Source organism: Lysinibacillus composti, from assembly GCF_016908465.1.
GTDB lineage: Bacteria > Bacillota > Bacilli > Bacillales_A > Planococcaceae > Ureibacillus > Ureibacillus composti_A.
The window spans coordinates 1-46,033 of sequence record NZ_JAFBDY010000025.1 but is presented as its reverse complement, the minus strand read 5'-3'; the positions used below and the strand labels follow the sequence as shown (position 1 = coordinate 46,033).

The 46,033-nt window shown below is 36.1% G+C and carries 46 protein-coding genes; 32 read left to right on the top strand and 14 right to left on the bottom strand.

The window, feature by feature from the left end; genetic code table 11:
* The first annotated feature begins 111 nt into the window (after positions 1-111).
* The 3 genes from rny (at position 112) to JOD29_RS17530 (ending at position 3,458) form a co-directional block, all read left to right on the top strand.
* Positions 112-1,665 carry a ribonuclease Y gene (gene rny, locus JOD29_RS17540; RefSeq protein WP_124766106.1) on the top strand — a complete coding sequence of 518 codons (1,554 nt, stop codon included), beginning with the start codon at positions 112-114 and terminating at the stop codon, positions 1,663-1,665.
* Between the two features lie 524 nt (positions 1,666-2,189).
* Positions 2,190-2,825, top strand: coding sequence for a hypothetical protein (locus JOD29_RS17535; RefSeq protein ID WP_124766020.1), 636 nt, complete (start codon positions 2,190-2,192; stop codon positions 2,823-2,825).
* A 63-nt stretch (positions 2,826-2,888) separates the two neighbouring features.
* Entirely contained in the window at positions 2,889-3,458 is a 570-nt protein-coding gene (locus tag JOD29_RS17530) for a hypothetical protein (RefSeq protein ID WP_124766022.1), read from the top strand.
* Between the two features lie 284 nt (positions 3,459-3,742).
* On the opposite strand, the gene JOD29_RS17525 is transcribed toward JOD29_RS17530, so the two are convergent.
* The 4 genes from JOD29_RS17525 to JOD29_RS17510 form a co-directional block, all read right to left on the bottom strand.
* Complete coding sequence (locus JOD29_RS17525) at positions 3,743-4,036, bottom strand: Zn-ribbon domain-containing OB-fold protein (RefSeq protein ID WP_124766024.1); 294 nt, start codon at positions 4,034-4,036, stop codon at positions 3,743-3,745.
* A 34-nt stretch (positions 4,037-4,070) separates the two neighbouring features.
* Positions 4,071-5,201, bottom strand: coding sequence for a thiolase C-terminal domain-containing protein (locus JOD29_RS17520; protein ID WP_124766026.1), 1,131 nt, complete (start codon positions 5,199-5,201; stop codon positions 4,071-4,073).
* Between the two features lie 91 nt (positions 5,202-5,292).
* Positions 5,293-6,621 (bottom strand): MFS transporter, encoded by a 1,329-nt coding sequence (locus JOD29_RS17515; protein WP_124766028.1) that lies wholly within the window; start codon positions 6,619-6,621, stop codon positions 5,293-5,295.
* Between the two features lie 288 nt (positions 6,622-6,909).
* On the bottom strand, positions 6,910-8,469 hold the full coding sequence (locus JOD29_RS17510; protein ID WP_124766030.1) for an AMP-binding protein: 1,560 nt from the start codon (positions 8,467-8,469) through the stop codon (positions 6,910-6,912).
* A 196-nt stretch (positions 8,470-8,665) separates the two neighbouring features.
* Between JOD29_RS17510 and JOD29_RS17505 the strand changes: the two genes are divergently transcribed.
* The 21 genes from JOD29_RS17505 to galE all read left to right on the top strand — a co-directional run bounded on the left by JOD29_RS17505 (position 8,666) and on the right by galE (position 31,950).
* Positions 8,666-9,277, top strand: coding sequence for a TetR/AcrR family transcriptional regulator (locus JOD29_RS17505; protein WP_124766032.1), 612 nt, complete (start codon positions 8,666-8,668; stop codon positions 9,275-9,277).
* A gap of 320 nt (positions 9,278-9,597) precedes the next feature.
* Entirely contained in the window at positions 9,598-11,298 is a 1,701-nt protein-coding gene (locus JOD29_RS17500; RefSeq protein WP_124766034.1) for an S-layer homology domain-containing protein, read from the top strand.
* A gap of 124 nt (positions 11,299-11,422) precedes the next feature.
* Entirely contained in the window at positions 11,423-12,157 is a 735-nt protein-coding gene (locus tag JOD29_RS17495; protein WP_124766036.1) for a hypothetical protein, read from the top strand.
* 262 nt (positions 12,158-12,419) lie between these two features.
* A complete protein-coding gene (locus JOD29_RS17490; protein ID WP_124766038.1) occupies positions 12,420-13,169 on the top strand; it encodes a YveK family protein in 750 nt (249 codons plus the stop codon).
* Entirely contained in the window at positions 13,162-13,872 is a 711-nt protein-coding gene (locus JOD29_RS17485; protein ID WP_124766040.1) for a CpsD/CapB family tyrosine-protein kinase, read from the top strand. Before JOD29_RS17490 ends, JOD29_RS17485 begins: the two co-directional genes overlap by 8 nt.
* A 64-nt stretch (positions 13,873-13,936) precedes the next feature.
* Complete coding sequence (locus tag JOD29_RS17480; protein ID WP_124766042.1) at positions 13,937-14,701, top strand: tyrosine-protein phosphatase; 765 nt, start codon at positions 13,937-13,939, stop codon at positions 14,699-14,701.
* A gap of 430 nt (positions 14,702-15,131) precedes the next feature.
* Complete coding sequence (locus tag JOD29_RS17475) at positions 15,132-16,970, top strand: polysaccharide biosynthesis protein (RefSeq protein ID WP_124766044.1); 1,839 nt, start codon at positions 15,132-15,134, stop codon at positions 16,968-16,970.
* 32 nt (positions 16,971-17,002) lie between these two features.
* Positions 17,003-18,313 carry a glucose-6-phosphate isomerase gene (locus JOD29_RS17470; protein ID WP_124766046.1) on the top strand — a complete coding sequence of 437 codons (1,311 nt, stop codon included), beginning with the start codon at positions 17,003-17,005 and terminating at the stop codon, positions 18,311-18,313.
* Position 18,314: 1 nt separating this feature from the next.
* On the top strand, positions 18,315-19,199 hold the full coding sequence (gene galU, locus JOD29_RS17465; protein WP_124766048.1) for a UTP--glucose-1-phosphate uridylyltransferase GalU: 885 nt from the start codon (positions 18,315-18,317) through the stop codon (positions 19,197-19,199).
* Positions 19,200-19,486: 287 nt separating this feature from the next.
* On the top strand, positions 19,487-19,867 hold the full coding sequence (locus JOD29_RS17460) for a prepilin-type N-terminal cleavage/methylation domain-containing protein (RefSeq protein WP_240033621.1): 381 nt from the start codon (positions 19,487-19,489) through the stop codon (positions 19,865-19,867).
* Between the two features lie 812 nt (positions 19,868-20,679).
* Positions 20,680-21,795, top strand: a complete 1,116-nt coding sequence (locus JOD29_RS17455) for a DegT/DnrJ/EryC1/StrS family aminotransferase (RefSeq protein ID WP_124766110.1) — start codon at positions 20,680-20,682, stop codon at positions 21,793-21,795.
* Positions 21,795-22,454, top strand: a complete 660-nt coding sequence (locus tag JOD29_RS17450) for a sugar transferase (protein ID WP_124766050.1) — start codon at positions 21,795-21,797, stop codon at positions 22,452-22,454. The genes JOD29_RS17455 and JOD29_RS17450 overlap by 1 nt, the downstream gene beginning before the upstream one ends.
* Positions 22,451-22,987 carry a GNAT family N-acetyltransferase gene (locus JOD29_RS17445; protein ID WP_124766052.1) on the top strand — a complete coding sequence of 179 codons (537 nt, stop codon included), beginning with the start codon at positions 22,451-22,453 and terminating at the stop codon, positions 22,985-22,987. Before JOD29_RS17450 ends, JOD29_RS17445 begins: the two co-directional genes overlap by 4 nt.
* Positions 22,988-23,048: 61 nt before the next feature.
* Positions 23,049-24,056, top strand: coding sequence for a GNAT family N-acetyltransferase (locus tag JOD29_RS20760; RefSeq protein WP_158610579.1), 1,008 nt, complete (start codon positions 23,049-23,051; stop codon positions 24,054-24,056).
* A gap of 47 nt (positions 24,057-24,103) precedes the next feature.
* Positions 24,104-25,225, top strand: coding sequence for a glycosyltransferase family 4 protein (locus JOD29_RS17435; protein WP_124766056.1), 1,122 nt, complete (start codon positions 24,104-24,106; stop codon positions 25,223-25,225).
* Positions 25,226-25,287: 62 nt separating this feature from the next.
* Complete coding sequence (locus tag JOD29_RS17430; protein WP_158610580.1) at positions 25,288-26,568, top strand: O-antigen polysaccharide polymerase Wzy; 1,281 nt, start codon at positions 25,288-25,290, stop codon at positions 26,566-26,568.
* A 2-nt stretch (positions 26,569-26,570) separates the two neighbouring features.
* Complete coding sequence (locus JOD29_RS17425; RefSeq protein ID WP_124766060.1) at positions 26,571-27,404, top strand: glycosyltransferase family 2 protein; 834 nt, start codon at positions 26,571-26,573, stop codon at positions 27,402-27,404.
* Entirely contained in the window at positions 27,397-28,113 is a 717-nt protein-coding gene (locus JOD29_RS17420; protein WP_124766062.1) for a glycosyltransferase family 32 protein, read from the top strand. The genes JOD29_RS17425 and JOD29_RS17420 overlap by 8 nt, the downstream gene beginning before the upstream one ends.
* Positions 28,114-28,120: 7 nt before the next feature.
* A complete protein-coding gene (gene murJ / locus JOD29_RS17415) occupies positions 28,121-29,641 on the top strand; it encodes a murein biosynthesis integral membrane protein MurJ (RefSeq protein ID WP_124766064.1) in 1,521 nt (506 codons plus the stop codon).
* Positions 29,642-29,784: 143 nt separating this feature from the next.
* Positions 29,785-30,882, top strand: a complete 1,098-nt coding sequence (gene wecB, locus JOD29_RS17410) for a non-hydrolyzing UDP-N-acetylglucosamine 2-epimerase (protein WP_275579663.1) — start codon at positions 29,785-29,787, stop codon at positions 30,880-30,882.
* Positions 30,883-30,954: 72 nt separating this feature from the next.
* Entirely contained in the window at positions 30,955-31,950 is a 996-nt protein-coding gene (gene galE, locus JOD29_RS17405) for a UDP-glucose 4-epimerase GalE (protein ID WP_124766066.1), read from the top strand.
* A 127-nt stretch (positions 31,951-32,077) separates the two neighbouring features.
* Here galE and JOD29_RS17400 read toward each other — a convergent pair whose 3' ends face one another.
* Positions 32,078-32,794 carry a hypothetical protein gene (locus JOD29_RS17400; RefSeq protein ID WP_124766068.1) on the bottom strand — a complete coding sequence of 239 codons (717 nt, stop codon included), beginning with the start codon at positions 32,792-32,794 and terminating at the stop codon, positions 32,078-32,080.
* A gap of 285 nt (positions 32,795-33,079) precedes the next feature.
* On the opposite strand from JOD29_RS17400, the gene JOD29_RS17395 reads away from it, so the two are divergent.
* The 6 genes from JOD29_RS17395 (at position 33,080) to JOD29_RS17370 (ending at position 35,851) form a co-directional block, all read left to right on the top strand.
* Positions 33,080-33,232, top strand: coding sequence for a hypothetical protein (locus JOD29_RS17395; RefSeq protein WP_192894240.1), 153 nt, complete (start codon positions 33,080-33,082; stop codon positions 33,230-33,232).
* Between the two features lie 142 nt (positions 33,233-33,374).
* Complete coding sequence (locus tag JOD29_RS17390; RefSeq protein ID WP_124766070.1) at positions 33,375-33,581, top strand: hypothetical protein; 207 nt, start codon at positions 33,375-33,377, stop codon at positions 33,579-33,581.
* A 351-nt stretch (positions 33,582-33,932) separates the two neighbouring features.
* Complete coding sequence (locus tag JOD29_RS17385) at positions 33,933-34,370, top strand: sigma-70 family RNA polymerase sigma factor (protein WP_124766072.1); 438 nt, start codon at positions 33,933-33,935, stop codon at positions 34,368-34,370.
* 71 nt (positions 34,371-34,441) lie between these two features.
* Positions 34,442-34,603, top strand: a complete 162-nt coding sequence (locus JOD29_RS17380; RefSeq protein WP_158610581.1) for a hypothetical protein — start codon at positions 34,442-34,444, stop codon at positions 34,601-34,603.
* Positions 34,596-34,937 carry an rRNA biogenesis protein rrp5 gene (locus tag JOD29_RS17375; RefSeq protein WP_124766074.1) on the top strand — a complete coding sequence of 114 codons (342 nt, stop codon included), beginning with the start codon at positions 34,596-34,598 and terminating at the stop codon, positions 34,935-34,937. The genes JOD29_RS17380 and JOD29_RS17375 overlap by 8 nt, the downstream gene beginning before the upstream one ends.
* Entirely contained in the window at positions 34,937-35,851 is a 915-nt protein-coding gene (locus tag JOD29_RS17370) for a DUF2800 domain-containing protein (RefSeq protein ID WP_239585776.1), read from the top strand. The genes JOD29_RS17375 and JOD29_RS17370 overlap by 1 nt, the downstream gene beginning before the upstream one ends.
* Before the next feature lie 198 nt (positions 35,852-36,049).
* Here JOD29_RS17370 and JOD29_RS17365 read toward each other — a convergent pair whose 3' ends face one another.
* From JOD29_RS17365 to JOD29_RS17325, 9 genes are all read right to left on the bottom strand, one after another.
* On the bottom strand, positions 36,050-36,760 hold the full coding sequence (locus JOD29_RS17365) for a hypothetical protein (RefSeq protein WP_124766076.1): 711 nt from the start codon (positions 36,758-36,760) through the stop codon (positions 36,050-36,052).
* A gap of 353 nt (positions 36,761-37,113) precedes the next feature.
* Positions 37,114-37,806: a hypothetical protein gene (locus tag JOD29_RS17360; protein ID WP_124766078.1), complete on the bottom strand. Its 693-nt coding sequence runs from the start codon at positions 37,804-37,806 to the stop codon at positions 37,114-37,116.
* 174 nt (positions 37,807-37,980) lie between these two features.
* Positions 37,981-39,192 (bottom strand): MFS transporter, encoded by a 1,212-nt coding sequence (locus JOD29_RS17355; protein ID WP_124766080.1) that lies wholly within the window; start codon positions 39,190-39,192, stop codon positions 37,981-37,983.
* Positions 39,192-39,617, bottom strand: a complete 426-nt coding sequence (locus JOD29_RS17350) for a MarR family winged helix-turn-helix transcriptional regulator (RefSeq protein WP_124766082.1) — start codon at positions 39,615-39,617, stop codon at positions 39,192-39,194. Before JOD29_RS17350 ends, JOD29_RS17355 begins: the two co-directional genes overlap by 1 nt.
* 731 nt (positions 39,618-40,348) lie before the next feature.
* Positions 40,349-40,726, bottom strand: a complete 378-nt coding sequence (locus tag JOD29_RS17345; RefSeq protein ID WP_124766084.1) for a hypothetical protein — start codon at positions 40,724-40,726, stop codon at positions 40,349-40,351.
* Between the two features lie 100 nt (positions 40,727-40,826).
* The gene (locus JOD29_RS17340) at positions 40,827-41,219 is read right to left on the bottom strand and encodes a hypothetical protein (RefSeq protein ID WP_124766086.1); all 393 of its coding nucleotides are present in this window, start codon (positions 41,217-41,219) and stop codon (positions 40,827-40,829) included.
* An 89-nt stretch (positions 41,220-41,308) separates the two neighbouring features.
* Positions 41,309-41,701, bottom strand: coding sequence for a hypothetical protein (locus JOD29_RS17335; RefSeq protein WP_124766088.1), 393 nt, complete (start codon positions 41,699-41,701; stop codon positions 41,309-41,311).
* A 120-nt stretch (positions 41,702-41,821) separates the two neighbouring features.
* Complete coding sequence (locus tag JOD29_RS17330; RefSeq protein WP_124766090.1) at positions 41,822-42,526, bottom strand: hypothetical protein; 705 nt, start codon at positions 42,524-42,526, stop codon at positions 41,822-41,824.
* A 68-nt stretch (positions 42,527-42,594) separates the two neighbouring features.
* Complete coding sequence (locus JOD29_RS17325) at positions 42,595-43,086, bottom strand: sigma-70 family RNA polymerase sigma factor (protein ID WP_124766092.1); 492 nt, start codon at positions 43,084-43,086, stop codon at positions 42,595-42,597.
* Between the two features lie 471 nt (positions 43,087-43,557).
* On the opposite strand from JOD29_RS17325, the gene JOD29_RS17320 reads away from it, so the two are divergent.
* The gene (locus JOD29_RS17320; protein ID WP_124766094.1) at positions 43,558-44,028 is read left to right on the top strand and encodes a competence protein ComK; all 471 of its coding nucleotides are present in this window, start codon (positions 43,558-43,560) and stop codon (positions 44,026-44,028) included.
* 272 nt (positions 44,029-44,300) lie between these two features.
* Entirely contained in the window at positions 44,301-45,917 is a 1,617-nt protein-coding gene (locus JOD29_RS17315; protein ID WP_205101729.1) for an AMP-binding protein, read from the top strand.
* Positions 45,918-46,033: the final 116 nt, after the last annotated feature.

The following is a 46,033-nucleotide window of genomic DNA, read 5'->3' as shown; positions in this document are numbered from 1 at the left end:
AGTATGTATAATTTTTTGAATTATGACATGAAATAGGCAGTATGTTGAAGTGTCAATGTATGAGCCGACTGAAACTGAAAATGAAATATAGCAAGCGGAGGTGTTCGAATGATGGAATACATTATCTCCGCTTTGCTTGGAATCATCGTCGGTGGCGCTGTTATCTATTTCTATATGAAAAAAGTGAATGAGTCAAAAGTGAATGGTGCAAAACACTCGGCTGAGCTTATTATAGATGATGCAAAGCGAGAAGCGGAAGCGCTGAAAAAAGAAGCACTACTAGAAGCAAAAGATGAAACTCACAAAATTCGAACTGAAGCCGAACAAGACGTTCGCGAACGTCGGTTTGAACTTCAGAAACAAGAAAATCGGTTATTGCAAAGAGAAGAGAATCTTGATCGCAAGGATGATGCTCTGAATAAGAGAGAATCAGGCTTAGAGCGAAAAGAACAAGCTCTAACTGAAAGACAGCAGCATATTGAACAGATGGAAAGTAAAGTGGGAGAGCTCGTCGCACAACAGAAGTCAGAACTGGAACGCATTGCCGCTCTTACACGTGAGCAAGCAAAAGATGTCATTTTGAAGCAAGTTGAAAACGAACTTTCAACTGATATCGCGGTCATGACGAAAGAAGCTGAAACACGTGCGAAAGAAGAATCTGACAAAAAAGCACGAGAATTATTATCACTTGCCCTACAACGTTTTGCAGCTGATCATGTTGCCGAAACGACTGTATCGGTTGTAAACTTACCAAATGATGAAATGAAAGGCCGTATCATCGGTCGTGAAGGTCGTAATATTCGAACACTTGAAACACTTACTGGAATTGACTTAATTATAGATGATACTCCAGAAGCAGTGATCTTATCCGGATTTGACCCGATTCGTCGTGAAACAGCTCGTCTTGCACTTGAAAAATTAGTACAAGATGGTCGTATCCATCCAGCTCGTATTGAAGAAATGGTGGAAAAATCACGTCGCGAAATGGACGAGCAGATTCGTGAGACAGGTGAACAAACGACATTCGAAGTGGGCGTACACAATTTACACCCAGACTTAATGAAAATCTTAGGTCGCATGAAGTATCGTACAAGCTATGGCCAAAACGTGTTAAAACACTCAATCGAAGTGGCACACTTATCAGGCTTACTTGCAGCTGAACTTGGAGAAGACGTAACGTTAGCAAAACGTGCCGGTCTTTTACATGATATCGGGAAAGCGATTGACCATGAAGTCGAAGGAAGCCACGTGGAAATCGGGGTTGAATTGGCAACGAAGTATAAAGAACATCCAGTTGTCATTAACAGTATCGCGTCTCACCACGGGGACACAGAACCAACGTCAATCATTTCGGTCATCGTTGCAGCAGCTGACGCATTATCAGCAGCTCGCCCAGGTGCTCGTAGTGAAACTCTTGAAAACTACATCCGTCGCTTAGAAAAACTGGAAGAAATTTCAGAGTCTTACGATGGCGTAGAAAAATCTTATGCAATCCAAGCTGGTCGTGAAATCCGCATCATCGTTCAACCTGAAAAGATTGATGATTTGGCATCTCACCGCTTAGCTCGTGATATTCGTAAGAAAATCGAAGAAGAACTCGATTACCCAGGTCACATCAAAGTAACCGTAATCCGAGAAACTCGTGCAGTCGAATACGCAAAATAGAAATCATACCTCTTTTGGCATTATGCCAAAAGAGGTTTTTTATTGGTTACTAAAGTAGAAATTTTTGAGATTTATTGTGTTAGGGAAGAGAGATGATTCATCTGGGTTATGTACGACAAAGTTAGCTGAAAATCTGAGGGGAAGGTAGTTCATCTTGGCAATCAAGACCCAAATCAGCGATAGATAAAAGTTCTTCATAAATATGATGATTACCAGAATTGAAGATTAAAATAGGAGAAAAGGTCTCCATGAATGTGATGAAGACTAAATACAGTGATTGAAAAAAGAAAAAGGGTCTTCACAAATGTGAAACACTTTATAAAATACTTTTAGATTACGCATGAAAACGTTGATTTGACTTTTCAGGAGTTATTTTCCATTTATAATTACCTCCTTAATATCCTAGAGGGTATCGTAAGGAGTAGCTTAAGGAATAAAAATGATTGACATAGACTTTTGGATAAAATATACTTTCTATAGAGATATCGTTACGATGTCCTTTACGAATATAAGGGGGTAGTGAGATGAACATTTTTCAAGTTAAAAGTAAACCAGGGAATGTAGAGAGAATAAGTGAGTTTTTAAAGGATAATTTTGTTGCTATCGGTTGGACTGAAACAGGCTCGCTTAAAGGAGCAGACAAGGAAACAATTAGAAAAAAACTCGAAGAACTCGGCTATAAAGGCCAATCACTTAGAACAAATCTTGGTACAGTAAATTCATTTGTAAATACAATGAGTAGCGATGATGTTGTTTTAGTCGCCGAAGGGGAGTTCGTTCATATTGGAATCCTTAAAGATTATGATTGGCAGGAGAAATATCTTGAAATCCGTTGCGCTCATATGCGCCAAGTTGAGTGGAAAGCAAAAGTTAAGAAAAGTGATTTGAATAGCGAAGTTCAAGCTCTTTTGAGAAATGGAACATCTGTTACAAAATTCAAACACCCTTTCTTTGTGGCTGAATTAGATAAATACTTAGATTTAAATAATGAAACGTCAGTAGATAGAGAGCCTACGTCAGAGAACAACCCTGTTTTACCTGAGCAATATAATGAAATTGCTGATAAAACTTTAAAAACTTTAGAAGGATTATTAAACTCTGATAACGAACAAATTAAATTAGAAGCAGCTAAAGAACTCCTTAAATTTTTAAAGAAATAACTGAGGTATTCCTTGCCCCTTCCGTTAAGGTAGGGGCTTTATAATTGAAAGGCGGTTATTATCATGCAATTAGATTTAATGAAATTGTTTGATGGTTATGTTAGAAACTATCATACTTTTAATCTTACAGTGCATCATGGAAAGCACTCATTTACTATGACTGAAATTGAGTATTTTTCAAGGTTAGGTTCAATGTTGGGGTATTTTGCATACACAGAAGACACTTGTAACGGTACGAATAGACCTATGGACTTAACGTGGTGGGATAATTATGATGGCGAGTATTGGCATGACTTTGCATTACATTTAGAACGAGAAAACTATTTTAGAAAAGATGAAGAAACTTTGGACAAGCTTTTTTGTGAACGTGAGTATATCCCAGCCAATATTATTGGAATAATGAATGTTCGAAATCATGAAAGAATTGAGGAATTGCTTTTACAAGCAAAAACTATGTGCAAAGTTGATAACGCTTTGTTAATTTTTAAAACAACTGCTAGCGGAAACAGCCAAAAGTATTTTGATCAAGTCTATGCTTATTTACTGAATAAGAAAGATATTATTGAATCAAAAATTGCTAACGTTTCTGATATTTCTGGGACTTTATATATGTATTATGATAATGAAAAGTGATTGTTATTATATTCACTTATCTTAGTTTTTTATTATTATAGCTCCAATACGGTTTTCTTTGATTAAATTAGCACTATATAGCATAAAGGAATAACAGAACAATGGATAGAGGAAAGGCGCCGCTGAAATGAACTTCTTAAGGCCGATTAAGCTCAAAAAGGGAATGGGCCACAAAAAAGTAAACTTTCATAAGGCTGATGAATTTATAAGACCCATAGAAACAAAAAAGCAAACCTACCAACCTCCTTTTACAGAAGTTAATAGATTCGCCTCATCTAGACACATTACACTAACTCAGAAAAATAATAAACCCCATTCTCCACCGCATCCAGTTTCACTCGACTCCCGATTTCGATCCCGTCTTTAATGCGAGCCGTAATTTTGAGGTTGGCTTCATCTAATTGGATGATGCCGATGCAATAGGGTGCTTCGTGAGCAAACTCAGTAGGGGGGACGAAAACTTTCGTCAAGGAATAGACGGTGCCTGTATCTGCAATTTCCCGAGTCACCTCGTCATAGGTAGCATGACTTGTATGATCGTAAAGATATGGTCTTCCATATTGTTCATAGATTTTCATCGCGCTCAAATCCTTTCTATTATATATACCAAACTCATACCCTCTCCAAAATATGAATAACCGAATAGGCACCAGTTCCGCCAAGATTTTGCGCCATGCCTAAGCTAGCGTTATCCACTTGGTTTGGTGCTTGGCCACGTAGTTGTAAGACGATTTGGATGAATTGGGCAATTCCCGTTGCGCCGATTGGATGACCTCTTGATAACAGGCCTCCGCTTGTATTGAGTGGTGTTTTGCCGCTCAATCCTGTTTCTCCTTCTTCAATAAACTTCCAAGCCTCCAACTCCTTGGCAAATCCAAGTCCTTCGATGGCGAGTAGTTGGGTAATCGTAAAGCAGTCATGTACTTCCACCACATCTAAATCTTCAGGGCCAATTCCTGCCTGAGTATAGGCTTTACGACCAGATTCGACAATAGCCGGAATCTTCAAGATCGAATCTAGATGTTGAATTGATGTAGGACCAGATACTTGGACAGAAGCTTTCAATTTGATACCCGTTTTCTGTTTACTGATGACCACACTTGCCGCACCGTCCGTAATTGGTGAGCAATCAAAAAGTCCGAGTGGATCAGTAATCATTTTTGCCTCTAACACTTCTTCAATCGTTGTTGGCTTACGGAATTGGGCTAGTGGATTGTTCACCGCATAATCTCGGTTTTGCTTTGCCACATAGGCTAGATGTTTTTTTGTTGCGCCCGACTCAAAAAAATAACGATTGGCAAGTAAACCAAAGAAAGCGGGGAAGGTCAGGCCGCTATTTTTTTCGAGCGATTGATTATCCATGGCGGCATTGATAGCTTGCGTTACCGTTTCAGTCGATGCGTGTTTCATCTTTTCTCCGCCTACAACGAGGACATTTTCATATTCGCCACTTAAGATTCCGAGAATCGCTTGTCGGATCGCGATACCACCAGATGCACAAGCACCCTCGACTTTTAGAGCTGGGATGGATCCAAGATTTAAGTCATTGACGACTATCGCGCCAAGTATTTCTTGATTGTAGATGGCGCCACCCATAAAGTTACCAACGATGACCGCGTCAATGCGAGGGTAGTCCGCATCATGCAGTGCGGCTCTTGCGGCTTCTACTAACAAGTCCTTTAATGATTTATTCTCGTGTTTCCCGAATGGGGTCATTCCGACACCGCTAACATATACATCCATTTGATTTCCTCCAAATTTATAGGATAAAGCCAAGAATAATGAACTATCCTTGGCTTTTGATAAAGTCAAATATTCAAAGTTTCAAAGCACTCTATGACAAAACCTTCTCCGGCTGCGTTTCGCTTTGCCCAACTACACTACCATCTTCCTCACTATCCTCATATTGCGTGATCACGCGAGTGTCAGGTGCAAACAGGATAAGAATTAAGGAAAGGACAAGTCCGGCAATCATGAATCCGCCGAAAGCAAATGGTGAAGCGCCGACGTTTGTGCCCATTGCTGTCCAGATCATTGGACCGAATCCTACGATGGCTGCAGCAATTTGATAGCCGAGTGATAATCCCGTATAGCGAACGTTTGCAGGGAATAGCTCAGAGAATAAAGTTCCTTGCGTCGCAAAGATCGATCCCCAAACAACTCCTAATAAAAGAATCTGCATCGTAAAGAACAATGTGTTGCTAATCGGAATTGCCATGAAATACGGAATTGCCAGAGCGATCATGGCAACAAGTCCGCTAGTGTAAATGATTTTACGGCCGATGAAATCAGATAGATAACCAATCAACGGAATCGTAATAATCATCGTTGCACAGCTTAGCGTTAACGCCAATAGGGCAGTATCTCGAGAGTAATCTAAGTAAGTAGTCGAATAAACTAAAATAAAGGACATTAAGAATACGTTGAAGAACCCATCGCCTAGTTTTAATCCGATTAGGCGGAAAATGTCTTTTGAGTTGTGTTTGAACACATGAACAACTGGAATTTTTGCCAGGTCGCCTTGCTCTTTTTTACGTTGGAACTCTGGTGTTTCTTCGATGCCACTTCGAATCCAAACTGCAACTACGATCAGCACGATACTAAATAGGAAGGGAATACGCCAACCCCAAGCCATAAATTGTGCTTCAGTTGTTAAAGAGCTAATTAATGTGAAACTGAATGTACCTAATACTAATCCAAGCGGTACCCCTAATTGTGGGACTGAGCCGAAGAAACCACGAATGCCTTTATTTGCGGATTCTGTCGCTAACAGAACTGCGCCTCCCCATTCGCCACCAAGGGCAATCCCTTGAATCAACCGTAACAATACTAATAAAGCAGGTGCCACCAAGCCAATTTGAGCGTAGGTTGGAAGTAAACCGATTAAGAACGAACTTCCACCCATCCCAATGAGCGTGAGCATTAAAGATGCCTTCCGTCCAATTCGGTCACCCATATGCCCGAAAATGATACTTCCGATTGGTCGTGCCGCATAACCAGCCCCGAAAGTCGCGAAAGCAATTAAAATGGAGACGGCAGGGTCATGGTTTGGGAAGAAGAGGCTAGAGAACACCAACCCCGTTGCCGTTCCGTACAAGTAAAAGTCATACCACTCGATAATCGACCCTACTAAACTAGCTAATAACACTTTCGTTTTTTTCATAAAACACCTACTTTCTTATATTTAGGTTCTGTTATACCTGAATGTTGATTTGAAATAAGGGAAAAAATTTCTCCTAAATTGGAAAATACCCAAATTTTCTTAAGAATAAAGGAAGATTTTTCCCTTATGCTGTCCGAATCTTTAAATTTTGGCCGATTTTTAAGAGTTAAGGGAAAAAAATTCCCTTATTTCGGCTTAAAATGCATCCGATACAATCCTTAACGGAATATTTTTCTCTTATTCGTTTAATACCATTACGAAAATGAAACTCGTCGCCCCAACAACCCACTAAATCGAAATCGAACTTCTCAAAATATGCTTCTGAATCTTTCCAACCGGCGTGCGTGGGAAATCCTCCACAAACTCAATCGAATTCGGCACCTTAAATTTGGCTAATCGCTCTTTACAAAATTCAATCAGTTCTTCTTCCGTCACACTCATATCCTTATTCAAGATCACGAACGCCTTAATCGCCTCGTCTCGCATATCGTCCGGTACGCCAATGACAGCGCATTCATAAACAGCCAAGTGTTGAGTTAAAACGCTTTCAACTTCTTGCGCGGCGACATTTTCTCCTGAGCGTTTGATCATATCCTTTACACGGTCAACGAAGTAGAAGTAGCCATCTTCTCCAATGCGTGCGTTATCACCAGTTAACAGCCAACCATCTTGCAATGTTTGTCTAGTCGCTTCTTCATTTTTAAAATATTGCTTCATAATCGTACGGCCAGGAACACCTTTCACCGCAATCTGTCCAACAGTCCCTTGAGTTACTTCCTCACCTTGCTCATCGATGAGTTTTACCTCATAACCAATACTTGGGCGGCCAATACTTAAGTTTTTCCGTACCCCATTTAATGGATTAATAAGCGGGATGCCGACTGTTTCCGTCATGCCATACATGTGTAAGAGTTTACAATCAAACTTCTCCTCGAACTCCTTAATTTGATGTTCGGCAATTGCCTGTGCATACATCACGAGTCGAATCGGATTTTCGCGCAACTCTTCAGTATAGTCTTTTGCTAAAATCATTCGAATCGGAGCAGCAAATAGGGAGCCGACCGTTCCACCTAATGATTTGGCTTGTTTAAAGTAACGAGAAGCACTAAATTTTTCAGTTAACGCAATACTTCCACCGGTAACGAGCGCCGACATCGTAGAGTAGTATTGTGCATTACCATGGAATAAGGGTAAGACGATAAACATGCGATCGTCCTCAGTCACCTGAATGGACTTCGACATGAGTTCGCCGGTATAAATATAGTTGGCATTGGTGATTTGAACGCCTTTTGGTTTTGAAGTTGTACCTGATGTATAAAGCATTCCGACCACATCTTCCGTAGAAACTTTTGGAAAACGACTTGTATCTGTAGACGCTTTTTCAATTAAGCGATCGAAATTTAATAGTGAAGGAGATTCGTTTTTGAATCTAGTTAAAATAATATGTTGGATGGTAGGTAGGTCTTCGATGATGTTTTGGAACTTTTCTACATGCTCTTCTTCTGTAATTAACAACACAGATTCTGAATGATTGATGATGTAGCTCATCTCATCTGCGGAAGATAAAATATTTGTCGGAACCATGATCGCCCCGATATGTGCTAAGGCAAACCAAGTGGTTAAAAATTCAATATTGTTAGGTAGATGGATGGTGACATGATCTCCCTTTTGAATGTTTAAATCTAGTAAAGCGTTGCTAAGTTTTAAAACCCCATCATAAAACTCAGCGTACGTTTTGGTTGTTTGATGCCCCCCAGCATCTTCAAACGCAATCCACGTTTTAGTTGCGTGAATGCTCACCTTTTCTTCCAAAAGTGAACGAAGCGTGCGATCCCCGATAATGTCCATTTAAGTACCCCTCCCTGTGATAAAATCCCCTTTGTAGACTGAAGTCATAGACTATAGTCTAAATAATAAATCACATAGAATTGTAATGTCAATAAAATTCTGAAAATTAAGAAAGTTAACCAATTCAATTGATAAATACACGTCTAATGGACTATAGTGTTAGCTAATGAACGTTGTTTGGAAATGGGGGACAGCGATGACGAAAGGGATTCGGCAAGTACAAGCAGAGAAAACGAAACAGCGAATTTTTAAAACAGCCTTAGAGTTATTTCAAAAAAAGGGATTCGATCACGTGACGGTCGATGAAATTGTGAAAAAGAGTAATAGTTCAAAAGGGGCCTTTTATGGTCACTTTGATTCGAAATATGGAATCTTTTTAGAAAAATTTAAAGAAATCGATACATTCTACGAAAACTTTGCACATACCATACCAGAGGATGCCTCACTGAAAGAAAAAATATTAACTTTATTTCAAGGCCAAATGAATTATTTAGAACATGAACTTGGAAAAGATTTAATGAGATCCGTGTATACGAATGGATTAATAGAATCTGAGGATCATTTCTTTGCGAATACAGAACGAAGCATCTATAAAATATTAAACAACTATATTAAGAAAGCAATTGAACAAGGGGAATTAGTAGAAGAGGCTAGTCCGGAAAGGCTAGCGATGCTAATTTCTCGATGTATGCGCGGGAACCTGTACGATTGGATTGCCTTTGGAAAAGACTTCAATCTTCAAGAAGAAAGTAGCCAGTTTATTGAACTATTTATGGAAGGGATTTTGAGTCGGTACAGCAAAAAGTGAATAATAGAGACAATAAATGACAAAAAGAGTCATCTATCTACAAAGATGGCTCTTTTTGTGTGTTACCAAGACCTACCTTTAGTTCCAATTCCCTCTTTACAAACCAATAAATAATTAACATAAATTTAACTTGTTTTCAAAATAAGCAACAAACATTTACAGAGTTTTATGCTACAATATTAAAAGTATTATAAAACTACTAAAATTTAGTAGATTTATGAAGGGAATAAATTACTTAAATACTATGAAATATTCGATAGGTTGTGTTATCATACTTACTGGATATTAATGACAAATTTAGAATTACGGAGGTAATGTGAATGAAAAAGCAAAAACTTTTCAACACGGCAATTGCTACGGCAATGGCAGCAGGTGCAGTGGTAGCAGTAGCACCAACTGATGCAGATGCAGCAACGAAATCTTTTAAAGATTTAACTACAAACAACTCTCACTACAATACAATTATGAACTTATTAGAACGTGAATTAATTAGTGGGTACCCAAATGGAACGTTCAAACCAAATGACGCAGTTCAACGTGGACATGCTGCATTAATCATTGCAAACGTTCTTGGTTTAGACAAAACAAACGTAACGGACCCTGGATTTAAAGATGTTCCAAAAACACACCCATACTATGGTGCAATTGCAGCACTTGCAAACAAAGGGATTATCGGTGGTTATGCTGATGGTTCTTACGGTGTTAAAGATACTTTAACACGTGGTCAAATGGCAGTCATCATCAAAAATGCATTTGAATTAGAAGCAAATGGTCAAACAGCACCATTCACAGATATCGTAAAACACCCTTACAAAGAGCACATTACTGCACTTTACGTTAACAAAGTAACTTCTGGTAAAACTGCTACGAAATTCGATGCGGCTTCATCAGTAACTCGTGGACAACTTTCTACTTTCGTTGTTAAAGCAGAAGAAGCTCAAAAAGAAGCTTCTAAAGAATTAACAATTGTAGAAATTAAAGATGGCCAAGTAGTAACAAACAAAGGTACGTATGATATCGATCCAGCAGTTGCAGCAGTATTCACTGAAGCAAACGCAGCAGCATTGAAAAATGCATTAGTTGGATTAGAAATCGAAAAAACAACGACTGCAGTAGCTTCTTTAAACAACTTTGTAGCAGCTGAAGCAATCGGCAAAATCGTTGGCATCAAATCATTAACTATTACAGCTGAAAATGTATCATTCGACGGTGGTAAAGTATCAATTCCAAACGTTACAGTAAATGGTAACAACGTTGTAGTGAACAATGTAGTAGCTGACAAAATTGAAGTTGCTAAAGGCCTTACTGTTGAACTTAAAGGTGTAGAAGTGAAAGAAATTGCTGTACCAGCTGATACAAAACTTACACTAGACCCAACTTCAGTAGTAGACAAAATTACGTTACCAAAAGGTGCGAAAATTGAAGATGTTGTTACAAACTATAACGAAGTAAAAGATAAAATTAAAGAAGTAGTAGAAGTTGATGAATCAGGAAATGAAAATCCAACTAACCCAACGAATCCAACTGAACCAGGTGGAAACACTGGTGGATCTGGTGGCGGAGGCGGTGGTGGTAATAACACACCTACACCAGCTGAACTAAAGGCACAATTTATTACAAAAGTTACATCAAATATTACTGAAGCACATTCTAAACAAGGTGCTGATCCATATGTTACTTCTGAAGCACCAACATTGGGTGCAGATGGTGTTTATGACATTGTTGTAACAATTCATAAAACAGGTGCTGGAGCGGTTGAACTTGTAAACTATAAAGATGAAGTGCTTCCATTCTTCAGTAATAATGTTAACGAAGTAAGTAATGTTCAATTCAATTCAGCTTCACCAATCGCTGTTACTAGTGCAAACAGAGGTGCAATAATGGGATCTTTAGTAGATGCACTAGATGTTGATATTATTGGTGGAACATTAGGTGATCTGGTTGGAGAAGAGCTTGATGTGAAACTATGGGTAACAAATGCAGGTAATGAACCGGTGGAATTTGATATTATTTTTGAATAAATATATCTAAAGAACTAGCATATTAACAAATTAGATTCCCCAGAACACGGGTGTTCTGGGGAATTTAAATCTTAAAGGCATTTTGTCAGTTTATACAAGATTTGTAGGAAAAAAGGAGCTAACAATGAAAAAGAAGTGGAAATACATATTACTTGTCTTTGTGTTGTTGCTTGTAGCTATCGGTGGATATGCACTATATGTATTTAAGTTTAAAGAATACGATGTCGCGGATCCTGAAGTTGATGAAATCATTGAAGAGACGTATACGATTGAATTACCAGATGGAACTGAATTAGTTGTCAATAAAGATGGTAAGATTGTCGAAGAAAAGAAACCTGCTGAAGGTTCAGATTCACAAGTTTCGAAAGATAAAGAAGCTACTGCTGGTGAAGAAGATGAATCTAAATCACCAAATACTTCAACTTCAACAGGAAAACAAAACGACGCATCAACTTCGACTGGTTCTTCAAAAACACCAAATTCAACAACTGGTCAAAACAGTAAACCAACCGTTGGAGAGATCAAAGCGAAATACACAGGGACATTCCAATCATTACAAGGTCAGGCTGAATCTAAAATTAATGGTCTAATTGGTCAAGCAGCGAGTGAGTATTCGTCGAAAAAAGCAAATGGTGAAAGTATTAGTGTTGGATACTTCTATAGTAAATACGTTGGTGCTGCCAATAGTCTAGAAGCAAGTACTGATGCGACATTTAACACTTTAATCTCTGTTATTGAACAAGATTTAGAGGCGAATGGCTATGATAAGTCTTATGCTCAAAGCTTCCGAGATGAATACGAGGCAACGAAAGAGGCTCGTCGTAACGCTTTACTAAGCAAAGCAAAAGAAATGATGTAACATTAAAAAGTGAACATGCCCTCGCGCAAGTGAAGGCAGTTCACTTCAATTTCGCCCAATTAGGTAAATTATGCATATTGAGGAAACCCTTCTCTTTTAAATATTACATATAATTAGAATAAAATATACTAAATTCACAGTTAGCACCTAATTCGCCATACAATTGTACTACTTCCAATTGCATGAAACATAAATTTGCCACTAACAAACTACTAAAAATGAGTTATAATACAAGAAGGATTTCAACGAGGGAGATGAATTTGTGGAAGAAACAATCAGCCTACAGGACCTTTTTAAAGTTTTGAAAAAACGTTTTTTATTAATCGTGAGTATAACAGTTGCAGCGATGGCAATTGCGGCTATCATCAGCTTTTATTTTATAACACCAATCTACCAAGCTTCAACGCAAATACTAGTAAACCAAAAAGCTTCCGAACAACCAACTATTCAAACGCAAGATATTCAAACCAACTTACAATTGATCAATACATATAACGTCATTATCAAAAGTCCAGCAATCCTTTCTAAAGTAATCGAAAACCTGGATTTAGATATGACACCTGGTCAATTAACTGAGAAAATTACTGTAACAAATGCCAATGATTCACAAGTTGTCAATGTTAGTGTGCAAGATGAAGAAGCATTCCGTGCAGTAGATATTGCCAATACAACGGCAACAGTATTCCAAAATGAAATCAAAACATTAATGAACGTAGATAATGTAAATGTATTATCGCCAGCGGTTCTACCAGAAAATCCATCTCCAGTAAAACCTAATAAAATGTTAAACATTGCGATTGCTATGGTAATCGGATTAATGGTCGGTGTAGGTCTTTCATTCCTATTAGAATACTTAGATACAACGATTAAGTCTGAACAAGATGTTGAAGAAATTTTAGATTTACCGATTATCGGTTTAGTAAGTCCGATTCCAGATAAAATGCAGGAAAAATCTGTTTCTACTAAAAGAAAAAGTCGAGCTACTAGTAGAGGAGAGAAAGTAAATGTTTAATAAGAAGAAAAAACGAATGAACGCAAAGTCAATGGCGAGAAGTTTAGTTGTTGAAACGAATCCAAAATCCGTAATTGCAGAACAGTTCCGTACGATTCGAACAAATATTAATTTCTCGATGCCAGACCAAGAATTAAAAACATTACTTGTTACTTCTGCTGAACCGAGTGAAGGGAAATCAACAACTGCTGCAAATATTGCAGGTGTATTTGCGCAAGGTGGTAAACGTGTGATCTTAATTGACTCAGATATGCGTAAACCTACTGCACATTATACATTTCATTTAATCAATTCTTTTGGTCTTTCAAGTCTTTTAACAAAACAATGTACATTAGATGAGGCCATTAAGAAAACAGACGTGGAAGGATTAGATGTCATCCCAAGTGGTGCCATTCCACCAAACCCTGCTGAATTATTAGCTTCTAATCGTATGGACGCAATTGTGGAAGAGTTGTCTCAAAAGTACGATTTAATCGTTTTTGATACACCACCAATTTTATCTGTTGCAGATGCACAAATTATTGCGAATAAATGTGATGCAACCATTCTTGTTATTAACTCGGGTGGAACAGATAAAACAAACGTATTAAAAGCAAAAGAGTCACTTGAAGTGTCTAAAGCCAATATAATTGGTGTGGTTATGAATAACTTTACATTAGATAAAGATCACTATTACTATCAGTATTACGGCAACGCTGAGTAAAGGCATTTGATTAAATGCCTTTTCTCTTTGTCTCAAAATCTTAAAAAGAAGGTGTTTACTCAAAATGATTGATATACATAGTCATATTCTATATAACGTGGATGACGGGCCAGAAGAGCTGGAGCAGTCATTAGCGATGTTAGAGTCTGCCTCTAACGAAGGCATTACAGATATTATTTCAACGTCTCATTCTTTACATCCTCAATACGATGTTTCTGCTAATGCAGTAACAGAACAAGTTTCACTACTTCAAAACGAATTACATCAACGAAATATCTCTCTTAAAATCCACACAGGTCACGAAGTACGATTATGCGAAGAAATTGTCGAACTTTGTCAAACTAAACAAATCCATTTATTAGCCAATTCAAACTACTTATTATTGGAATTACCTTCGAGCACAGTACCTCAATACACAAAAAATATTATTTCAGCTTTATTAGTTGAGGGAATCTTACCGATAATTGCACATCCAGAACGAAATAAAGCTATTGCAGAAAAACCAGAACGCTTAGAACGACTCATTCGTGAAGGGGCAGTAGCTCAACTCACTTCCGGAAGTATTGCAGGTCACTTCGGTAGCGCTGTCCAAAAGATCTCACTTGAATTAGTAAGAGCAAATTTAGTGCATACGTACGGATCGGACGCCCATAATTTAACAACACGCCCTTTTTTATATAATGAGGGGCTAGATTACCTAGAAAGGAAAAAAGAACTAGATGCAGTAGATCTTTTTTTAGAAAATAATGAACGTATTGTGAAAAATAACCCATTAGTAATATATGAACCTGAAGTAAATCAAAAGAGAAAATGGTGGAAATTATTTTAACAAATACTAAAATTAATATTTCGAATACCGTTTTATAGGTTTATTGAACTAGTGAAATGACAATTTGCGTCAAAAAAAGCGTAAAAATACTATAAAATAATTGTTAATTTATAGGTTTATACAATTACCTCTTTCAAATTATTAATAAGGTGATATAATAAAAACGTTCCACGTATATAGACCTATTGTAATAGGTAGAAGAATTTTCTAAATTGTTAAATACATGTAAATAATTTCTTTTTCCTAGTTTACTATTGTTCAGTTATAATTTGATGGTATTTAGTACCATGCGTGAGCAGATAAGTATGACTGAGCAATGTTAAACAATGAAGAAGTAACTTGTTGTTTATTTCTTAAGTCATGCATAACCTTGGACTAAAGTTGCATAAATTCTAATTATTACTATTTTTTGTTGAAAGAGGTAGATGGAATGAACTATAGATTACGGTATACGACGTTCTTTATCCTGGATTCAGTCATTGTACTGTGTTCAATATTCTTTTGTTTTTGGATCCTGCATCCGAATCTCAGTATTTTCTCCCATAATTTAATTGTGGTAAGTGCGATTACCCTTTTAATCAGCCATCATATCGCAGCGCATTTCTTTCATTTATATGACCGAATTTGGAGTGTCGCGTCAGTCCGTGAATTACTAACAATTTTTTATGCAATCACTATTTCAGTCGCTTCTGCAAGTTTAGTTCAATTACTTTTAGCAAGTGACGTTTATATGCGATTAATGGTGATCACTTGGCTATTACATATTGTATTGATTGGAGGTTCACGTTTTATACTGCGTATCGCACATGATCGTACACCAATCAAACCTAAAGGTGATTTAAAACGAGTGTTAATCGTTGGGGCAGGACAAGCGGGGACGATGCTAGTTCGAAATATCCAACACAACGAACACCCAGAATATCATCCGATTGCATTCGTCGATGATGATTCAAATAAACAAAACTTAACCCTAATGAACGTTAAAGTGAGTGGTACGATTCAAGATATCCCAAACATCGTAAACGAAAAGGGAATTGATGAAATCATTTTAGCCATACCGTCATTAGGAAAGTTTGGAATCAAGGAAATTTATAACATATGTGCAACAACTCAAGCCAAAGTGAAAATCATGCCTAGAATCGAAGATGTCATGACGGGGAAAGTTTCAGTTAATGAAATGCAAGAAGTGAAAATTGAGGATTTACTAGGTCGTGAAGAAGTAAAACTCGATATGGTTGCAATCTCAAAAAAGTTAACAGGGAAAACGATTTTAGTAACTGGTGCAGGAGGATCAATCGGTTCAGAAATCTGTCGTCAAGTCATGAAATTCAAACCGAAAGTGCTTCTTCTTTTAGGACACGGTGAAAACTCTATTTACACTATAAATATGGAGTTAACTGAAAAATTCGAGGGTGAAACAGTAATTGTACCAATTATTGCAGATGTCCAAGACCGAGAGAGAATTTTTGATATAGTGGCCCAATTTAGACCAGATGTCATTTATCACGCAGCAGCACACAAACACGTACCATTAATGGAATACAACCCAAAAGAAGCGGTCAAGAACAACATCTTTGGAACAAAAAATGTTGCTGAGGCTGCACATGAGTATGGAATATCTAATTTTGTGCTTATTTCAACTGATAAAGCAGTTAACCCACCCAATGTGATGGGTTCAACGAAACGTATAGCTGAAATGGTGGTCCAAAATCTGGCTACACGTAGTAAGACGACTTTTGCAGCAGTTAGGTTCGGAAATGTACTTGGTTCACGTGGTAGTGTTGTACCACGTTTTAGAGCTCAAATTGCTGCTGGTGGTCCAATAACGGTGACTCATCCAGACATTACAAGATACTTCATGACAATCCCAGAAGCATCACGTTTAGTATTACAAGCTGGTACGTTAGCACGGGGGGGAGAAGTATTTGTCCTTGATATGGGCGAACCAGTGAAAATTACAGACTTGGCCAAAAACCTAATCAAATTATCTGGATATAAAGAAGAAGAAATTAAAATAGAATATACAGGATTACGTCCTGGTGAAAAAATGTTCGAAGAATTATTAAATCCAGAAGAGATTCAAGAAGAACATGTGTATCCAAAAATTCATGTTGGGAAAGCAAACGCAATGGATTATGATTCTTTAAACGAATTGCTACTAAAATTACAAACTATTGAAATAGACGAGATAAAAGAAGAAGTGGTTGCAGTAGCAAATGGAAAATTTGAAAATCAGCGTAAAGAAGCGTTAAGCGTTTCAGTAATTTAAGAATTGAAACACTGAAGAAAAGAGGGAAGAATGTGTCATCACAATTACTTCAAACAACAATTTTGAATGAAGAATTTTTAAATATTGATTTGTCAAAATACGCTTCTACTGTTGCAACCATTCATCGACATATCGAAGAAACAAAAGACGAGCCGACAGGATGGATTAATTCACCATTAGAAGAGAACAGTCAGTTAATTAGTTCAGTTTTGAGTGTTGCAAGTGAAATTAAATTAAATGCAGATGTGTTAGTTGTCATTGGGGTTGGTGGTTCTTATTTAGGAGCAAAAGCGATTCAAGATGCATTGACACCTTACTTTGGGTCTCATCCGAACGGAATTGAAGTTGTGTATGTAGGCCACAACATGAGTGGTGCTTATATTCATCGGTTAATTAAGAGTCTTGTAAATAAAGAAGTTTATATAAATGTTATTTCTAAATCAGGTTCAACAATGGAACCGGCACTTGCTTTCCGTGTTTTTAGACAATACATGGAAGAGCGTTATGGTGATAAAGCAAAACAACGTATAATTGCCACCACTGATCCTGAAAAGGGAATTTTAAAAGGAATTGCAGAAAAACATGGCTATCGACAATTTACAATTCCGCAAAACATAGGTGGTCGCTATTCTGTATTAACAGCTGTAGGATTACTACCAATCGCTGTAGCTGGTGTTGATATTATTCAACTACTCGCTGGTGCCAAACATGCTGCTATTCTATTAAAGGAAGAGTCTTTAGAAAAGAATGAAGCATATCGTTATGCGGTTATTAGAAATGAATTATATAACCAAGGATATAAGGTCGAATTACTAGCTTCCTTTGAACCAGCATTAGCAAATTTTCATGATTGGTGGAAGCAATTATTTGGTGAAAGTGAAGGAAAAGACGAAAAAGGATTGTTCCCAGCAACTGTAAACTTCTCAACAGACTTACACGCTATTGGTCAGTTTATTCAAGATGGTTCACCAATTCTTTTTGAAACTTTACTTCACTTCCATGAAATTGCAGATGATTATGCAGTACCTTACGATGTTCGAGATGAAGATCATTTAAACTACTTAAGTAATCGTAGCTTTAATGATATCAATGCAACATCAAAACAAGGAACAGCGATTGCTCACGCTGAAGGTGGCGTTCCTGTAATTCAGCTTGAATTAGATCGTTTAGATGCCTATCATTTAGGGTATTTAATTTACTTCTTTATGAAGGCGTGTGCCATGAGTGCGTATTTAGTAGAAGTAAATCCATTTGATCAACCTGGTGTTGAGGCATACAAGAAAAAAATGCTCGAACTATTAAATAATGAAGAATCTAAGGTTTTTGAAAGGATGTCTATTTAATATGAAGAAAGTCAGAAAAGCCATAATTCCTGCTGCTGGACTTGGGACTCGTTTCCTTCCTGCGACAAAAGCAATGCCTAAAGAAATGTTACCTATCGTTGATCGACCAACGATTGAATATATCGTAGAAGAAGCAATTGAATCGGGTATTGAAGATATTATTATTGTGACTGGAAAAGGGAAACGTGCAATTGAAGACCACTTTGACCGTAATTTTGAACTAGAAGAAACATTGAAAGCAAAAGGGAAGTTAGACCTTTTAGATAAAATCAATCAATCTTCAAAAGTGGAAATTCATTATATTCGTCAAAAAGAAGCAAAAGGTTTAGGTCATGCTGTATGGTGTGCACGAAACTTTATTGGTGATGAACCATTTGCGGTGTTATTAGGGGATGATATTGTTCAGGCAGAAAACCCTTGCACAAAACAATTAATTGAACAATATAATGAAACGGGTTCTTCTGTTATTGGTGTCCAAACTGTTTCGGATGAAGAAACACATCGCTATGGAATTATTGATCCAATCTCTTCAGAGGGAAGACGCTATGAGGTTAGTAACTTCGTAGAAAAGCCGGAACAAGGCACTGCTCCTTCTAATTTAGCGATTATGGGTCGCTACATTTTAACACCTGAAATCTTCGAGTTTTTAGGAAAACAAGAAACTGGTGCAGGTGGAGAAATTCAGTTAACTGATGCCATTCAAAAGTTAAATGAAAGCCAAAAAGTCTTTGCTTATGATTTTGAAGGGAAACGATATGATGTTGGTGAAAAACTAGGCTTTGTTAAAACGACGATTGATATTGCTTTAGAAAATGAGGAAATTCGTGAAGATTTGTATAAGTATTTATTCGAAAAGATCAATGAAGCAAAGGTAAATATTCAATAAGATAGTAAACCTATCAAGTATTAGTAAAAATATTGTTATATAATATAGTACTTGTGATTTATAATGAAACTAAACTTGGTGATGCCTCCTCCACCACTATCAATGGAGACACTCGGTCATGCTGTGGGTTGAAAAACACCTTAGACACGGATACGTTGTCGGTAGTGTGGTGTGAGGAGGGGTTAGATGCCCTATTTATTTTATGTATAGTATTTCTTATGCAATCACTTCTAAGAATAGACCTCGATTAAAAAAGATTAAATCTTGATCTGTAAGGGTGATTCAAAGTGAAAAGTCTATGGATAAGAAAATTAAAGGGAATATTTAATAAAAAGGGATTAACGCTCGTTGAAGTTCTTGCAGTACTAGTTATTTTAGGCATACTCGTTGTAATCGCGATACCTTCGATATCCTCTAGTATTGAGAAGGCAAATACTGAAGTGTGTCACACAAACAGAGTTGAATTAGAAGAATCCTACGAGATGGAACTTACTTTAGAAAATTTAGTAAATAATGAAAAATTGTTTACAATGTATGTTAGAGAATTTGGTGAACAAATTTGTCCCGAAAATGGTGTAATTACATATGTTGACGGAGAAGTGAATTGTAGTGTTCATACAGTAAATGATCATGAAGAAGATAATGAAGGTGAAGTACCATTCTTGTGAAGTCACATTTACTTGAGTGTGATGATAAAGAATGAGGGATTGGTTTTAGAGTTAAGGAAATTGTTATTTGTACATCATTTAGGGTGTAAGAATATATCAAAATATTTCCAAATCATATAGCGAATCAACTATATAAATCATCTGATGAATATTGTATGATTATTTTGTAGTAATAAAGTAATGTGTTTGGTTTAGGTATTTTCGTACAGGTGATGATTTTTTTGAAAGTAATTTGGACTAGTTGAATGTAAAGCTGATTGAATGTTGAGGTGGAAGTCAGAATGGTCAATAGATAACCACAACATATTGTGTTAAAATCAGTGGAAAATCATGAAATTATACAATATATGGAATTTATCTATATAACATAGTATCATTTTGTTAGTATATAAAGATAAAACGGCTAAAATCGAGGCTTTTGAATTTGAGAAACGTTGATTTGACGGGCTTTTTAACAACCTAAAAAATGGAAAAATATTGAATGTAGTTAAGGAACTGAGTATCGTAGTTAGATTGAGTTCTAGAAACCTTGGTGGATAAGGGTTTGAGGTGGTTTTAGTGAGATTTATAGATTGATTGAATGGTTTATATAATAGGAAGAAACTCGGTTTAGACTACAGGAAAGGTGAATATCTATTTTGTATTTGATTAGTAGATTGAATAGATATTACGAGGTGGCTATTAGATATAGATAACATTTAGTGGTTTAGTAGTTAGTTGGAATTGAAAAATAACAGATTCTAATTAAGTCCTAATCTACTAAAATATTAACTTAACATGGGAAGGAAGTCTAGAAGATGGAGTCGACAAAAGTGAAAGAAAGAATATTCCTCTCTTCACCGCATATGAGTGATGAAGGTTTTGAAATGCAATATGTAAAGGAAGCTTTTGATACAAACTGGATTGCCCCCCTAGGTGAAAACGTAAATGGATTCGAAAAAGAACTAGCTGATAAGGTTGGTTCTAAAGCAGCGGCGGCATTGTCTTCAGGAACAGCCGCTATTCATCTAGCTCTTAAAGCAGCAGGAGTCGGAGAAGGAGATGTTGTTTTTTGTCCAACACTTACCTTCTCAGCTACAGCAAATCCAATCATCTATCAGAATGCCATTCCGGTTTTTATAGATAGCGATTATGAAACGTGGAATTTGAGTCCGAAAGCTTTAGAAGAAGCTTTTGAAAAGTATCCAGAAGTAAAGGCAGTACTGGTCGTCCATCTATATGGTTTGTCAGCAGATATGGACAAAATTATGGAAATCTGTAAGAAACATAACGTAGCGGTTATTGAAGATGCTGCTGAGTCGCTGGGTACTTACTATAAAGGTAAGCATACAGGGACTTTTGGTGATTATGGCATCTTCTCTTTTAATGGAAATAAGATTATCACTACTTCTGGTGGAGGAATGCTTGTTTCAAATAATGAAGAGCGAATTGCCAAGGTAAGGTTTTGGGCAACTCAATCTAGAGATCAAGCAAGGCATTATCAACATAGTGAATTAGGGTTTAATTATCGGATGAGTAATGTTGTTGCTGGGATTGGTAGAGGGCAGCTTAAAGTGTTAGATCAGAGAGTTGCGAAGAAGAATTATATCTTTGAGTTTTATAAAAGAGAGCTTGGTGGGCTTGAAGGCATTAAATTCATGCCTAGCAATGGATGGGATGAACCAAATTATTGGTTAAGCTCGATAACATTGTCTGGTAAAGTACGGCCTATTGATATATTTGAAGCATTGGAAGCAGAGAATATCGAGTCAAGACCAGTATGGAAACCAATGCATATGCAGCCGTTCTTTGAGAAATATGATTTCGTTGGTGAAGGTGTATCGGAGAAGTTGTTTGAGAATGGTGTATGTTTGCCGTCTGATACGAAGATGACGGACGAGGACTTAGAAAGAGTAGTCAAGACTGTTAAGGGGTTGTGGTTAGAATAATGAATAATTCCAAAGGTGAAATTTATAGAAGGTTTGTAAAAAGGGCTATGGATTTCTTTTTTTCAGTTATATTAATTGTAGTAATATCTCCTATTCTTTTTTTAGTGGCAATCGCTATTAAACTAGATTCTAAAGGACCCATTTTTTTCAGACAAGAACGAATAGGTCAAAATGCAAAAGTGTTTAAGGTTTACAAATTCAGGACCATGATTAGTGGTGCTGATAAAATAGGGTCCGGAATCTTTACAGATTCAACAGACCCAAGGATAACCAGGGTAGGTAAATTTTTGAGGAAGGCAAGTATTGATGAATTACCACAGATTTTAAACGTTATAAAAGGAGAAATGAGCTTTATAGGGCCAAGACCAGTACCAATCGGGCATCTACAAAAATATAATGTGGGTGATGAGAAGAGAATTATGTTAAAGCCTGGTATTACTGGGTGGGCCCAAGTTAATGGAAGAAATAAATTAACTTGGCCAGAAAAGATTGAGAAAGATATATGGTATGCAAATAATCTCTCTTTAATTTTAGATATAAGAATTGTACTAAAAACAATAAAATCTATTTTATTTAGAGAAGGAATATATTCAGGTAGGTACGCTAATATTGTTAAAAAGAATAATAGTATAGACAAGGGAGAAGTGAAATCAAAATGATTATTGGTAATAATATTATTATGAAGTTAATGGAAGATAAAGATATACAATATAAAGTAAAATGGGTTAACGATGAAGAAATTCGGGATGTTTTGATATCAGATTTTATCTCTGAATCGCAAACTAGACAATGGCTTTCTAAAAATGCTCATAACAATACTAGGAGAGACTTTTTTATCTTTTTAAAAGAAGATGAAAAACCTATCGGTTTTAGTAGTTTAAAGAATATAGATTATATTAATTCAAAGGCTGAAATGACTCTTTGTATTGGAGATAAAGAGGTAAGGGGAAGGGGCCTAGCTAAAGAAGCAAGAGGTTTAATGCTAGATTATGCTTTTTTAGAACTAGGACTTAATAAATTATATACTCATAATTGGGTTAAAAATAAACCAATTATTAATCTTAATCAAAAAATGGGATTTAAAATAGAAGGAACATTAAGGCAAAATAAATTTTTCAAAGGGGAATTCAGAGATTTTGTGGTTATGGGTCTCTTGAAAAGTGAATGGGTAGAGCAAAAAATACCAAAATAAATAAAAAAATTCCTTATGAGAAAAAAATGTATCAATATAGAAATTGGAGAGGATGTCCAAGGTGGATTTTGGGAAACTTCCTGACATATATTTTGAACCGGAGTATGGTCAACTTTATGAAAAAATGGAACAAGGAAAATTAGAACAATTCCATTTCAAAAATGATGTAGGTTCAATCTATTATCAGTTTATTAAAAGGCCAATTGATATATCTATTGATAATAATAAATATTATGATATAGTCACACCCTATGGATATGGGGGGCCTCTAATTATTGACTGTAACGAAAAATATAAAACAAAACTTATAAATGATTTCAAGGTTGAATTTCAGAAATATTGTAATGAAAAGTCTATTATTAGTGAATTTGTACGTTTTCACCCTGTATTGGATAACGCGAGGGATTTTAAGTCAATGTACAAAATAGAGGGTATTAGAAAGACTGTTGGAACCAACATTTACGAATTTGAGGATCCTATTGAAAGTGAGTTTTCTAAAAGTGCAAGAAAATCAATACGTAGGGCTTTGAATTCCCAAGTGAGTTTTAAGGTAACAGAAAAACCAACTAGTCTAAGAAATTTTATTGAAATATATTATTCAACAATGGATAGAAATGATGCATCTAACTATTACTACTTTGATGATGAATATTTTAGTAGTTGTTTAAAGATATTTAAAGACCAAATTATTTTAGTTGAGGTAATTTATGATGAGAAGGTAATAGCAGCCGGTTTTTATTTTGTTTATGGTAAATTTGTCCATGCGCATTTATCTGGTACTTTGAAAGAGTACCTACATCTTTCCCCAGCATATATTATTAAATATGCGACGGCTGTTTGGGCTATAGAAAATAATATTCAGTTAATACATTATGGTGGAGGTACATCTAATAGTGAACACGATCCGCTATATCAGTTTAAAAAGAAGTTTGGAAGGAATACTGAATATGAATTTTGTGTTGGAAAGAAAATATGGGACGAGGAAGCATATGAAAAGTTGTGTAAGAATACAGGAACCACTAGCGGCATAACTTATTTTCCAGCATATAGATATAACTCTAGTAATTAAATAATAACTACTACTTTCATACTTAGCATGATATTTAAGGAGTAATAATGAAAATATTATATGTAACAACCATATCAAATACAATGGGTTTTTTTACAAACCATATCAATATGTTATTAGATCAGGGGCATACAGTGGATTTAGCGTGCAATTTAATTAAGCCTATAAATCCTGAATTACTAGAACGGGGATGTAATGTCTATCCATTACCATTTCTACGTTCACCCTTGAAAAGGGGAAATTATAGAGCATATAAAGAGTTAAATACGTTAATACGTTCTGGAAAGTATGATTTAGTCCATACTCATACTCCAATTGCATCTGCGGGTGTAAGACTTGCTTGTCGGAATTTAAACAATGTGAAGGTAATTTACACAGCTCATGGATTCCATTTTTATAAGGGGGCGCCACTTAAAAACTGGCTTACGTATTATCCTGTCGAGCATTATTTATCAAGGTTTACTGATCTTATAATTACAATAAATAAAGAAGATTATGATAGGGCAAAATCCTTTAAAGCAAAAAGCGTAAAATATATTCCTGGAGTAGGTCTCGATATCAAGAAGTTTGAAAACATCGATATTAATAAATCTATAAAACGAAATGATCTAAAAGTTCCAGAAGACTCCTTTGTTGCAATCTCGGTAGGTGAACTAAATGGAAATAAAAACCATGAAGTAGTGATAAGGGCTATTGCGGAACTCAAAAATCCAAATATACATTATATGATATGTGGTGTTGGTCCTAAAGAGGAATATTTAAGAAAGTTAGTGAAGGATTTAGATTTAGAAGGGCAAATTAAATTACTAGGTTATCGTAGGGATATAGGTGAGCTACTAAAGGTATCAGATATTTTTGTGTTTCCATCATTTAGAGAAGGATTATCTGTTGCTTTAATGGAGGCAATGGCTTGTGGCTTACCAGTAATATGTTCAAATATTAGAGGAAATAGAGATTTAATTATAAACGAAAAGGGTGGATATTTAGTTAATCCAAAGAAAATAGTCTCGTTTTCCCAAGCAATTTTGGAAACTTATGAAAATGCTAATTTACGTGAGCGGATGGGAATCTACAATAGAGAAAAAATAAAATACTTTACTATAGATGTCGTTAAAGAAGAGATTAAAGATGTATATAATGACTTTAAAAAAGAATTGGAACAAAATTAATTAGTTGAACAGTAAACAAAAATAAAACATCCAAATTATTATTTATGAGGTTCGTTAATGGGGTGGGTCAAATAGTATTATTATATATTATATTGTTATTAATTTCAGGAGTTTATTTTTTTTGGAATGTAAAAAAAAAGAAATCTTTTGACATGTTTAGTTGGTATTTGTTAGGACAGGCTTTATTTTTCTCTATTCCATATATAGTGGTTACAATACTAAACTTAGATTTTAAGTATTACCAATCAGACGAAATAGTTTTGTTAGGATGGCTGCTAATAATTACTTCAAATGTATTAGTGTTTCTATCTTATAAAGTTTTTCCTATTTATTTACCAAAAGTTATTTCGAAAAGTAATAGTAATTTTAATAAAGCAGCATTGTTTATAATTTATGGTCTAGTAGTATTTTCATTTCTTTTTGCACTATTTAATATTATAGATATAGGGATTTCAAATATTTCAGCTAACCATGTCTTAAGACAACGACTATCTATTCTAGGACCTTTCGCCATAATACTGATGCTTCCATTAGGGGTATCGACATATTATTGGATACGAATTATTGATGGCGAAAAAACATCTTTTATTAAGTATAAGGCGCTAATATTTTCAATAATGGCTCTAATAGTGTCCTTTTTTAGAGGGCAACGAACAGATTTAATATTGCTATTCCTGTTTCCATTATTATATATATTTTATAAGAAAAGAAAGCTAGGTTTACTCATAGGTAGTTTTGTAGGCTTAATTGTCTTCTCAGCCGCTTACGCTACACTGTTTAAAACTAGTATACAATATTTAGATTTAGGTTTATCTGATGTTATTCTTAGAGTAATAACTGGCGATATTGACAGGAATTGGACATATTGGATGGCGATAGACCAATCTAGAGTAACTTCAAACTCAATAATGAGTATACCGTTTGGCGGATATATATATACGATTTTGACTTTCATACCACGATCGATATTTGAATTTAAAGGGTATTCAACTGAAACATGGTTTGTATTTTTTATGGGAAACAATTTTGAGAGTGACTGGTTTGTTAGTTCCCTTTCTGATGTGAACTGGGGGATAACATTAGGTGGTATAACCGAATCGATAATTAACGGTGGTTACATCGGAATTATATTGTTTAGTATAATAATGGGCTATATGCTTAAAGTTATGCAATATCTAACAATTAAGTATAAATATCTAAATTGCTGTATCCCTCTAATAGCTATATTGTTTTCTGGTTATACATTTTTTAATATTCTTATAATATATATTCCAATAGCTTTTGTGTTGTTTGTTTTTAACAAAAGAGATTGTTCCAAGATTAATAGTAAGGTTGTGAGCTGAAGATGAATAGAACGGTTTCAATTATTATGGGTATTTATAACTGCGAAGATACATTAGGTAAAACCATCGACTCAATAATATCGCAAACATACAAGAACTGGGAATTGGTTATGTGCGATGATGGGTCTGTTGATAAGACTTTTGATATTGCTAAAGAATATGTTAAAAAGGACAGTCGTATAAAATTAATCAGAAATTCTAGCAATATGGGGTTAGCTAAGACATTAAATAATTGTATTGAAATAAGCACGGGTGATTATGTTTTGAGACATGACGGAGATGACATTATGTTGGTTAATAGAATAGAGACTCAAGTTAATTATATGGAAGCCAACAATTGTGATGCTTGCGGATCAGGTGCTTATATATTTGATGACTCTGGCATTTGGGGGCATAGGCAACCACCAGCTATACCCAGTAAAGAGCGGATGGTAATTAAAAGCCCTTTTATACACCCAACTGTAATAATGAAAAAAGATATATTAATTAAAGTTGGGGGTTACTCTGATAATGAGTTAACAAGACAAAGACTTGAGGATTATGATTTATGGATTAAACTATTTGAACATAAATTTATTTTGCATAATATTCAAGAACCCTTAATTTATTTTAGGGAGGATAGAAATTCTTACAATAGAAGGAAAAAGAGATATAGAATAAATGAAACAAAAGCAAGGTTTGAGGCTTGCAAAAGGTTAGAAATACCATATCTAAAAAGGGTATTTGCCCTAAAACCTTTAATAGCTATGCTAATTCCTAACAATATTTTAAAATTTTATCATAACAAAAAATCTAGTATTACCTTTAAACAGGAAGAAGGAAACATTCATGGATAAAATACCTAAGATTATTCATTGTTGTTGGTTTGGTAAAGGTGAAATGCCAGAGTTAGCCCTTAATTGTATTGAAAGTTGGAAAAGAAATTTAACAGATTATGATATTAAAATTTGGAACGAAGATAATTTTGATATTGATAGCAATCATTATGTAAAAGAAGCTTATACTGCCAAAAAATATGCATTTGTAACTGATTACGTAAGACTTTATGCACTTTATCATGAAGGAGGAATCTATATGGATACTGATGTTGAAGTGCTAAAGCCTTTAGATGATTTTTTACATCATGAAGCTTTTTCGGGCTTTCAGACACCTAATGAAATTCCAACAGGGCTAATGGCAGCAAAGCCTAAGAATAAATGGATAGAGAAAAATCTATTAGCTTATACTGATAAAAGGTTTAAAAGAACTAATGGAAGTTTTGATATGAGTGCAAATGTAGCAATGATAACAAATATATCTAAAGAAATGGGTTTTAAAGAAGGGGGTAAATTTCACGAGTTTGGCGAAGGTGTAGCTATGTATCCAATAGAATATTTTTGTGCCAAAAATTATAAAACAGGTAAAATTGGAATTACAAATAATACCTATGCCATTCACCATTTTGCTGGATCTTGGCTTCCTGCGTCTTCTAAGTTCAAAATGAAAGTTAGATGGGCATTAGGTAATAAAGCCTATGAATTAATAAAAAGTCTAATTAAGAGGTAGTTTTTAAATGAGGAAAACTGCTTTTTTAATAATTATATTAACAATTATATCGAAAATATTAGGCTTTGGTAGAGAAATAACACTATCTTATTTCTACGGGGTTTCAAATATTAGTGATGCTTATCTAATATCAAGCACTATTCCTACTTTTGTATTCGCACTTATAGGTACGGGGCTAGCAGCATCTTATATTCCTATGTACAATAAGATTGCAAAAGAGGGTGGAGATCTTTCTGCTAATAAATTTACCAATAACTTAATTAATCTAATTATAGTAGGGTCTACACTGATTATTATATTTACATTAATATTTACAAAGCCTATAGTTAAATTATTTGCATCTGGATTTGATAATGAAACCCTTGGTTTAGCCGTAACCTTTACTAGGATCAGTATTCTAGGTATATATTTTTCAGGATTGGGTTATATTTTAAAAAGTTATTTACAAATTAAAGGGAGTTTTGTGGCACCTGCGTTAGTTGGGTTACCTTATAATTTTTTTATAATCTCATCAATTGTATTAAGCTTTATTTTCGATTCTGTTCTTATTCTTCCGATAGGTATTGTCACAGCATTTATGTTTCAAGTAATTTTTTTAATGCCCTCATTAAAAAGGAATTCATATACTTACAAAGCTACATTTAATATCAAAGATCGAGATATAAGGAAAATGGTCTATTTATCGTTGCCAGTTATAATAGGTGTGTCTGCAAATGAAATTAATTCCTTAGTGGATAGGACCTTAGCTTCACAAATAGCAGTAGGAGGAATTTCTGCACTAAGCTATGCAAGCACTTTAAACTCCTTTATACAAGGTATATTCTCATTATCTATTGCTACTGTAATATACCCATCAATTTCTAAAATGGCTGTTAATAATAATATGCTTGATTTAAAGAAAACTATTTCCAAAGCGATTAGTGCTATTAATTTATTGGTGATACCCTCAACAGTTGGAGCAATGATATTCGCAAGTCCAATAGTAAGTCTGTTATTCGGAAGAGGAGCATTTGATGACCAAGCAATATCAATGACATCTTATGCATTGTTCTTCTACTCCATTGGAATGTTCGCTGTTGGAATAAGAGAAATATTGTCAAGGACTTTTTTTTCCCTACAGGATACGAAAACTCCTATGGTTAACTCAGCCCTTGCATTGATAATAAATATTATATTAAATATTATCTTGTCTAAGTACTTAGGTATAGGAGGTCTTGCTTTAGCAACAAGTATTTCTGCAATCATTTGTAGTATTTTACTAATGGGAAGTTTAAAGAGGAAAATAGGTCCAATAGGAATAAAGAAAATATCAATTTCCTTCCTTAAGGTCACTTTCGCATCCATTTTAATGGGGTTAATCGCTAAGTTATCTTTTGATTTTATTACAGCTAATTTGTTAACACAAGGTATATCACTCTTAATATCGATTATCATAGGTTTATTATCATATCTATTATTAATCTATCTTATGAAAATCGAAGGAGTAGATGTAATCTTAAATGTTGTGAAAAGGAAATTGAAAAGATAGAAAATACTATAGTAACTCACAGTCTGTTTATTACCGTTTTTGGAGTTACTACATCCCATAATAGTTTAAAACAACTTTATTGGGCTTATAAAAGTATGTACTTAAAAGCTTTATAAAATTATATTTTAGAGTAGGTTGATAATTTGAGTAAAAAGGTAATGATAGTCTTTGGTACAAGGCCTGAAGCAATAAAGATGTGTCCTTTAGTTAAAGAGTTAAAAAGTCGCAATAATTTAGATACAGTTGTTTGTGTTACTGGTCAACATAGAGAAATGTTAGACCAAGTTCTGGAGACGTTTAGCATAATTCCGGATTACGATCTCTCAATTATGAAAGAAAAACAGACACTATTTGATGTTACTATAAATATTCTAGCAAAAATGAGAACGGTCTTGGAGGAAGTAAAGCCAGATGTGGTTTTAGTTCATGGAGATACTTCAACGACCTTTGTTACATCGTTAGCTTGTTTTTACTTACAAATTCCCTTAGGTCATGTGGAGGCAGGACTTAGGACGTATGACATATACTCGCCTTATCCAGAGGAGTTTAATCGCCAAGCTGTAGGAATTATAGCAAAATATCACTTTGCTCCAACTGAGATGTCAAAAGGGAATCTTTTAAAGGAAGGGAAAGACCCTTCAACTATTTATGTAACTGGGAATACTGCCATTGACGCACTAAAAACAACGGTTAGAGATGATTATTATCATGAGCATTTAAACTGGGCTGAAGATAGCAGATTGATTATGATAACAGCTCATAGAAGAGAGAACATTGGTGAACCAATGAGAAATATGTTTAAAGCAATCAAAAAAATTGTAGATGAGCATAAAGATATTAAGGTAATATACCCTATTCATATGAATCCGGTAGTTAGAGGTGTGGCTAATGAGGTTCTCGGAAGTTGTGATAGAGTAAGAATTATAGAGCCATTAGAAGTATTGGATTTTCACAATTTCCTTTCAAGAGCCTATTTAATATTAACTGATAGTGGTGGTATACAGGAGGAAGCTCCTAGTTTGGGTAAGCCAGTATTGGTTATGCGTGATACAACTGAACGACCTGAAGGAATAGCTGCCGGGACATTGAAGTTAGTTGGAACCGACGAAGGTAATATATATCAGACTTTTAAATTGTTACTAGAAGACAAGCAAGAGTATAAAAAAATGAGTCAGGCAAGCAATCCATATGGTGATGGATTTGCAAGTAAGAAGATAGCAGATATAATTTCGGGATATTAGTTTATGTAACAAATTCAATTATTGATAACTTCTTTTTAAAATTCATATGAGAGAAAGGAGGCAATTATCTTAATGAACATACTAGTAACCGGCGGAGCTGGATTTATAGGTTCTCATACTTGTGTTGCTTTATTAGAAGCAGGACATTCAGTTATTATTGCTGATAATCTTTCTAACAGCAAGAGAGAGACTGTTATGAAAATCATGGATATAGCTGATAAAGAAGTTAATTTTTACGAGATTGATGTAACGGATGCAGAAGCTATTGATATTATTTTCAGAAATTACAAGATTGATGGTGTTATTCATTTTGCTGGTCTTAAAGCGGTTGGCGAATCCGTAGATAAACCACTAGAATATTATTACAATAACATCGTAAGCACAATGGTTCTAACCAAAGCTTGTCAGAAATATGGTGTCAATCGTTTTGTATTTAGTTCATCAGCAACCGTGTACGGTGATAATAAAGTACCATTTGTAGAGACAATGGATCTCCTCCCAACGACTAATCCTTACGGTGAAACGAAAGCCATGAGTGAGCGGATTCTTACCGATATAGCAAATGCAAATCCTGCTTTTTCAGTTTCAATTCTTCGATATTTCAATCCAGTAGGTGCCCATGAGAGCGGACAAATAGGTGAGGCACCTAACGGAATTCCTAATAATCTTATGCCGTATGTAACTCAGGTAGCAAAAGGTAAACTTGATAAATTACGTGTGTTTGGAAATGACTACCCTACGGTGGATGGTACCGGAGTTCGCGATTATATTCATGTAGAAGACCTTGCTGAGGGACATGTGGCTGCATTGGAGAATCTAACTGAAGGTGTCCATGTTTATAACTTGGGAACCGGAAAAGGTACTAGTGTACTAGAGTTAGTGAAAGCTTTTGAAGAAGCTAATGATATTGAAGTTCCTTATGAAATAGTGGATCGGAGACCTGGGGATATTGCTTCATGCTATGCGGATGCTTCAAAAGCAAAGCGAGAACTAGGTTGGACAGCAAAACGTGATATTATCGCCATGTGCCGAGATGCTTGGCGATTTGAGAAGAATTTCAAGGAATAGAAAGAAATTATTTTGATATAGAAAGTTACCCGCTGGGCCACAATGGCTTGGCGGGCTTATTTGTCGTGCTTTTTATCTTTTCCCACCACAAAGAGGATCATGCGATTCCTAACATAATCCTCTTAAATTAATCCTTCATATATTTACACAGCATTTCTTCTTTTAAAATTTTACCCCACTCTAGATCAATTAGCATTACATATAAATTAGCTCTAAGGGAAAGCGGTGGTCTTTTCATTATCATATTAAAATCTTTTTCATCATTAACTACAATAGTTAATTTATCAGCTTCTAAAAATTCTTGCATTGCAATTCGACCATAAAGATGGAATGGATGGAAAGATGGGTGACGGCGTCCGGGAATATGAGGTCTGAAGTCTAAATACCACCTATTATATCCATCATGGTCTATGTTAAGAATCATATCAGGAAATCGGTACCTTTCCTCAGTCTTTTCCACACTCCATTTATATGGACTTTCATAAAGGTCTGCCAATAGGACTTGTCTAAACTTTTTTTCTAACTCCTCCATTTGCATTCTCAAGTTCTGCGGAGAATCTCTCTCTACTGTATTTTCTTTATTTCCATCCGACTCATCTTTTCTAGCTAAATGCCCTGCGGCAACCATAAGGTCTTGATATGTAACCTCATTATGAGCTTTTGCTGCAAACTTTGATATCGTTTCCGGAGTGGGAGGTGAAGCAATCATTTGTCTAAGAAACCTGGAGATGTGAGCAGCACTTACACCAGTTTCATTAGCAAAATTATTTATGGATCTTTCACCTTTCGCCCGGTCAAGAAGCACGGCAAACTCCTCTTTATGGAATTGTTCCTCACTATGCATTAAAATTCACCCCACTTTATCTTCTATCGTTATTATATTTTATCCATTAAGTGTAGTCAATAGACAACGAAGTTAATTTCAATAAGTGTGTTGTATAAATTTTTGTAGCGTGATATAATAATTTCAAAATTGCAAGATTAAAAGTAAAACTTCCTTTGAAGATGTGTTGTTTATTTTACCTACATATTTTTTTGACTCAACTATTGATTGTAAACAATACTTAAAATGAAGTTTTGACAACAGTATAATTAATTGAATTACATGATGTTTAAGGGGATGAAATCAATGGCCAAAGTAGTAAAATGTCCAGTTTGCACAAAAAGATTAATGGATATGCTTTCCGCAAAGGAAGCTGAGGTGCAAATTAAATGTCCAAAATGCAAAAAGGTAATCAATGTATCATTTTCAAATAATGAGGTTCATGGGGAAGCGGTATAATTTTCTATTGAATATCCACTAACTTGTGACTATTTAACAACTGTTTATTATTTTCTCTGTACAGAACATGTGTTCCTATGTAAAATATAATTAAGGATTACTTTTCATTTAAATAGCTTCGGCATAGTTGGGAGGAAAACAAATGATAAAAGAAGCTAGCGTTATGCGAGTTGAATGTCCTGCCTGTGGTTACAGGCTGTTTGATAAAGGGGATCAAGCATGTGGCCCCGTACAAACGAAGTGCACTAGATGTAAGCGGGTTTGGGAAGTTGAACTCGCGACAGATGAATTTAAACTAGTTAGCAGAAAACCAAAAGCGAGACGAAAAGGAGATAGTGCCTCACCATGAGTTGCAAATCAATTCTACCTTAGGGTCCGGATAAATCAGTGGAGTATAACTGATATATCTGGGCCTTTTTTATTTATATAAAAAGTTCATATCACGATGATACCGAGCGAGGAATCGACTGCATTACCCAGGCCGGATGATCGATATTTTGAGAAAAAATGATCATCTAGCGAGTGAATGCACATTGAATCAAAAATAATCGGTACCGAGCAATGGAGTCGTGGTGTGAACTACCTATAAGCCGGACATGGATCGCCCTGCAAATAATGCAGTTGGGCGTTCTGTGTCCGGCTTATTTTTTTGTCTCTTTTTTCCCTACGGCTCCTTGGCGGGCTATAGGAGGAAAAGAGAATGAGTGAGTTTTTTATCAAAATCGGCAAGGAGCAGGTCTGTGTTAGCGAAGAGATTTACAAAGAGTATTACAAAATGAAAAGAAGAGAGCGGTACCTGGAACAGGATATCAAGGTTGGACGGATAGCTATTGATTCTGAAACAGAAACGGTTGATTTTGTCCCGAGCAAAGAGGATTCAATCAATCGTTTGATTGAACTGGGTGCTGATTTTGAAGATGACCAAATGATAGAAGATATTCTCTGTGATAAAGCAACAATGTTGATTTTACAAGAAGCGATGGCTGAACTGAATGAAAAGGAACAAGAGCTAATACAGGCTCTTTACTATAAAGAATTAACAGTAAGAGAGGTAGCGAAGGAAGAAAACATCTCTCATGTAGCTGTGGTTAAGCGGCATAAAAAGGTGTTGGACAAGCTAAAAAAATATTTTTTGTAATTTTGGTTACCAAACCACCCTTCCCGTTGGCTAATAAGTGAAGGGCCATATCTAAAACGAGGAGGTGACCGATGATGACAACACAAGTAAAGCAAAAAGGTGTCAATAAAGATATGCAGGAAGAGATGGTTGGCGTCCTTACAGCTATCAGCATTGTTTCCAAAAGACTAGCTAATCGGTTGAGCCAGCTTGATGAACAAAATGAAAAGAAAGGAGAAAAACCAAATGAGTAAAACGAAACTCGCTCTTGATGTAGTGACGGACTTACGAAATCTAGCAGGAAGCATTGAAACCTTGGTGTTTGCATTGGAAAGCAATCAAACGGAATCAGCAGCTTCCGTTGAGAAAAAGGAAGCGAAGGAAAACAAGGAACCGAAGAAATCAGCACAGCCTCAAAAAGCTAAGCTTCCAACATTGGAAGATGTCAGGGCAAAACTTGCGGCACTTTCGCAAGATGGCAAACAGGTGCAGGTGAAAGAGCTAATTACTAGTTTTGGGGCTAAGAAATTAAGTGACATCCCAGCTGAAAAGTATCCGGAGCTTTTAGAAGAAGCGGGGAAACTTTGATGAGAAAAGCTGTGAACCATTCAGAAAGAGCTCATGCTAGTTTAAGTGCTTCTGGTGCGAGTCGCTGGTTGGCTTGTCCACCAAGTGTTCGACTGTCAGAGCAGTACGAAGAAACAACAAGCGTCTTTGCCAAAGAAGGTACATTCATGCATGAACTGTCAGAACTCTATTTGTCTTATGAATTAAAAAAGATGACAAAAGCTCAGTTGAATAAAAAGCTGAGACAGATGAAACAAAATGAATTTTATAGCCCAGAAATTGAACAAGCTGTAAAAACCTATGTAGATGTTGTTACTGAAAAGATGAACGAGGCTAGGGCATCTAGCAAGGATCCGCTAATCCTTATTGAGGAAAGGGTAGATTTTAGTCCCTATGTTCCAGATGGATTCGGAACCGGCGACGTAATACTGATCTATGGTGATAGATTAGAAGTTATTGATCTTAAGGGTGGGAAAGGTGTCAAGGTTTCAGCAGTTGAAAACCCACAAATGCGACTGTACGCTTTGGGTGCATTAAACATCTTTGGTTTACTCTATGATACTCAGAAAATACTGATGACCATTGTGCAGCCAAGGTTAGATAATATCTCCACTGATGAAATGCAGGTAGATGATCTATTGGTATGGGCAGAAGAAGTGGTAAAGCCCAAAGCCGAGTTAGCATTTAAGGGTGAAGGTGACTTTATTGCTGGTGATCATTGCCGTTTTTGTAAGGTGAAAGCAACTTGTAGAGCGAGAGCAGAAGAAAATCTGAAACTTGCTTGTATGGATTTTCAGAAACCTCCGTTACTGACAGATGATGAAGTAACAGAAGTGTTAACTTCCATTGATCAGCTGATGAGCTGGGCAAAAGATGTACAAGAATATGCATTTGCTATGGCACTTTCACAAAAGTTCAAATTATACAGTGTCTAATAGCAAATCAAATTTACTTAATAGAATGGTAATATTATAAATTAAATGTTGATCTACTTCAGAATACTAATATGGTTGGTTTTAATTCACAAGTATAAAAATGAAAAAAAGCTAAGCAAAGCACCTAGCTTCAAAGAAATAAAGGAATAGTAAATAAGCCTACTAAATCCCATTAGTGTTATACCAATGGGATTTTTACTAATAAACTCCTAGCAATTCAAAGTTTAGTTTTAATGTATAAAATAATCTCGTTAGTTCTCTTCTTAGCACTTCAAGAGCTTCTGGATCTGGCTTTTCTTTATTTGCAAGGTCAATGAGATGGTCGATTTGTTTAAAGTATAGGATGGACATTTTTTTGTTTTCTGCATTCATTAAACTCCAGAACACCTTACTTCTTTTTAGTGTTTCTTTTAACAATGTATGTAGATCGCTTGTTGTTGGTGTAAAGATCGCAAGGTACATAAGCTTCTTTTTCTCTTTTTCAAAAGTATTATCGATTTGTATGATACTATCCAGTCGTACATTCATATAGCTATTTAATTCGTAATCAATTAGTGTAGTACTATATTCATAATCAATGATCCCTACGACCTTTGAAGTTACATATATGTCAGGATGTAATATGTGAGATCGAAGACTATGATATTGATCATAGTAAGACAGTAGTTCGTATAGTGGCTTTAATTCCTGATAAAACGAATTTCTTCTGGCACACATTGCTTCATCCGGTTCATCCACGACGATATCTAATTTTGGATATTTACTCATATCCACACCTGGTATCTTAACTGGATTTGGTACCTCAATGACACGCACTCCCAAATTTTCAAAAACGATTGTTTCCATTAGCACTTGCATACTTGTACAGAGGACATATGTATTTTCATGATAATAATTTAAATCACGCATAACCTTCTCAACCTTTCATACTAATCTTGAGACTTTTATAAATAAAGTGATTAATAGCATTTTTAAACTTTACGATTCTATTCGATTACGTTCATATTTCATTACAACTACTCTTACAAAACGAGAGGATTTTGTTCTCTCCCTTATTGGAAGATGCTTTGTAAGACGAATACTGGTTTGACAACATCTAATTGGGATCCACATTGATAACGAGAAATTTAAGAGAAGTTTTTGTTATTAATCCACACATAAAATCTCCACTCCCCAATTTAGTCATGGAAAATGGAGATTCATTTGTCTGTTGTAAATTGTTGAAATTGAAATTTCTTGTTACTATTTCAAATTGAAACTCATCACTCTATTTCCATCCCAAGCACAACAAAACAATGAGTCAATTGCATATATAACCTTCTTAATTCAGAAGCCAGGACTTTTAATGCTTCTTGATCGGCTGGTTCGTTTTGGCACATTTCCATGAGGCCGTCTATTTGTTTGAAATATTTTGCTACGTTTAACATCATGTCTGGCTGGATATATTCCTCAAAAAATGTACTTTCCCATACGGTTTCTTTTAATAAGTTATGTAATTCGAGAGTTGTTGGCGCAACCTCCGCGAGTCGAATTAGTTCGATTTTATCTTCCTCTTCTATGTCTTCCATAAGCTCAATCATCTCAATACGGTCTTTTGTATTCATGTGCAGTTCATTTGCTGTCATGGACAGTACATAGTCATGTCGATAATCGGGGTTCGCTAATTTCAGTGAACGGAATGTACTGTAACGGGTTCCCCAGTAGTGATCGTATAGCGATAATAGGTCATACAGCGGTTTGAAATCTTCATAGAAACACTGTCTTACCCTCAATAGTTCTTCGTCAGGTTTTGCGACACTCAATTCTGTTTCAAATACTTGATTATCTATGCCAGTTAGAACCTCTTCTGCATGAAAAGATGCTCCAAAATTTTCGAATAAGAATGCTTCTATAAACTCTGAAAAATGTGATTCTAACACGTAAGGTGGTTCATTTGTCTCGTAAAAAATACTCATTCTTTTCTCTCCTAATCTTTTAGTATTATTTCTTAATAACTATATTAGGATGAAAATAATAATTTAATATTATAATATTGTAAATTGTTTGTAAATTTCGCGGAAGTAGTATATTAAAAAACAGCTTGAACCCAGAAGATTCAAGCTGTTTCTCTTTTTATTAAATTCCTGTTTCTAAGCTAACTTCCGGCGACGTGTTTCTTTTAAGCCGTGAAGGAAGATATAGAGGACACCTGTTACAAGGATAACACCCGCCATGATGGCATACATATTTCCGTAGCCTGTGTATGGCGTAATGTAGCCAAGTAAATATGGGGAAAGGCCTAGTCCTGCATCATAGAAGATGAAGAATGTGGATGTGGCAAGACCCATTCGTTCTGGCGCTGACTCTTTAATGGAAATGGCTTGTGTTGCGGATTGCATGTTCCCAAAACTTAATCCCATTATCGCACCGGCTACAAGAAGAAGCCATCCACTACCCGTTACACTTAACAGATACATACTAATGGCATATAAAATAAATGCTGGATACATAATCATATTGGCACCTTTTCTGTCCATTAACGGACCTGTGAACGGACGTGAAATGAGTGCCATGATCGAATAAACAAGGAAGAAGAAACTTGCGGCTGTCACAAGATTTAATTCCGTGGCGTAAAAGTTAATATAGGTTAAAACACTTGAATACCCAAAGCCAAGAAGTAAAATAATAATCCCAATTGGCACCGCTTTTGGTTCGATAAAGTTTTTAATCGAGATGCGTGGTTTTTTCTCAAGAATTTGGGCAGGTTCTTTCGTTGTGTTTTTGATTGCTACCGGTACTTTTAAGATCATACTAATGACAAAACTAATGACACCTAAAATTAAACATAATACAAAGATCACAGGGAACGTTGTATGTTGTAGCATATAAAGGCCGATAAATGGTCCAAGCGCTGTCGCAAGCGTTGTACTCATACTATAATAACTAATTCCTTCCGCTTTACGTGGTGCTGGAATAATTTGTGCAACGATAGTACCGGCAGCTGTACTGGCCATCCCATGGGTAATCCCGTGAACTAGACGTAGGAGTATTAAAAAGCCGACGCCAACATGTACGTTATAAAGGGCTGTCATCACAATAAATAGAACAGCACCTAGTATTAACAATTGTTTGCGCCCGATTTTATCGATAATGCTACCGCAGATGAAGCGGCCAATGAGTGCACCGATGATGAATACACCACTGACAAGCCCTGACTGACTTACCGAAGCGTCATATTCATCAATCGCATATGTCGCAATCGTTACGACAAGTAAATAAAACACTAAGGTAAGAAGGAAATTAATAAGGGAAACAAAAATAAAATCCTTCGTCCATAATTTTGTTTCTTGCGTTTCTTGCATTAATGTTGCTCCTTTTCTTTCTTTAAATTTTCATGAACTTTCGGGAAAATCCCGTAAGCGATATGACGTTCCTCTTCTGGAATGTCCTCCATCAGACGAAATTCAAGCGCGGTGATATCTTTACGTACATCACGGTAGATGCTTTCGCCTAATTCCGTTAATTGAATATTTTTCTCGCGCTTATCGGTACTGCTAATCTGTTCAACGAAGCCATGTTCCATTAATTTTTGAACACGTCTTGTAATAGTTGGTTTTTCAACCTCGTAATGCGCGGCAATTTCAACCAATGTCGAAGCCCCATGATGTTTTAGATAGTACATCACTTGCCACAGCGAATACGTGATCTCATAATGACCCAACAACTCGTTCAACTTTGTAATGATCGGTCTATATAACGATAAAAACCGCTGTAAATAACCTTCCAACGAAACGCCTCCTTTTTTAGTTACCCTTGATAACTAATTGATTACCTTAGATAACTATATACCTTTTTTGTGGAGAAGGCAATAGGCGGTGTGGAAAGAATGAGAGAAATTCAAGGGAAAACTATTGGATTGTACTGAAGAATTTAAAGGTTAAGTAATGTGATTGTAGCCAATTGATTCATCAGATGACCTGAAAGATGTAGGGGATAAAGTGTACACTCGGTCGGGATTTGTATAGTAGTAGGAAAGGGGATGGTGCCTTAGCATCTTTTACGAGTGCTAAGGCATTTTTGATTTTATGGCACTGTTATAGTTGGTTTCGTGTAGGTATGAGAATTCATAAGGGAAGAATATTCCGTTAATGCATGTAGCGGAAGCATTTGAAGCTGAAATAAGGGAAGAATATTCCGTTAATGCATGTAGCGGAAGCATTTGAGGCCGAAATAAGGGAACAATATTCCGTTAATGCATTTAGTGGAAGCATTTGAAGCCGAAATAAGGGAATAATTTTCCGTTAATGCACGAAGCGGAAGCATTTGAAGCCGAAATAAGGGAATATTTTTCCGCTATCTGCCCTAAATATGCCCTAAATCACTGGGTTTGGACAATATAAGGGAAAATACTTCCGTTATTCTTAAGGAAATTTGAGTATTTTTCAATTTAAGAGAAATTTATTCCGTTAATTTATCAAATGCAGTTAAATGAACCTTAATAACAACAGTGAAGAGCACTTACAAAAACTCTTTTTCGATTTTGTTGTAATCAATCCGGTACAATTTGGTGTTGTCCAACAAGCTATCGTTAGTGGATGAGGTGATAATGTAACCTTGCCTTTCTAGTTTTTGAATGACTCCTTCAATCGTTCTGAAAGACCAGAACGCGAATTGGATTTGCCAGGCAGTATAGGTTCTTCTCAACCATTTGTATCCGTCTTTTTCGAGCGTCGATTCCTCTAGTAATTCGTGAAGCTTATTTAAAAATACGGCTTCGTTTACTCCTAATTTCATTGCTATTGGGTCCTGTAAATAAAAAGCTTCACTATTTTTTAGTAATATATTATTTTCTAAGAATTCTAATGTGTTTATTAAATTAATGCTATTAGATTGCATATTATTTCCTCCTAAGTTTGTGGTTTGTTCATTGGTCGTGAATTTATATTAAAGGGAGAGATGAATGAGGTTCTTCCTACAGTTGTTTTAGAAGTACGTCCTACAATAACGCTTCTCCCACTTTATCGTAATCAATCCGGAACCACTTGGTGTTGTCCATCAAGAGTTCATTAAATTTAGATGTGGCGATGATGTAGCCATGCTTTTCTAGTTTTTGAAAAGTGCGTTTGATCGCACTTTCCGTCCAGAAGGGGAAGTCCTCTTTCCAATTTGCATAGCTTTTACGAATCCATTTGTAACCTTCCGCCTCGTCTGTGGATTCATTTAGTAGCAAATCGAGTTTATGTAGTACGATTGCCTCTCTTAAACCGATGCGTTCGGCTAATGAAGTCGAAAAGTGGTGGTAAGGATCTTCCTCGAATAACAAATTGTCTTTTAAACATTCTAGTGAGTCTATTAAGTTGATTTCGTTAGATAGTTGATTTGTGCTCATGTAATTTCCTCCTTGGTTTGTATTTGGTTTAGCTGCTCAAAAGAAAGGGGAGAGGTGATGGATGCTCTCCCTATTCTTTTTGAGATCACTTAATAAAACGCTTCTTCAACTTTATCGTAATTAATGCGGTACCATTTGGTGTTGTCGAACAAGACTTTGTTGTAATCGGTCGTTGCAATGATGAACCCTTCCTTTTCAAGTTTTAGAAGGATGCGTTTGAACATATCCTCAGACCACATAGGCAATACCTTTTTCCATTCTGCATAGGTTTTACGAACCCATTTATAACCTTCCACTTCAACTGTTGATTCATTTAACAAGAATTCTAGTTTCGTTAGAAGTATGGCCTCGTTAAGACCGATGCGTTCAGCTACTGAAGGGTAAAACGCCATGGCATTAGGATCTTTTATTAACAAATTAAAGTTCCATAATTCTTCTGGTGGAGCTAAAGTGATTGTTTTTTTAGGTTGATTTGTACTCATAATATTTCCTCCTTGGGTTGTGGTTGTCCAATTTTGAACTTGTCTCTGCCCTTTATATATTGTTTAGCGGCTAAAAAAGAGACATGGTCGGTAAATTTTTTTTAGGTTTGTTCATTTGCGTTATGAACTTCCTAGTTTTTTAAGGATTTTTTGTCGCTCAGCTTCGTAATCAAAATTTTCACCTTCATCAATCACTTGAGTTTGATTACGGTTGTAAAACCAATCAGGTATCGATTCCGTTCTTTTCGGAGAACTGGATCGATTTTTTCTTTTTGTTGGTTTTGATTGATTTTCTAAATGATTGGTAGAAGCGTGCGACTTTGGAGCACCATTTCTCTCTTTTTTAATCTCTTTTTTATTTTTGTAGTAATCTATTGGTATTGCTGACGTCAATTTGTCGGGTTGGTAAACGTCATTTTGTCGAGTTGGAACCTGCCAATTTGACGGAATGGATTGTGTCAGGTTGTCATTTGCCTGATCGTCAATTTGTCTAGATGGCGTATCGTCAAGTTGCCCAACTAAGTCATAGTTAATGCGGTACCATTTTGTGCGATCAGCTTTCATTTTGTTGAATTTGCCTACGATAATGTACGCTTCTGCTTCCAACTTTTTTAGCGTGCGCTCAATTGTTCTCTTCGACCAAAATGGAAATTCTTCAGTCCATGCATCGAGAGTTTTATATATCCATGTATGCCCTTCGACTTGCTTGTTGGATCGCTGTAGCCAGTAATGCATTTGTTGCAGGATGATGGCTTCGTTTAGGCCGATTTTTTTTGCAAGAGTTGGTAAAACTTGTAGTGGTGATTCCTTGATTAGTAGTTTCATTGGTTTGATCTCCTTTTTTAGGGTGGGAAATGCCCCCAGTGAGTGGTGCATTTCCCTTGATTTTCGTGTTACTTTTTTAGTTCAATGCGCAGTTTTTTCAATAAGCGATCACGACGTTTCTTAAGTGCTGCGACCGATGCTCCGTATTTTTCCGTCAGTTCCTCGTATTTGTAGTGGTAGTAATACAGATCCTTCAGTAGTTCGAATTCTTCGGCAGTTAAAGAATTCTCTAACATTTCAAATGTAGCAGCATGGTCATAAGGCATTTGTTTAATTTCCATATATTTTTGAGCGGCTGCCAGTTTGTCGTTTTCGTAAGGTTTGTAATGCTCGGTATGTTGATTGTCTTTTCGCATTTCCTCGTAAATGACTGTCAACATGGTGCGGTAGGCGTAGGGGGCAAAGTGACCACGAGTTGGTTCATACTTTTGCCACGCCTGCCAAAGTGCAATTCTAGCGGTTTGTCGATAGTGTTCATAATTTTTGTACACGTGTGCTTTTCGTAAAATACTGGATATCATCGGCTCGTATTGTTCGAGCACTTGTTCAAATTCCTCCATTCTGTCGCTCCAAGCGACCTGTGCACAAGTCAATATTCCCGGGTGCTTTTATCGTAAATGGGAAATGGAAGGGAATCGAAAATGTTACTGGGGGATACATAGGGTGAATTGCACGGATTAGCTAGGGGAAATTGGTACGATAGGTTAGATGGGTTGTGGGGATTGCGAGTTTTTGTCGGGACGGGGGGACAGGTACCTTGTCCCACTTGTTTCTTAATAGGAATAAGAGTGAGTGATCTTATTGCTTTTATTCACTAGTTTGTTAGTTTAATTTTAAGAAAATGTAAAGTTTGTAAATATTTGTCGTAAGGTGTTGTCGAAAATAACTTGATATTTTACATTATTCATAACGAAGTACCTAATCGCTTTTAGGTATTTTTTCTTAACTAGAATAGGAGGTGTTTCTTGAGGGTAGAAGATCATATAAATTGTGTTTCACTTGTCAAATTCAAAAATAAGGAGGATTCGATTTTGAAATATCGTAAATTTTGGCAATTTATCAAAGCAAATAAGATCATTGCGATCGTCCCTCATTATGACGGAGAAAACTCTTCTATGATATATACGCATCAAGAACACTTCTGTTTAGAGGAAAAGGCTAATGAAGCTATGGACCGATTTTGTAAATTATACGGTTCTAGCATAGAGGGGAGAAAAAGTGCAACTCGAGATCGCTTAGGTTATCGAAAAAATGTCCCGATTCTAGTAACACCAAATGATGCAGCTTTCCCACTACCAAGTCAGTACAACAACGAAGAGATCTGGATTATTGACCTAGACTTCTATATTGAAGAACTTAGCCCCAATAAGTGTAAAATCTTGTACCCAAATGATGTATCGTTTATCATCCCATTATCCAAAAGAGCAGTATTAGCCAGAAGAGCAAGAGCCTTAGAAGTACTCCGTTCGTTTACATATCCAGTTGGACCACAAGCGGCTTAAGGTGGGACATAGGGGACAGGTACCGCGTCCCAGTTTTGAGATTCTATATTTTGCAAGTGCTCACTTATGGGTAAAGGTGCGCGGAGACAGGTACATTACCCCGTTTCTAGAGAATCGGGACAATGTACCTGTCCCCCCTGTCCCATTGAATAGGGACTGTACCTGTCCCAGTTCTCAAATGGTAGATTTCAGCATACCTTAGTTCAAATGTTACGGTTGTATGTTTTAAGCATTTCCGATTATCTAAGGGGGCGACTTTTATCACGAGTAACGTGTTATCCAATGAAGTGAACCTTTTTGTACTGCAATATGAAGCGCCTATTTCTTCTGTCACCGACTTACTTTGTGACCGGCATGATGCAGAGCGAATTGCATTCCATTATATAGAAGCGGGTGGTTTGAAACGTAGTTATTCATATGGCGAGCTCAAGAGGGACTCTTTGATTTTTGCCAATGTATTAAAGTCATCGGGTGTTCAAAAGGGAAGTCGTGTTGCCGTCTTATTGCCGAAAGGTCCGGAATTAATTATATCCGTGTTAGCCATCTGGCGTTTAGGTGCCATCCATGTTCCAATTTTTACAGGTTATGGTCCGCAAGCTGTCTTTTATCGAGTTGAAAATAGTGGTGCGGAGATCGTGATTACGGATGCTCACAATCGTCCTAAGTTAAATGGAACTCAAGCCGGTAAGGATGACCCCTCAAAAAACAAAGTGAAAATCATTACTGTTAACGCCAATTCAGAAGAGGGCGATTTGGATTTTTGGTCTTCATTTAAAGATATTGAACCATTAGAGCGAAATGAAGTCGTCAAAAAGGATGATGTATTTATTATTCTTTATACGCCAGGTACAACTGGACATCCAAAAGGTGTGCAGGTACCTGTGTTTGCTCTGGCTTCTTTTGAAACATATATGCGATTAGGGTTAGATGTCCAAAAAGGCGATGTTTATTGGAATATCGCGGATCCAGGTGGAGCCTTTGGATTATATTATGGAGTCATCGGGCCGTTACTTCTTGGCGAAACGTTTATTTTAGATAATTCGCCTTTCAATATTCAACATGTATTCCAAGTGTTTCAAGAATATAAAGTTACTAATTTTGCCGGAGTACCAAACGTCTATCGTTCTATGCGTGCGGCGGGGGTAGACAATCGTTTAAAGGAAAAGTTATGTCTCCGAGTTTTATCAAGCGCTGGCGAACCGTTAAATTTCGATGTAATTGAGTGGTCTGAAAATGCTTTAGGTATCCCAATCTATGATCATTACGGGCAAACTGAGCAAGGTGCGCTCATCAATAATCACCATCATCCTCAATTGCAGCATACCTACAAACCAGGAACGATGGGTCGACCGATGCCAGGGTTTCGAATTACGGTCGTAAATGACGATGGTGAAGAAGTTGGCCCGAATATAGAAGGCCAAATTTGTATTGATACCGCCGATTCTCCACTGTTTTGGTTTAAAGGCTACTATCAAAACGAGGAGAAAACACGAAAAAGTTTTATGTTAGGTTCGCGATATTATGTAACAGGTGATAATGCTAGTTATGATGAGGAAGGGTATTTCTATTTTTCAGGACGACATGACGATATGATCTTAAGTAATGGAAATCGAATAAGTCCGTTTGATGTTGAAAGCTCAATCATGCAGCATGAAGCTGTTACGGAAACAGCCGTTGTTGGCGCCCCCGACCTGCAGCGTGGCGAGGTCGTGAAAGCTTATATTGTGCTAAAAGAAAATTTCGCGCCTAGTGAGGAATTAGCAAAAGGGATCCAACAATTTGTTAAAGGGAATTTGTCTGCACATGAGTATCCTCGACTAATTGAATTCGTAGAGGCTATACCTAAAACTCCGAGTGGTAAAATGCAACGTTTTCTTTTGAGGGGGTAGGTGGGACATAGGGGACAGGTAGAAGTCACTGAAAAACGATTACATTAAATGGAAATAGGTGAAAATAAATAAAAAAATACCTCTATTGTTTGTTAAAATGGAATTGACTAGAAACC

Excerpts from the sequence above, each read along its gene's own strand:
- JOD29_RS17515 (WP_124766028.1), bottom strand. The coding sequence starts at position 6,621 with ATGAAAAAAACGAAAGTGTTATTAGCTAGTTTAGTAGGGTCGATTATC.
- JOD29_RS17355 (WP_124766080.1), bottom strand. The coding sequence starts at position 39,192 with ATGCAAGAAACGCAAGAAACAAAATTATGGACGAAGGATTTTATTTTT.
- JOD29_RS17340 (WP_124766086.1), bottom strand. The coding sequence starts at position 41,219 with ATGAGCACAAATCAACTATCTAACGAAATCAACTTAATAGACTCACTA.
- JOD29_RS17325 (WP_124766092.1), bottom strand. The coding sequence starts at position 43,086 with ATGGAGGAATTTGAACAAGTGCTCGAACAATACGAGCCGATGATATCC.
- galU (WP_124766048.1), top strand. The coding sequence starts at position 18,315 with ATGAAGAAAGTCAGAAAAGCCATAATTCCTGCTGCTGGACTTGGGACT.
- JOD29_RS17330 (WP_124766090.1), bottom strand. The coding sequence starts at position 42,526 with ATGAAACTACTAATCAAGGAATCACCACTACAAGTTTTACCAACTCTT.
- JOD29_RS17380 (WP_158610581.1), top strand. The coding sequence starts at position 34,442 with ATGATGACAACACAAGTAAAGCAAAAAGGTGTCAATAAAGATATGCAG.
- JOD29_RS17505 (WP_124766032.1), top strand. The coding sequence starts at position 8,666 with ATGACGAAAGGGATTCGGCAAGTACAAGCAGAGAAAACGAAACAGCGA.
- JOD29_RS17365 (WP_124766076.1), bottom strand. The coding sequence starts at position 36,760 with ATGCGTGATTTAAATTATTATCATGAAAATACATATGTCCTCTGTACA.
- JOD29_RS17510 (WP_124766030.1), bottom strand. The coding sequence starts at position 8,469 with ATGGACATTATCGGGGATCGCACGCTTCGTTCACTTTTGGAAGAAAAG.
- galE (WP_124766066.1), top strand. The coding sequence starts at position 30,955 with ATGAACATACTAGTAACCGGCGGAGCTGGATTTATAGGTTCTCATACT.
- JOD29_RS17480 (WP_124766042.1), top strand. The coding sequence starts at position 13,937 with ATGATTGATATACATAGTCATATTCTATATAACGTGGATGACGGGCCA.
- JOD29_RS17530 (WP_124766022.1), top strand. The coding sequence starts at position 2,889 with ATGCAATTAGATTTAATGAAATTGTTTGATGGTTATGTTAGAAACTAT.
- JOD29_RS17425 (WP_124766060.1), top strand. The coding sequence starts at position 26,571 with ATGAATAGAACGGTTTCAATTATTATGGGTATTTATAACTGCGAAGAT.
- JOD29_RS17435 (WP_124766056.1), top strand. The coding sequence starts at position 24,104 with ATGAAAATATTATATGTAACAACCATATCAAATACAATGGGTTTTTTT.
- JOD29_RS17390 (WP_124766070.1), top strand. The coding sequence starts at position 33,375 with ATGATAAAAGAAGCTAGCGTTATGCGAGTTGAATGTCCTGCCTGTGGT.
- JOD29_RS17370 (WP_239585776.1), top strand. The coding sequence starts at position 34,937 with ATGAGAAAAGCTGTGAACCATTCAGAAAGAGCTCATGCTAGTTTAAGT.
- JOD29_RS17445 (WP_124766052.1), top strand. The coding sequence starts at position 22,451 with ATGATTATTGGTAATAATATTATTATGAAGTTAATGGAAGATAAAGAT.
- JOD29_RS17450 (WP_124766050.1), top strand. The coding sequence starts at position 21,795 with ATGAATAATTCCAAAGGTGAAATTTATAGAAGGTTTGTAAAAAGGGCT.
- JOD29_RS17395 (WP_192894240.1), top strand. The coding sequence starts at position 33,080 with ATGGCCAAAGTAGTAAAATGTCCAGTTTGCACAAAAAGATTAATGGAT.
- rny (WP_124766106.1), top strand. The coding sequence starts at position 112 with ATGGAATACATTATCTCCGCTTTGCTTGGAATCATCGTCGGTGGCGCT.
- JOD29_RS17475 (WP_124766044.1), top strand. The coding sequence starts at position 15,132 with ATGAACTATAGATTACGGTATACGACGTTCTTTATCCTGGATTCAGTC.
- JOD29_RS17485 (WP_124766040.1), top strand. The coding sequence starts at position 13,162 with ATGTTTAATAAGAAGAAAAAACGAATGAACGCAAAGTCAATGGCGAGA.
- JOD29_RS17375 (WP_124766074.1), top strand. The coding sequence starts at position 34,596 with ATGAGTAAAACGAAACTCGCTCTTGATGTAGTGACGGACTTACGAAAT.
- JOD29_RS17520 (WP_124766026.1), bottom strand. The coding sequence starts at position 5,201 with ATGGATGTATATGTTAGCGGTGTCGGAATGACCCCATTCGGGAAACAC.
- JOD29_RS17345 (WP_124766084.1), bottom strand. The coding sequence starts at position 40,726 with ATGCAATCTAATAGCATTAATTTAATAAACACATTAGAATTCTTAGAA.
- JOD29_RS17525 (WP_124766024.1), bottom strand. The coding sequence starts at position 4,036 with ATGAAAATCTATGAACAATATGGAAGACCATATCTTTACGATCATACA.
- JOD29_RS17500 (WP_124766034.1), top strand. The coding sequence starts at position 9,598 with ATGAAAAAGCAAAAACTTTTCAACACGGCAATTGCTACGGCAATGGCA.
- JOD29_RS17535 (WP_124766020.1), top strand. The coding sequence starts at position 2,190 with ATGAACATTTTTCAAGTTAAAAGTAAACCAGGGAATGTAGAGAGAATA.
- JOD29_RS17420 (WP_124766062.1), top strand. The coding sequence starts at position 27,397 with ATGGATAAAATACCTAAGATTATTCATTGTTGTTGGTTTGGTAAAGGT.
- JOD29_RS17400 (WP_124766068.1), bottom strand. The coding sequence starts at position 32,794 with ATGCATAGTGAGGAACAATTCCATAAAGAGGAGTTTGCCGTGCTTCTT.
- JOD29_RS17495 (WP_124766036.1), top strand. The coding sequence starts at position 11,423 with ATGAAAAAGAAGTGGAAATACATATTACTTGTCTTTGTGTTGTTGCTT.
- JOD29_RS17360 (WP_124766078.1), bottom strand. The coding sequence starts at position 37,806 with ATGAGTATTTTTTACGAGACAAATGAACCACCTTACGTGTTAGAATCA.
- JOD29_RS17335 (WP_124766088.1), bottom strand. The coding sequence starts at position 41,701 with ATGAGTACAAATCAACCTAAAAAAACAATCACTTTAGCTCCACCAGAA.
- JOD29_RS17385 (WP_124766072.1), top strand. The coding sequence starts at position 33,933 with ATGAGTGAGTTTTTTATCAAAATCGGCAAGGAGCAGGTCTGTGTTAGC.
- murJ (WP_124766064.1), top strand. The coding sequence starts at position 28,121 with ATGAGGAAAACTGCTTTTTTAATAATTATATTAACAATTATATCGAAA.